The sequence below is a fragment of the Catenulispora sp. EB89 genome (genome assembly GCF_041261445.1).
In the GTDB taxonomy this organism is placed as follows: domain Bacteria; phylum Actinomycetota; class Actinomycetes; order Streptomycetales; family Catenulisporaceae; genus Catenulispora.
In genome coordinates this window covers 1-57,671 of the sequence record NZ_JBGCCU010000036.1, presented here as the reverse complement: position 1 = coordinate 57,671, position 57,671 = coordinate 1, and the positions used below count along the sequence as shown (strand labels likewise).

45 protein-coding genes (1 of these 45 running past the window's edge) are annotated in these 57,671 nt (G+C 72.1%); 14 read left to right on the top strand and 31 right to left on the bottom strand.

Features of this window, described 5'->3' with window-relative positions; all coding sequences use genetic code 11:
- From acs to ABH920_RS45080, 4 genes are all read right to left on the bottom strand, one after another.
- A protein-coding gene (gene acs / locus ABH920_RS45095; protein ID WP_370355507.1) for an acetate--CoA ligase crosses the window boundary here: on the bottom strand, positions 1 to 1,833 show its 5' portion. The gene continues 141 nt to the left of window position 1, outside the view; only the first 1,833 of its 1,974 coding nucleotides appear in the window; it begins with the start codon at positions 1,831 to 1,833; its stop codon lies off the left edge, out of view.
- Positions 1,834 to 1,911: 78 nt separating this feature from the next.
- Positions 1,912 to 2,514: an acetate uptake transporter gene (locus ABH920_RS45090; RefSeq protein ID WP_370355506.1), complete on the bottom strand. Its 603-nt coding sequence runs from the start codon at positions 2,512 to 2,514 to the stop codon at positions 1,912 to 1,914.
- Positions 2,515 to 2,737: 223 nt separating this feature from the next.
- Entirely contained in the window at positions 2,738 to 3,505 is a 768-nt protein-coding gene (locus ABH920_RS45085; protein WP_370355505.1) for a DUF899 family protein, read from the bottom strand.
- A gap of 103 nt (positions 3,506 to 3,608) precedes the next feature.
- Positions 3,609 to 4,508: a LysR family transcriptional regulator gene (locus tag ABH920_RS45080; protein WP_370355504.1), complete on the bottom strand. Its 900-nt coding sequence runs from the start codon at positions 4,506 to 4,508 to the stop codon at positions 3,609 to 3,611.
- An 83-nt stretch (positions 4,509 to 4,591) separates the two neighbouring features.
- Here ABH920_RS45080 and ABH920_RS45075 point away from each other — a divergent pair, with 83 nt between their 5' ends.
- Positions 4,592 to 5,617: a DMT family transporter gene (locus ABH920_RS45075; RefSeq protein ID WP_370355503.1), complete on the top strand. Its 1,026-nt coding sequence runs from the start codon at positions 4,592 to 4,594 to the stop codon at positions 5,615 to 5,617.
- Here ABH920_RS45075 and ABH920_RS45070 read toward each other — a convergent pair.
- Both ABH920_RS45070 and ABH920_RS45065 read right to left on the bottom strand, forming a co-directional pair.
- Positions 5,521 to 6,045 carry a hypothetical protein gene (locus ABH920_RS45070; RefSeq protein ID WP_370355502.1) on the bottom strand — a complete coding sequence of 175 codons (525 nt, stop codon included), beginning with the start codon at positions 6,043 to 6,045 and terminating at the stop codon, positions 5,521 to 5,523. The two genes, ABH920_RS45075 and ABH920_RS45070, sit on opposite strands and share 97 nt — an antisense overlap.
- On the bottom strand, positions 6,042 to 6,935 hold the full coding sequence (locus tag ABH920_RS45065) for a thioredoxin family protein (protein ID WP_370355501.1): 894 nt from the start codon (positions 6,933 to 6,935) through the stop codon (positions 6,042 to 6,044). Before ABH920_RS45065 ends, ABH920_RS45070 begins: the two co-directional genes overlap by 4 nt.
- Positions 6,936 to 7,143: 208 nt before the next feature.
- Here ABH920_RS45065 and ABH920_RS45060 point away from each other — a divergent pair, with 208 nt between their 5' ends.
- Positions 7,144 to 8,010: an Fpg/Nei family DNA glycosylase gene (locus ABH920_RS45060; protein WP_370355500.1), complete on the top strand. Its 867-nt coding sequence runs from the start codon at positions 7,144 to 7,146 to the stop codon at positions 8,008 to 8,010.
- 155 nt (positions 8,011 to 8,165) lie between these two features.
- Complete coding sequence (locus ABH920_RS45055) at positions 8,166 to 9,644, top strand: SDR family NAD(P)-dependent oxidoreductase (protein ID WP_370355499.1); 1,479 nt, start codon at positions 8,166 to 8,168, stop codon at positions 9,642 to 9,644.
- A 55-nt stretch (positions 9,645 to 9,699) separates the two neighbouring features.
- Here ABH920_RS45055 and dapF read toward each other — a convergent pair whose 3' ends face one another.
- The 16 genes from dapF to ABH920_RS44975 form a co-directional block, all read right to left on the bottom strand.
- Positions 9,700 to 10,530 (bottom strand): diaminopimelate epimerase, encoded by an 831-nt coding sequence (dapF, locus tag ABH920_RS45050; RefSeq protein ID WP_370355498.1) that lies wholly within the window; start codon positions 10,528 to 10,530, stop codon positions 9,700 to 9,702.
- On the bottom strand, positions 10,520 to 11,239 hold the full coding sequence (locus tag ABH920_RS45045) for a sulfotransferase family protein (protein WP_370355497.1): 720 nt from the start codon (positions 11,237 to 11,239) through the stop codon (positions 10,520 to 10,522). Before ABH920_RS45045 ends, dapF begins: the two co-directional genes overlap by 11 nt.
- 94 nt (positions 11,240 to 11,333) lie before the next feature.
- Entirely contained in the window at positions 11,334 to 12,320 is a 987-nt protein-coding gene (locus tag ABH920_RS45040; RefSeq protein WP_370355496.1) for an aldo/keto reductase, read from the bottom strand.
- Positions 12,321 to 12,347: 27 nt separating this feature from the next.
- Positions 12,348 to 15,446 carry an amino acid adenylation domain-containing protein gene (locus tag ABH920_RS45035; RefSeq protein ID WP_370355495.1) on the bottom strand — a complete coding sequence of 1,033 codons (3,099 nt, stop codon included), beginning with the start codon at positions 15,444 to 15,446 and terminating at the stop codon, positions 12,348 to 12,350.
- A 15-nt stretch (positions 15,447 to 15,461) separates the two neighbouring features.
- A complete protein-coding gene (locus ABH920_RS45030; RefSeq protein ID WP_370355494.1) occupies positions 15,462 to 16,619 on the bottom strand; it encodes a PLP-dependent transferase in 1,158 nt (385 codons plus the stop codon).
- 23 nt (positions 16,620 to 16,642) lie between these two features.
- Positions 16,643 to 16,951, bottom strand: coding sequence for an AzlD domain-containing protein (locus ABH920_RS45025; RefSeq protein WP_370355493.1), 309 nt, complete (start codon positions 16,949 to 16,951; stop codon positions 16,643 to 16,645).
- Complete coding sequence (locus tag ABH920_RS45020; RefSeq protein WP_370355492.1) at positions 16,948 to 17,697, bottom strand: AzlC family ABC transporter permease; 750 nt, start codon at positions 17,695 to 17,697, stop codon at positions 16,948 to 16,950. Before ABH920_RS45020 ends, ABH920_RS45025 begins: the two co-directional genes overlap by 4 nt.
- Entirely contained in the window at positions 17,694 to 18,920 is a 1,227-nt protein-coding gene (locus ABH920_RS45015) for an acyl-CoA dehydrogenase family protein (protein WP_370355491.1), read from the bottom strand. The genes ABH920_RS45020 and ABH920_RS45015 overlap by 4 nt, the downstream gene beginning before the upstream one ends.
- Positions 18,917 to 20,080 (bottom strand): acyl-CoA dehydrogenase family protein, encoded by a 1,164-nt coding sequence (locus tag ABH920_RS45010; RefSeq protein WP_370355490.1) that lies wholly within the window; start codon positions 20,078 to 20,080, stop codon positions 18,917 to 18,919. Before ABH920_RS45010 ends, ABH920_RS45015 begins: the two co-directional genes overlap by 4 nt.
- A gap of 11 nt (positions 20,081 to 20,091) precedes the next feature.
- Entirely contained in the window at positions 20,092 to 24,285 is a 4,194-nt protein-coding gene (locus ABH920_RS45005; RefSeq protein ID WP_370355489.1) for an amino acid adenylation domain-containing protein, read from the bottom strand.
- 29 nt (positions 24,286 to 24,314) lie between these two features.
- Entirely contained in the window at positions 24,315 to 27,692 is a 3,378-nt protein-coding gene (locus ABH920_RS45000) for an amino acid adenylation domain-containing protein (protein WP_370355488.1), read from the bottom strand.
- 67 nt (positions 27,693 to 27,759) lie between these two features.
- Positions 27,760 to 28,788 (bottom strand): BtrH N-terminal domain-containing protein, encoded by a 1,029-nt coding sequence (locus ABH920_RS44995; protein ID WP_370355487.1) that lies wholly within the window; start codon positions 28,786 to 28,788, stop codon positions 27,760 to 27,762.
- Entirely contained in the window at positions 28,785 to 29,354 is a 570-nt protein-coding gene (locus tag ABH920_RS44990; protein WP_370355486.1) for a hypothetical protein, read from the bottom strand. The genes ABH920_RS44995 and ABH920_RS44990 overlap by 4 nt, the downstream gene beginning before the upstream one ends.
- The gene (locus ABH920_RS44985) at positions 29,351 to 30,325 is read right to left on the bottom strand and encodes a GNAT family N-acetyltransferase (RefSeq protein WP_370355485.1); all 975 of its coding nucleotides are present in this window, start codon (positions 30,323 to 30,325) and stop codon (positions 29,351 to 29,353) included. The genes ABH920_RS44990 and ABH920_RS44985 overlap by 4 nt, the downstream gene beginning before the upstream one ends.
- Positions 30,326 to 30,354: 29 nt before the next feature.
- Positions 30,355 to 30,558, bottom strand: coding sequence for an MbtH family protein (locus ABH920_RS44980; RefSeq protein ID WP_370355484.1), 204 nt, complete (start codon positions 30,556 to 30,558; stop codon positions 30,355 to 30,357).
- Between the two features lie 100 nt (positions 30,559 to 30,658).
- Entirely contained in the window at positions 30,659 to 31,999 is a 1,341-nt protein-coding gene (locus ABH920_RS44975; protein ID WP_370355483.1) for an MFS transporter, read from the bottom strand.
- Between the two features lie 99 nt (positions 32,000 to 32,098).
- Here ABH920_RS44975 and cysC point away from each other — a divergent pair, with 99 nt between their 5' ends.
- The 5 genes from cysC to ABH920_RS44950 all read left to right on the top strand — a co-directional run bounded on the left by cysC (position 32,099) and on the right by ABH920_RS44950 (position 37,019).
- Complete coding sequence (cysC, locus tag ABH920_RS44970) at positions 32,099 to 32,662, top strand: adenylyl-sulfate kinase (protein ID WP_370355482.1); 564 nt, start codon at positions 32,099 to 32,101, stop codon at positions 32,660 to 32,662.
- Positions 32,663 to 32,697: 35 nt separating this feature from the next.
- On the top strand, positions 32,698 to 33,642 hold the full coding sequence (cysD, locus tag ABH920_RS44965; RefSeq protein WP_370355548.1) for a sulfate adenylyltransferase subunit CysD: 945 nt from the start codon (positions 32,698 to 32,700) through the stop codon (positions 33,640 to 33,642).
- Positions 33,642 to 34,940, top strand: a complete 1,299-nt coding sequence (locus ABH920_RS44960; protein WP_370355481.1) for a sulfate adenylyltransferase subunit 1 — start codon at positions 33,642 to 33,644, stop codon at positions 34,938 to 34,940. The genes cysD and ABH920_RS44960 overlap by 1 nt, the downstream gene beginning before the upstream one ends.
- 122 nt (positions 34,941 to 35,062) lie before the next feature.
- On the top strand, positions 35,063 to 36,583 hold the full coding sequence (locus tag ABH920_RS44955; RefSeq protein ID WP_370355480.1) for a peptide ligase PGM1-related protein: 1,521 nt from the start codon (positions 35,063 to 35,065) through the stop codon (positions 36,581 to 36,583).
- Positions 36,584 to 36,725: 142 nt separating this feature from the next.
- A complete protein-coding gene (locus tag ABH920_RS44950) occupies positions 36,726 to 37,019 on the top strand; it encodes a DUF1330 domain-containing protein (RefSeq protein WP_370355547.1) in 294 nt (97 codons plus the stop codon).
- Between the two features lie 23 nt (positions 37,020 to 37,042).
- Here ABH920_RS44950 and ABH920_RS44945 read toward each other — a convergent pair whose 3' ends face one another.
- Positions 37,043 to 37,894: a helix-turn-helix transcriptional regulator gene (locus ABH920_RS44945; protein ID WP_370355479.1), complete on the bottom strand. Its 852-nt coding sequence runs from the start codon at positions 37,892 to 37,894 to the stop codon at positions 37,043 to 37,045.
- A gap of 85 nt (positions 37,895 to 37,979) precedes the next feature.
- On the opposite strand from ABH920_RS44945, the gene ABH920_RS44940 reads away from it, so the two are divergent.
- The gene (locus ABH920_RS44940; RefSeq protein ID WP_370355478.1) at positions 37,980 to 38,783 is read left to right on the top strand and encodes an SDR family NAD(P)-dependent oxidoreductase; all 804 of its coding nucleotides are present in this window, start codon (positions 37,980 to 37,982) and stop codon (positions 38,781 to 38,783) included.
- Positions 38,784 to 38,912: 129 nt separating this feature from the next.
- Positions 38,913 to 44,930 (top strand): WD40 repeat domain-containing protein, encoded by a 6,018-nt coding sequence (locus ABH920_RS44935; protein WP_370355477.1) that lies wholly within the window; start codon positions 38,913 to 38,915, stop codon positions 44,928 to 44,930.
- Positions 44,931 to 44,972: 42 nt separating this feature from the next.
- Here ABH920_RS44935 and ABH920_RS44930 read toward each other — a convergent pair whose 3' ends face one another.
- Positions 44,973 to 45,929: a hypothetical protein gene (locus ABH920_RS44930; protein WP_370355476.1), complete on the bottom strand. Its 957-nt coding sequence runs from the start codon at positions 45,927 to 45,929 to the stop codon at positions 44,973 to 44,975.
- Positions 45,930 to 45,952: 23 nt separating this feature from the next.
- Entirely contained in the window at positions 45,953 to 46,423 is a 471-nt protein-coding gene (locus ABH920_RS44925) for a GNAT family N-acetyltransferase (RefSeq protein WP_370355475.1), read from the bottom strand.
- Positions 46,424 to 46,548: 125 nt separating this feature from the next.
- Here ABH920_RS44925 and ABH920_RS44920 point away from each other — a divergent pair, with 125 nt between their 5' ends.
- Genes ABH920_RS44920 through ABH920_RS44905 form a run of 4 tightly spaced genes read left to right on the top strand, consistent with a single transcriptional unit; the run spans position 46,549 to position 50,315 of the window.
- The gene (locus tag ABH920_RS44920) at positions 46,549 to 47,640 is read left to right on the top strand and encodes an alpha-hydroxy acid oxidase (protein ID WP_370355474.1); all 1,092 of its coding nucleotides are present in this window, start codon (positions 46,549 to 46,551) and stop codon (positions 47,638 to 47,640) included.
- The gene (locus tag ABH920_RS44915) at positions 47,637 to 48,308 is read left to right on the top strand and encodes a 4'-phosphopantetheinyl transferase superfamily protein (RefSeq protein ID WP_370355473.1); all 672 of its coding nucleotides are present in this window, start codon (positions 47,637 to 47,639) and stop codon (positions 48,306 to 48,308) included. The genes ABH920_RS44920 and ABH920_RS44915 overlap by 4 nt, the downstream gene beginning before the upstream one ends.
- A 55-nt stretch (positions 48,309 to 48,363) precedes the next feature.
- Positions 48,364 to 49,029: a helix-turn-helix domain-containing protein gene (locus ABH920_RS44910; RefSeq protein WP_370355472.1), complete on the top strand. Its 666-nt coding sequence runs from the start codon at positions 48,364 to 48,366 to the stop codon at positions 49,027 to 49,029.
- Complete coding sequence (locus ABH920_RS44905) at positions 49,026 to 50,315, top strand: MFS transporter (RefSeq protein ID WP_370355471.1); 1,290 nt, start codon at positions 49,026 to 49,028, stop codon at positions 50,313 to 50,315. The genes ABH920_RS44910 and ABH920_RS44905 overlap by 4 nt, the downstream gene beginning before the upstream one ends.
- Here the strand turns inward: ABH920_RS44905 and ABH920_RS44900 are convergent.
- From ABH920_RS44900 to ABH920_RS44875, 6 genes are read right to left on the bottom strand one after another with little or no spacing between them, the layout of a single operon-like run.
- Positions 50,304 to 51,224, bottom strand: coding sequence for an inositol monophosphatase family protein (locus ABH920_RS44900; RefSeq protein WP_370355470.1), 921 nt, complete (start codon positions 51,222 to 51,224; stop codon positions 50,304 to 50,306). The genes ABH920_RS44905 and ABH920_RS44900 overlap by 12 nt on opposite strands.
- A 25-nt stretch (positions 51,225 to 51,249) precedes the next feature.
- Positions 51,250 to 52,146, bottom strand: coding sequence for an ATP-binding cassette domain-containing protein (locus ABH920_RS44895; protein WP_370355469.1), 897 nt, complete (start codon positions 52,144 to 52,146; stop codon positions 51,250 to 51,252).
- Positions 52,143 to 53,273 carry an ABC transporter permease gene (locus ABH920_RS44890; RefSeq protein ID WP_370355468.1) on the bottom strand — a complete coding sequence of 377 codons (1,131 nt, stop codon included), beginning with the start codon at positions 53,271 to 53,273 and terminating at the stop codon, positions 52,143 to 52,145. Before ABH920_RS44890 ends, ABH920_RS44895 begins: the two co-directional genes overlap by 4 nt.
- Positions 53,273 to 54,376 carry a substrate-binding domain-containing protein gene (locus ABH920_RS44885; RefSeq protein WP_370355467.1) on the bottom strand — a complete coding sequence of 368 codons (1,104 nt, stop codon included), beginning with the start codon at positions 54,374 to 54,376 and terminating at the stop codon, positions 53,273 to 53,275. The genes ABH920_RS44890 and ABH920_RS44885 overlap by 1 nt, the downstream gene beginning before the upstream one ends.
- A gap of 29 nt (positions 54,377 to 54,405) precedes the next feature.
- A complete protein-coding gene (gene iolD / locus ABH920_RS44880) occupies positions 54,406 to 56,286 on the bottom strand; it encodes a 3D-(3,5/4)-trihydroxycyclohexane-1,2-dione acylhydrolase (decyclizing) (protein ID WP_370355466.1) in 1,881 nt (626 codons plus the stop codon).
- Positions 56,283 to 57,182: a deoxyribose-phosphate aldolase gene (locus ABH920_RS44875; protein WP_370355465.1), complete on the bottom strand. Its 900-nt coding sequence runs from the start codon at positions 57,180 to 57,182 to the stop codon at positions 56,283 to 56,285. Before ABH920_RS44875 ends, iolD begins: the two co-directional genes overlap by 4 nt.
- Between the last annotated feature and the right edge of the window lie 489 nt (positions 57,183 to 57,671).

The following is a 57,671-nucleotide window of genomic DNA, read 5'->3' as shown; positions in this document are numbered from 1 at the left end:
CGGCAGCTCCGGCACCACGATGATCTGCCGCGGCTTGGCGATCGGGCCGATGGCCTTGCTGACGTGCTCGCGCAACGTCTCGGCCAGCTCCGCGTACTCCTCGTTGCCGCCGCGCAGGATGACGAAGGCGACGATGCGCTGCCCCGTCGTCTCGTCCTTGGCGCCGACCACGGCCGCCTCGGCCACGGCCGGGTAGGAGACGAGCGCCGACTCGACCTCGGTGGTGGAGATGTTGTGGCCGGAGACAAGCATGATGTCGTCGACGCGGCCCAGCAGCCACAGGTCGCCGTCCTCGTCCTTCTTGGCACCGTCGCCGGCGAAGTAGTACCCCTGCTCGGCGAACCGCGCCCAGTACGTCTCGATGAAGCGCTGCGGGTCGCCCCAGATGCCGCGCAGCATCGACGGCCACGGCTTGTCCAGCACCAGGTACCCGCCGCCGCCGTTCGGCACCGGCGTCCCGGTCTTGTCGACGACGTTCGCCGAGATGCCCGGCAGCGGCCGCATGGCCGAGCCCGGCTTGGCCTCGGTGACGCCCGGCAGCGGGGAGATCATGATCGCCCCGGTCTCGGTCTGCCACCAGGTGTCCACCACCGGCGTCCGGCCCCCGCCGATGTTCTCGCGGTACCAGATCCACGCCTCGGGGTTGATCGGCTCGCCGACCGAACCCAACAGCCGCAGGGAGCTGAGGTCGAACTTCGCCGGGATCGCCGAACCCCACTTCATGAAGGTCCTGATGGCCGTCGGCGCGGTGTAGAGAAGCGTGACCTTGTACTTCTGGACGATCTCCCAGAAGCGGCCCTGGTGCGGGGTGTCGGGGGTGCCCTCGTACATCACCTCTGTAGCGCCGTTGGAGAGCGGCCCATAGACGATGTAGGAGTGTCCGGTGACCCAGCCGACGTCGGCGGTGCACCAGTACACGTCCGTCTCCGGCTTCAGGTCGAACACCGCGTGGTGGGTGTACGAAGCCTGCGTCAGGTAGCCGCCGGTGGTGTGCAGGATGCCCTTGGGCTTACCCGTGGTGCCCGACGTGTAGAGGATGAACAGCGGGTGCTCGGAGTCGAAGCCCTGCGCCGTGTGCTCAGCACTCTGCCGGTCCACCGCCTCGTGCCACCACACGTCGCGCGCCGGGTCCCACGCCACCTCGTGCCCGGTCCGCCGGACGACCAGCACCTTCTCGATGGTCGGGGACGCGAGCGCGGCCTCGTCGGCGTTCGCCTTCAGGTTCACGATCGAGCCGCGCCGGTGGTAGCCGTCGGCCGTGATCAGCAGCTTCGCGCCGGCGTCCTCGATCCGGCCGCGCAGGGCCTCCGGGGAGAACGCCGCGAAGCACACCGAGTGCACCGCGCCGATGCGCGCGCAGGCGAGCATCGCGACCGCGGTCTCCGGGACCATCGGCATGTAGATCGCGACCCGGTCGCCGTCGGCGACGCCGAGCTCGGTCAGCGCGTTGGCGGCCTTGCAGACCTCGTCCTTGAGCTCGGCGTAGGTCAGCGAGCGGGAGTCGCCGGGCTCGCCCTCGAAGTGGATCGCGACGCGGTCGCCGTTGCCGGCCTCGACGTGCCGGTCCACGCAGTTGTGGGCGACGTTCAGCCGCCCGCCGACGAACCACTTGGCGAACGGCCGGTCGGACCAGTCGAGGATCTGCGTCCAGGGCCGCTCCCAGTGCAGCCGCCCGGCCTGGGCGGCCCAGAAGGCCTCGCGGTCGGCGTCGGCCTCGGCGTAGGCCTCGGCGGTGACGTTCGCGTGGTCGGCCACGTCCTGCGCGGGGGCGAAGCGGCGGTTCTCCCTGAGCAGGTTGGACAGTGTCTCTTGGTTGACAGCGTTGTCAGTCATGTCTCCCAGCCCCAGTCGTCACGACGGAAGGGAACGAGGACCGCACAGCGGCCCTCGTTCCACGCTATTCCCCCGGGCTCATCGAGGCCAGGTCGGGAACAACTGCTTCTTGTGCGTCTCGTTCGCCACCGACGCCAGCGAGGCGTACCAGGCCGCCAGCGCGGTGATGATGCCGACGAAGCCGCCGATCTTGGTGAACCCGGCCGGGCCGGTGGTGGAGTTCTGCCAGGCCCCGATGGCCAGGAGCAGGAACGTCAGCGTCAGCAGCCCGAACACGGCCAGGATCGCGCCGCTGGTGCGCAGCGCCGCCACCGTCATGTAGCCGGTGAACAGGAACCAGGCGAACAGGTACAGCCCGATCGTCTTGTGCGCGTCCTCGCCGGAGCTCCAGTGCACGATGGCCCAGTAGCTGAGCCAGAACGCGCCGAAGGAGGAGAACGCGGTGGCGCCGAAGGTGTTGCCGCGCCGGTACTCCCACATGCCGGCCAGCAGCTGCGCCAGACCCCCGTAGAACAGGGCCAGGCCCAGGACGACGTCCCCGCCGCCCTTCTCGGAGATGATGTTGGTGTTGAGAACGCTCAGGATGAACGTGGTCATGGCGAATCCGGCCAGGCCCAGCGGGGCTGGATCCGCGATACCCGTGGACGGCGCGGGGGCGGGGGTGTTGGGGGTCTCACTCACGGCAGGTGCGTCCCTTCCCTTGGCTACGGACGCCGCCGGCCCACACCGGCCGCGTCCTTGTCACCGTAGGTAGCGATGCCCCCGGTGGACATGGCGCGGGACCGGTGAACTGGACCATCGGTGCCTGGGGTGCGCTGAACGGTTGCCGCCGCGCGGTGAGTGGGACCCCTGGGGCCGCTGAGTGGCGTCGCAGTTCGAAACAGTGGCGAAACCATCCGGCCGATCAGTGGTGATGACCCTGGCGCCCCAGCGTCTGCTCGGCGGTCGCGCCGGGCCTGCCCCACTGCGGCGCCGGCCGGCCGGTCGGACCCCACGTGGCGTTCCCGTCCACGTCAGTGCGCCAGTACCAGCACGCCCCGTTCCCCTCCGGCCAGCCCTCGGGGTAGTCCTGCCACGCCTCCCGGCGGCCGTACGGCGTCATGTCGAGCAGCGCGAAGGACCCGCTGATCACCTCGGTGCCGCGCCCGGTGGTGGAGTAGGTCATGAAGACCCGGTCGCCTTCGCGCATGTAGCTGGTGACGTAGCCCATGTCACCGCCGGCCGGCCCTTCGACGCCCTGCACCGAGTACCAGGGGTGGCTGTAGCCCATGAACTCGACGAACGGCTCCACTTCGTCCCAGGCGCCGACGGTCACGACGGCCAGCGACACGCCGCGCGCGTTGAGGTAGGCGGTCGCGGCCTGCAGGTGCCAGGCCGCGTAGGTGCAGCCCTCGCACTGCCCCTGGTGCGGCGCGCCGTCCCACCACATGTGCTTGTAGGTGACGAGCTCGTCACGGCCCTGGAACAGGTCCAGGAACGGGACCGGGCCGTCGGGACCGACGACCTTGACCGACCCGTCGAACTCGACCATCGGCAGCCGCCGGCGCTCCGCGGCGAGGGCGTCGGTGGCGCGGGTGTGGGCCTTCTCCCGGACCAGCAACTCGTCGCGGGCGGCCTGCCAGGTGGCCAGGTCGACGACGGGCGGGCGGCCGGCCGGTTCGGTGTTCGCCATGGTGTCCTCCACGCTTTCTCGTGTCGGGGCAGCCTTCAGCGCCGCTCCGTTCAGGAGAACAGACGAGTGGTGTGGCCGAAACTCATCGGTGCCCGCGGTATCGCTATTCCTGCACCTCAGCCGCCGCCGTCCGCAGCTGCGCCACCACCGTGCGCACCGCACGCCGCGCCGAGGCCTCGGGCCGGTACAGCACGTCGATGTGCCGCCGGGCCCGCACCCCGGACAGCGGCCGCAGCACCACCCCGGTGTGCGGCCGCGTCGTCCAGCGCGGCAGCAGCGCGATCACGCCGCCGCCGGCCGCGACCAGCTCGGCGACGACGCTGAACTCGTTCACCCGATGCACCAGCTCCGGCCGCCGACCGGCGGCCGTCCCGATCGCCTCGACCAGCGGCAGCACCGGGAAGCCGTCGTGCACCGACACCCACGGCTCGCCGGCCACGTCGCGCGGCGTCAGCCGTGCCTTGGCCGCCAGCCGGTGCCCGACCGGCAGCGCGATGTCCAGCGGTTCGTGCAGCAGCGGCGTCACCGTGACGGTGCGCGGCCACGGCGGCGCGTGGTCGAACCGGTGCGCCAGCACGAGGTCGTAGTCGCGGGTCAGCTTGGGGAACTGCTCCTGCGCGACGTCCTGGTCGGCCAGCGCCAGACGCGGCGATCCCGGCCCGGCCAGCGCCCGCAACAGCCGCGGGAAGAACACCAGCGCCGCGCTGTGGAACGCCGCGACCGAGACCGTCCCGCTCGGCTCGGCCACGAACTCGTCCACCACCTGCCGGGCCCGAGCCAGCGCCGCCTCGACCTCGATCGCCGCGTCGGCGAGCGCCTGCCCGGCAGCGGTGAGCGTGAGCCGCCGCCCGGAGCGCTCGGTCAGCGGCACCGGGACGCTGCGCTGCAGCAGCCGGAGCTGCTGCGAGACCGCCGACGGCGTGACGAGCAGCGCCTCGGCCACGGCCGCGACGCTGCCCAGCTCGCCGAGTTCACGCAGGATGCGCAGCTGCCGTTCGTCCATGGGGTGACAGTGTAGAGAAACTTCACGGTATGTTGAGAATGACGTTCTCGACTACATCGTGTGTCGAAGCCGAGGATTGCCGCGTGACCTCCGCAGCCCCCAGTCGCCCTGACCACCGCACTGACCATCACACCGACCACCGCACCGACGTGGTCCTCCTGCTCGTCGCGTTCGTCTGGGGCTCCAGCTACCTCGCCGCCAAGTCCGCAGCCGCGGCGACCTCGGTCCTGGCGGTCCTGCTGGCCCGCTACGCGCTGTCGGCCGTCTCCGGCTCGGCCCTGTTGGCCGCCCGCCGCCAGCTGCGCCCGAACCGCGCCGAGCTGCGAACCGGCGCGGTCCTCGGCGTCACCCAGGCCGCCGTGCTGATCATCGAGACCTTCGGCGTGGCCCACACCTCCGCTGCCAACGCGGGCCTCATCATCAGCCTGACCATCATCCTCACGCCGCTGCTCGACCGGCGCGGCGCCGGGCTGCCGGGCCGCTACTTCGCCGCGTCAGGGCTCTGCGTCGTCGCCGTCGGGCTGCTGATGAGCGGCAGCGGCGGCCTGCACACGCCGAGCGTCGGCGACCTGCTGATGCTCGCCGCCGCGGTGGTGCGCGCGGGGCACGTGGCGCTCGTCGGCCGGCTCACCGCCGCCGGCGACATCAGGCCGCTGAGCCTGACGGTCGTCCAGACCTACGTCGGGACCGCGCTGTTCGTCGTCCCGGCCGCCGCCGACCTGCCGAAGCTGGCGCACGCCGGCGCGGGCGCGTGGGCCGAGATGGCGTACCTGGCGGTGTTCTGCAGCGTGTTCGCGTTCGTGGCGCAGACCTGGGCCGTGCGCCGCACCTCAGCCAGCCGCGCGAGCCTGCTGCTGGGCACCGAGCCGGTGTGGGCCGTGGCCGCCGGCGTCGCACTCGGCGGCGAGCACCTGGCAGCGCCGGCCGTTGCCGGAGCGGCGCTGATGCTGGCCGGGACGTACTGGGGTCAGTCGATCGAGCGAGGACACCGGACCGGCCGGACCGGCCGAGCTCACCGGGCCCGCATCGCCGACAGCGCGGAGGCGGTCAACTGCACCGGATGCGAGCTCACCGGCATCAAGCACTCCTGCGCGCTGCACGCGGCATAGCTGACCAGCACCCGCGCCGTGCCGCGGGAGTCCACGTCCACCGGCAGTTCGGTGGTCACCGGGCCGTCGGGGTAGACCGGGAACGTCACATCAGTGCCCTGCATCGACAGCATTCGCACCGGCGACTCGGCGGTCAGCGGACCGCGGCTGCGCAGGGCGCCGTCGACCTCCACGCGCGTGGGACGGCCCAGGCCCTGGATGCCGTCGGCGGGCAGGCCGACACTGTAGAGGTGGAAGCCGGGGCGCTGCGGGGTGAAGGTGGTCAGCAGCTTCGTGCCGTCCGGCGACAGGTGCATCGCGACGTTGACGCCCTGGTCGGTGAAGCCGACGTCGGAGGCGTGCCGGTGCACGGTCGCGGCGAAGGCCAGCGCGGCCAGCACCGGCACGCCGGACAGCGCGGTGACGGTCAGGATGCTGGAGGCCTTCATCGCGCCCACTGGTTCAGCCAGGCCGCCAGGCCCGCCTCGTCGTACTTCGGCTGGCCGACGTGCGCCGAGTCGGCGCGGACGGTGCCGTCGGGGTTCAGGACCACCAGCAGCGGCATGCCGAAGGTGCCCATGGCGTCGTACTGCGTGGCCAGCGCCATGTGCTGCGGGTCGGAGTTGCCCAGGTCGATGTGCACGACGTGGTAGGACTGCGCGAGGACGGCCTGGGCCTTCGGCGTGTGCATCGCCTTGTCCAGCGCCCGGCACGCGGTGCACCAGTCGGCGCCGAAGTCGAGCAGGACGGCCTTGCCGTCCATGCGCGCGGCGGCGACGGCGTCCACGATCTGCGCCGTCGCCGAGGCGGTCGGGTCGTAGGCGAGGTTCGGGTCCTGGGCGTGCGGGTCCTGCGCCGCCGGCGGAGCCGGCGCGGGCCGGGGCGAGGCGGGCACCGCGGCCGAGGCCGCGGGCGCGGCGGCCGGACGCGGCGCGGCGGTGTGCGGGTGCGCCGACTGCGGGGCGACGTCGGTGGTGCTGGAGGGGATGAGGACCGGGGCACCGACGGGGCCGAGGCCGGCGGCGGTGATGCCGGGGGTGGTGCCAGGAGTGCCGAGAGCGCCGGGGACGGCGGCAGGTGCACCGGGGCCGCCGGCAGGAGCGGCGGCACGGGCACCCGGGGCCGCCTGCGGGTTCTGCCCCTGGGCCGCCGCCGGAGCCACCGCGACCGGCGCGGCGTGCACCCGGGCCGCGTGCCCGTCGGCCTGCGACCCCGCCGCGGCCTGCGCGCTGAGGGGCTGCGAGGCGCCGGCCGGCTCCCGTCCCCGATCGGTGCCCGAACAGGCGGCCAGCCCGAAGGTGGCCGAGGCCACGGCGACCATTGACACGCACTTGCGCACGACTGCTCCCGGTTTACTAGCGGATGGCCGGAATCTAGCCAACGCGGCGCGCCAAACCGCAGAACCAGCAGCGCGGCGCGCCCTTTTTCACCCGCCGGACGCACCCCGTCACGTGCCGTGTCGCACACCTCGCCCCGCACCGCATCGCGCACCGCATCGCGCACCGCCCCAGCGAGCGCGGCGCCGCGCCAGCGGGCAGACTGCTGTCATGCCCGAACTGCCGGAGGTCCAGGCGCTGGCCGCGTTCCTGGACGAGCACCTCGCCGGACACACCGTCGCGGCGGCCACACCGGTCGCCATCCACGCGCTCAAGACATACGACCCGCCGCTGTCGGCCCTGGAGGGCCAGGTCGTCAGCGGAGTGGGACGCCACGGGAAGTTCCTCGACATCAGCGCCGGCGACCTGCACCTGGTCCTGCACCTGGCGCGCGCCGGCTGGGTCCGCTGGCAGGAGGAGCTGCCGACGACGCCCCCGAAGCCCGGCAAGGGGCCACTGGCGCTGCGCGTACGCATGGAGGAGCCGGCCGGCAGCGGCATCGACGTGACCGAGTACGGCACGAAGAAGGGGCTGGCGGTCTACGTCGTCCGCGACCCCAACGACGTCCCGGGCATCGCGCGCCTGGGCATCGACCCCCTCTCGGAGGAATTCACCGTCGACGTACTCCGCGGCCTCCTGGACGGCGAGCGCCGCCAGATCAAGGGCGTCCTGCGCGACCAGAGCGTCCTGGCCGGCATCGGCAACGCCTACTCCGACGAGATCCTGCACGCGGCGCGCATGTCCCCCTACAAACTGGCAGCCAAGCTGACGCCCGAAGAGGTGGCCAACCTCTACGAGGTCACCCTCAGCACCCTCAACGACGCCGTCGAACGCTCCCGCGGCCTCCCGATGAAGGACCTGAAGGCGGAGAAGAAGTCGGGCCTGCGCGTCCACGGCCGCACCGGCGAGAAATGCCCGGTCTGCGGCGACACGATCCGCGAGGTCTCCTTCGCCGACTCGAGCCTGCAGTACTGCCCGACGTGCCAGACCGGTGGCAAGCCGCTGGCCGACCGGCGGCTTTCGCGGCTGCTGAAGTAGCGGTCTGGTGCGGCTGCGAGCGCGCCGCGCACGATCGGACCATGCGCACCGGCCGTAGATCATGACCGGTAGAATCGCTCGGGTTTCCCTCCAGCAGTCCCGGCCGTCCGCCCGACCGGCTCCCCGGCCCGTTTCCAGAAAAGAGCCGGCAGGCGATGAACGCAGGACCCGACACGACCGACGCCGCCGAGGCCCACGCCGGGATAGACCCCGAGCGGATGCGCCTGGTGTTGGCGGCACTGTCCGAACTCAGCGAGCTGCCGCTGGACCATCCGCAGGCCATCGAGCTGCGCAGGGCGACCTCCGAGGTGTACCGGGAGGTCAAGCGGCGGCGCCGTCAGGAGAACCGGACGGCGAAGACGACCAACGACCGTGCCGTCACCGAGCGCACCGCGACTGGCGCGGCCACCCGGATCGACGACGAGACGCAGGGCGTGCAGCTCGCCAGCGGGACCGCCTCCGCCATCGCCGGGATCCTGGAGCGGCCGCGGTCCTGTTACGTCTGCAAGACGCGCTACGTCGAGGTCGACGCGTTCTACCACCAGCTGTGCCGGCGCTGTGCGGCCGAGAACCGGGCGCGCCGCGACGCGCGGACCGACCTGACCGGCCGGCGCGCGCTGCTGACCGGCGGCCGGGCCAAGATCGGGATGTACATCGCGCTGCGGCTGCTGCGCGACGGCGCGCACACCACGATCACCACGCGCTTCCCCAACGACGCGGTCCGCCGCTTCACCGCGATGCCGGACAGCGGCGAGTGGCTCCACCGGCTGCACGTCGTCGGCCTCGACCTGCGGGACCCGTCGCAGGTCATCGCGCTCGCCGAGACGGTGAGCGACGCCGGGCCGCTGGACATCCTGATCAACAACGCCGCGCAGACCGTCCGCCGGTCCCCGCACGCCTACCAGGAGCTGATCGACGCCGAACACGCGCCGCCGCCCGCCGGCGAGCTGCCCGGCGTCACCACCCTCGGCCGCTTCGACATGAGCCGGCAACCGATGCTCCCGGTGCCCCGACAGGCCGGCCCGCGCCGCAAGCAGCTCACGCCGCAGGCGCTGACCGCCCTCGCCCTGACCTACGGCTCCGCCACCCCCGCGCTGATCGAGGCGGGCACCGCGATCGACGCCGGCGGCCTGGTCCCGGACCTCGACGACGCCAACAGCTGGAGCCACAAGGTGGAGCAGGTGGACCCGATCGAGCTGCTGGAGGTCCAGCTCTGCAACGTGACAGCGCCGTTCATCCTGGTCAGCCGCCTGCGCGCGACGATGGCCGGATCGGCCGCCCGGCGCAAGTACGTGGTCAACGTCTCCGCGATGGAGGGCCAGTTCGCCCGCGGCTACAAGGGCCCCGGCCACCCCCACACCAACATGGCCAAGGCCGCCCTCAACATGCTGACCCGCACCAGCGCCCGGGAGATGCTGGAGCAGGACGGCATTCTGATGACGGCGGTGGACACCGGCTGGATCACCGACGAGCGGCCGCACCCGGACAAGGCGCGGCTGCACGACGCCGGCTTCCACGCCCCGCTCGACCTGGTCGACGGCGCCGCACGCGTCTACGACCCGGTGGTGCGCGGGGAGGCGGGCGAGGATCTGTTCGGGGTGTTTCTCAAGGACTACCGACCGCACCCTTGGTGAGGCTCGGAACGGCGAGCTCCGCTCACGGCCTTGTCCGGCACCTCACACGGGCACCTCACACCGGCACCGTCCCGGCGAACACCCGCGCCACCGACCCCGTCGACGTCAGGGCGACGAAGGGCGGTCCGGTGCCGACGATCCGCACGGACAGTGGATCCGCGGAGCGGTTGTGCACTGCGACGCGGTCCGGGATCGGCAGGCCCAGTGTTCGGGCGACCACGGCGCAGGCCACCGCGCCGCTGGCGCAGGAGAGGGTCTCCGCCTCGTTGCCGCGTTCGTAGGTGCGCACCCTGAGGCCGTCGGGCCGGAGTTCGGCGAAGCTCACGCTCGTGCCTCCGGGGGCGAAGTGCGGGTGGTGGCGGATGGCGGGGCCGATGGTGGCCATGTCGATCCGGTCCACGTCGTCGACGAACGCGACCGCGTATTCGGTGCCGGTGTCCACGGTGTGGAAGTCGAAGCCGCCGAAGCCGTCGAGGTGGATCGGGCCGACGGTCACGGCCGGCTGCGGCGAACTGAGCTCCACGGTCTCGCCGCCGGGGCCGAGGCGGGCTTGCAGGGTGTGCATCCGGTCTCGGCCGAGGGTGACAGACAGCTGCGAGCCGCCGTCCTCGCGCAGGACGTGGAACGCGGCGCAGCGCGCGCCGTTGCCGCACATCTTGGCGACGGAGCCGTCGGGGTTGAAGACGGTGAGCCGTACCTCGTCCGCACCGGTGCGGCGGACCACCAGGACGCCGTCCGCGCCGATGCCGGTGGCCGGGTGGCAGGCCGCGACGGCGAAGGCGGCGGTGTCCGGCGGTGGCGGGTCGCGGTCGGCGTCTAGCAGGACGAAGTGGTTGCCGGCCGCGACGAGTTTGACGAACTCCACCTCGCGCCGCTCAGTCGGCATAGGCCATGATCCGGTCGTAGAACGGGAGGTGGTAGTCGTAGAAGGATCGCAGGACGGAGTTGTTCTCGATCGTGTCGGGGTAGCTCTTGGGCTTGGCCTGGAAGCCGTTGCTGTCGATCACGTCGAGGTGCCAGCCGCGGTAGAGCTGCCATTCCGGCCGGTCCTGGGCCTCCCAGGTGAGCGCCTCGGGCAGGTAGGGAAGTCCGGTGTATTCGCAGAACCTTGCGACCGTCGTCTTCGGGTCTTCCAGCAGGCGTTCCGAACCGAGCACCAGCGGTTGGGTGCCGGTGGCGGCCCAGAGCCGTTCGAAGAGTTCGAACTGCCGCTCGTAGCCGATCTCGGGGCTGGTCACCGTGGGTTTCATCGCGTAGTGGGAGGCGATGGTCTGCGCCGGGTGGCGGACGATGAATGTGTGGACGAAGGAAGCGAACCGCTCCGGATGCTCGTAGAGATACGGGTACCGATGGTCGAGGACTTCCTTGACGAACACCGGCCGCTCCCGGCCCTCCTCGGTGAGCAGATCGATGAGCTCCTGGTCGGAGCGCACGGTCTGCCGGCGGTCGCCGGCGAGCGCCACGGTGACCTGCCCCTGCTCGGTGAGGCCGAGCCAGGGTTCGTGGACGACGGTGACGTCGCCCCTTTCGATCATCATCCGCAGGAACGCCGTCGACATGGAACGCGAATGCGCCCACATGGCGATCACAGTCATCGTTGATACCCCGGATTCTCCAGACGTCTTGCTCCGAACGGCCACTTCCCGGCGACCCGCCGCCGCATCACCCGAGTCACCCGAGTCACCCGGATCACCCCGACCACCAGGCCGGCACCCGGTCCCAGCGGTGCGGGCGAAGGGTGCGCACGAGTTCGGGATCGAGCCGCTGGCCGTCGCTCATCGCCAGGTTGCGCCGCACATGCTCCAGCTTGCGCATGCCCGGGATCACGGTGGTGACCGCGGGATGGTCCAGAGCGAAGCGCAAGGCGAGCTCCGGAAGGGTCATCCCCTCGGGAACGTCCGGCTTGAGCCGGTCGACGCGCTCGACGGTCGGCTTGAGGTTCTCCGGGCCGAAGTAGGTGGCACGCCAGTCCTCTTCGGGCCAGGTGCTGTCGACGGTCAGCGTCCCGGTGAGAGAGCCCTCGTCGAAGGGCACGCGGGCGATGACCCCCACGCCGGCGGCCTGCGCACGGTCGAACAGCTCGTCCTCCGGCGCCTGGTCGAAGATGTTGTAGATGACCTGGACCACGTCGATCAGGCCGGAGTCGATCGCGGCCAGACAGTTGGCGGGCTCCCAGCGGTTGACGCTGATCCCGAACGAGGCGACCAGGCCCTCGTCCTTGAGCTCGCGCACGGTGTCCTGCCACTGGGGGTCGGCGGCCCAGCGGTCCTCCCAGACGTGGAACTGCATCAGGTCGATGCGGTCCACGCCGAGGTTGGTCAGGCTGCGCCAGGTGTAGTCCCTGACGTGCTCGCGCGGGAACACGTCCTCGAGGGTGTCGTCGGGACCGGGAGGCCAGGCGCGGTTCTTGGGCGGGATCTTCGTCGCCACCCGCAGGGTGCGGTCGCGGTGCCGGCGCAGCGCGGCGCCGAGCATCAGTTCACTGATCCCGCGGCCGTAGGCCCAGGCCGTGTCGAAGAACGTGCAGCCCAGGTCGACCGCCTCGTCCAGGCAGCGGGGCGCGAGCTCGTAGTCGGCGCCGGAGGCGAACCCGCCGGCGCCGCCGGCGATGCCCCACATGCCGTAGCCGATCTCGCTGACCGGCCAGCCGAGGCGGCCGATGGTGCGATATTGCATCTGTGTGTCCTTACTTCGGGCGCCGGATCAGGAAGCGGGGACGGCCATCGGGCCGGGGACGCTGCGGGACAGGTAACCGTGGTACGCCGAGATCGCGTCCCGCACCGGGCTTTCGGGCAGCGCCCAGCGGGCCTCCGCCGCGCGGCAGCGGTCGGCGCCGTAGAGCGTCGCGTTGTCGGTCAGCAACGTGTCGAACTCGTACCGGAGCCCGGCTTCGTCCACGGCGGCCGGGTCCGACGGCAACAGGGCCGCCAGAGCCGCCAAGGACCGCTCGCCGGTCCGTTCGGCTTCGCCGCGCAGACACTGCAGGAACTCGCGGCACGAGACCCGTTCCGGCGGGCTGTCGGCGGTGTCGAGCAGCGCGGCGAAGCTCACGCTGCTCGGGTGCAGCACGTGCAGGGTGTCGCCCCACACCGTCCGGTCGCGGACCGCGGCGACGATGCGTGCGGCCACGTAGTCGACCGTGCTGAAGTCGGTCCTGATGTCCGCGTCGGGCCGGACGCCGAGCCGGATCATGGCCGAGGCCAGCAGGTGGGTGAGGGCGAGCGGGTTGGGGATCCCGTTGTCGGCGCTCGGCATGACCTCCCCGAGCCGGAGCACGGTCACCGAGGCACCGCGCTCGCGGGCCGCGGCCAGATAGCGTTCGGCGACCCACTTGGAGCGGTTGTATCCGCCGGGCGGCGCGCCGATCGCTGCGACGTCGACGTCCTCCGGCAGAGCGTCCACGCGGCCCGTCGTCGCGTCCTGCAACGCGGCCAGAGTGGACACCTGCACCAGGGGTACAGAACGACCGCCCGCGGCCAGGCGCAGCATCTCGGCGGTGCCCAGGACGTTCGTCCGGCGGTGCGCGCGGTAGTCGAACAGGAAGTTGACCATCGCACCGCAGTTGAGGACCAGGTCGGCGGAATGCGACAGCCGTTCCCGGACGTCGTCGGCAAGTCCGAGCCCGGGCAGGCTCAGGTCACCGGCCACGCCGGACAGCCGTCCGGCGAACTCCGGCACCCACAGCCCACGCCCGGAGAGCGCGGAGACCACCCGGTCGGTGGCCCGCGCGTCGTCCCCCGCACGCGCCAGGCAGATCACCCGCGCTCCGGTCCGCAGCAGTTCGTGGACCACGCGGCTGCCGACGAACCCCGTGCCGCCGGCGACCAGGACGGTCTGTACGTCGGTCGCCGCCTCGAAGCCCCCGGTGCCGTTTGGAGCGATCGGGGCAACCGCAGTGACCGGGGCGAAGACTCCCGCCGACACGGCCGCGTCGGCGGCCATCAGCTCCGGTTCGTCCGCGACGGCCCGGTCGTCGGCCTGGTAGGCCTCGATCAGCCGGGTCAGCCGCTCGGCGGTCGGCTGGTCGAACAGGTCCTGGGCGCACAACTCCCTGAGGTCGAACTCGGCCCGGATCGCGTTGACCGCCGTCAGGGCCTTGAGCGAGTCGCCGCCGGCGTCCATGAAGTGCTCGTCGCCGGCCAGGTCGGGACGGCCCAGGGCGGCCCGCATCGCCCACAGCACGCGGCCGCCCAGCCCGGCCGGCGCGGCGCCGCCCAGCAGTTCGGCCGCGTCCGCCGCGCGCCGCCGGTCCAGGATGCGCCCGAGCTCGTTCCGGTCGGCTTTGCCGTTCTCGCTCAACGGCATCGACGGCAGCAGGAACACCCGGCGGGGCAGGCTGGTGCGGGGCAGGTGCTCGCGCAGGTGGTCGCGCAGCGCCTGCTCGGACAGGCCCTCGTCGCAGGCCGCGAACAAGGCCAGGGACTTGCCCGCGGGCTGTTCCTCGACCAGGACGACGGCCTGGCGCACCCCGGGGCGGCGTTCGGCGACCGCCTCGATCTCGCCCAGCTCGATCCGCATACCGCCGATCTTGACCTGGAAGTCCTTGCGGCCCAGGAAGTACAGCCGGCCCTGCTCGTCGAGCCGTCCGAGGTCGCCGGTCAGGTACAGCCGGTCCCCCGGGATGTGCGGTGCGAACGGGTTCGGGACGAAGACGCGCGCCGTCGCCTGCGGCGCGCCGAGGTAGCCGGCCCCGACGCAGGCGCCGCCGACGGCTATCTCCCCGGTGGCGCCCGCCGGCACGAGGCGAACGGCGTCGTCGACGATCGCCGCGTGACAGTTGTCGATGGGCCTGCCGATCGGGATCGCGTCGCCGTCCTCGGCCGACATCGGATGGAAGGCCATGCCGATCGACGTCTCGGTGGGTCCGTAGCCGTTGGTCACGCGCAGCCCGGGCAGCAGCGAGGTGAGGTGCCGGACCGCCTTGGGGTTGACCGGCTCGCTGCCGACGACGAGCCAGCGCAGCGAGGCCAGCTTCGGCAGCACCGCCGCCGGATCGGCGTCCACCAGGGCCACCAGCGCGTTGAAGATGCTGGAGACGAAGTCCGAGGCGGTGACCCGGTGTTCGGCGATCGTGGCCACGGTGCGTTCCAGATCCAGGAACTCGCCCTGGACCGGCAGCACCGTGCGGCCGCCTTCGGTCAGCGGCCAGAACAGCTGCCAGATCGAGGAGTCGAAGGTGTGCTTGCTGTTCTGCAGCACCACCTCCTCGCCGGTCGCCGCGAAGTAGCGGGACATGAACCGGAACCGGTTGGCCACCCCGCCGTGCAGGTTCATCGCGCACTTGGGGATGCCTGTGGTCCCGGAGGTGAAGAACCCATAGATCAGGTCGTCCGGACCCAGGGGCACGCCGGGACGCTGCGCGGTCCGGACGATCCGGCCGCATTCGACGCTCAGCGCCACGTTCCGGTATTCCAGGGGCAGGTCGGCCGGCCGGTGGCAGAGCACGGCCGCGGGCTGGAGCACGTCCAGGGTGGTGCGCAGCCGTTCGACCGGCCAGGCCGCGTCCAACGGAACGAAGGCGGCGCCGAGCTTCATCAGCGCGAGGTAGGCGACCGGCAGCTCCAGGCTGTTGCCGAGCAGGACCGGCACCGCGGCACCGCGGCCGATCCCGCGCCCGGCGAGCACCACGGCCAGCCCGTTGGCCAGCTCGTCGAAGGACCGGTAGCTCAGCGTCCGGCCGTCGTAGGACACCGCGGGCCGCTCCGGGGTCCGGTCGGCCTGGTCCTCGATCATCGCCGGCACCGGCCGGAAGGCGCCGGGGTCCGCGCGGCCGGCGCTGATCGACGGGAAACCGTTCGTCATCGACGACTCCGCCTCTCAGGCCGTGGCCAGCGCGCGGTCGAGGTCGTCGATCACGAGGTCGACGTCGTCGGCGTAGCCCAGCGCGAGCCGGACGGTGCTGCGGTCGACGCCGATGTCCCGCAGTCCCGCGTCGTCGTACTCGAAGTAGGTGAAGAAGGTGCTCTGCTCGACGAGGGTCTGCGGCGCGCCGAAGTTGGACGCCATGTACGGCACCGCCAGCCGGCCCACCACCGCGGCCGTCTCGGCCTCGCTGAGCCCGAGCTCGAACGTGATCACGGCGCCGTGGCCGCGAAGGTAGTCCTGCCCCAGCTTGTAGTGCGGATGGCTGGGCAGCCCGGTGTAGTAGATCTTCGTGACCTTCTCATGGGCTTCCAGGTACTGGGCGGTCTTCAGCCCGTACGCATTGGCCGTCGCCATCCGCATCGGCAGCGTGTACAGGCTGCGCCGCAGCAGGAAGGCGGTGTTGCCGTCAGACACCGGCCCGGTGGTGTCGCGGTACCAGCGCACCTGCTCGATCAGGTCGGCGCGGCCGGACAGCATCCCGGCGACGATGTCCCCGTGGCCGCCGAGGTACTTCGTCGCGCTGAACAAGGCCAGGTCCACGCCCCACTGCAGGGCGTGGAAGTTCGGCGGAGGCGAGAAGGAGCTGTCCAGGGTGAGGATCACGTCCGGCCCGACCGCCTCCCGCACACCGGCGACGTCGATCAGGTACATGTGCGGTGAGGACGGCATCTCCAGGTGGACCAGGCGCAGCCGGCTGCCCAGGGCGCGCAGGCGGTCGATGAACACATCGGGATCGCGAATGGAGATCTCGTGCACGACGACGCCGAACTTGGGCAGGATCTCGTGGAAGACATTGCGGGTCTGGCGGTAGGACTCGGCCGGCAGCACCACCTCGTCGCCGGCCTTCAGAAGAGAGACGAAGGTCGTGAAGTGCGCCGCCATCCCCGAGGCGAACAGGAGCGAGGACTCGGCGCCGCACAGTTGGCTGACCGCGGCCTCGACCTCGAGCCACGTGGGGTTGCTGTAGCGACCGTAGCGGCCGGCCGGACGAGAGCGCTCGTGCAGTCCGGTGCGAACGTGGTCCTCGTCCTCAAAGTAGTACGACGCGCTCTGATATACGGGCCCTGCGACACTGTTCCGGTACGACTCTTGCGGTCGTCGCCTGGTCATCGACTGTTCCTCTCTGGCATCTTCTAGGTAAGGGCTCTCGTCAACCCGGTGGCCACCGCGGCGGCCACGACCGCCGCCAGTGCGGGCAGACGCAGCGCCAGAGCCGCCGCGCCGACCGCCAGGCCCACCGCACGGGCGTCCACGGTCAGCGAGCGGCCGGCGCCGAAGATCTGGGTGGCGATCAGTGCGGCGAGCAGGACCGGTGCCAGTACCGCGATGATCCGCCGCACCGGTTCGGGCAGCTCCCGCCCGCCGAGCAGGACCGGCCCCGCCGCCTTGGCGACCACCGCCATCGCCGCGACGAGCGCCACGGTCAGCCAGGCCGCGGTCATCGCGGCCTGCGCAGGGCCAGCAGGCACACCCCGGCCGCGGCGACCAGCGGCAGCCCCGGCGAGACCAGCGGCACCAGCGTGAGTGCGACGATCGCCCCGGCCGCCGCGAACACCGCGGTGCGCCGGTTGTCCACCTGGCCGCGCAACAGCGCCAGGAAGAGCACCGGGGACACCACGTCCAGGCCGAAGCGCGAGGGATCGCCGAGGAATCCGGCACCGAACACGCCCAGGGCCGTCCCGCCGAGCCACCCGAGGTACAGCGGGACGCCGGCGCCCAGCAGCCGGCCCCGGGAGAACCGGCCGCCGCCCAGGTGGCTGACCGCCCAGGTCTCGTCGACCACGAGCTGCGCGCTGAGCAGGCGCCGCACCGGCCCGCCGGTGATCGCCGGGGCCAAGCTCATCCCGATCGGCAGATAGCGGATGTTCAGCAGGGCCGCGGCGACCACGGCGGCGGCGACCCCGCCGCCGGTGGCCAGCACCGAGACCGCCGCGAACTGGGCGGATCCGGCGAAGACCGTCGCGGACATCACCAACGGGGCCAGCCGGCCCAGGTGGGCGGCGTGCGCCACCACCCCGAACGAGACGCCGAATCCGAAGACCGCCACGGCCAGCGGGATCGCCGTGCGGAATCCGTAGGCCACCTGCTCGCGGAAGTCCTCGCCGGCCGCAGGGTTCTGCGGCGCCCCGGGGTCCTCGAGGGTCGCCGACGTCTGGTTCCGGCCTTTGCCCTGTCCGTCCGTTCTCACAACCGGCCCCCCGCGTCCGGCCGGCCCGAATGCCGCGCGCGCACGGCTTCGGCGAGCCACGGCACGGCTTCGGCGCGCACGTCGGCCGCCGCTCCCAGCCATCCGCGCTCCACGTGGGCCCTGCGGTAGTAGATCTGGACGTCGCAGTCCTCGGTCATGCCGTACGCGCCGTGCACCTGGACCGCGGCGGCGGTGATCTCCCCGGCGAGGTCGGCGGCCATGCCCAGAGCCTGCGCGGCGCTCAATCGGGGATCACGGCCCTCGTCGGCCTCCCAGGCCGCGGCCCGCACCAGCAGGCGGGCCCCCTCCAGGCGGGTGGCCAGCCCGGCGAGCTGGAACGCCAGGGCCTGGAAGCGGCCGATCGGGCGGCCGAACTGCCGCCGCGCGGACGCCCTGTCGACCGCGAGGTCGAGTGCGCCCTGGCTCAGGCCCACCAGGTAGGCGGCGTGCCGGATCCGCGCGCGGGCCACGATCTGCGGCCAGGCCGCGCAGCCGCCGTCCGGATCGCCGAACCACGCCGCCACCGGCGAGCCGGCGAACCGGACCGCGTAGAGCTCGCCCCGGCCGATGTCGTCGTGGCGGCGCCAGGTCACGGTCGGATGGTCGCGCGGCACCAGCGCGGCGTGGACCGCCGGTCCGACCTGGCCGACCCGACCGACCAACAGCACGGACCACGTCTCCGGGGCGAAGCCCACGAACCGCCGCTCGGCTTCGACCGTCGGGCCACCGGGCTGGTCCGGGCAATCGAACTTCGCGGGGCGGGAGTGGCTGTCGCGCCCGCCGCGCCGGACGGCCACCGTGACGGCCGCCCCTTCGGCGATCTCCCGCAGGAGCTTGCCCGCCGGATCCGCTTCGGCCAGCATCACCTCGGTGGCGGTCATCGTGTCGAGCAACGGCCCCTGATACAGCACCCGGCCGAGCAGTTCGGCGACGACGACCGCGCCCTGCTGGCCGGCCTGCTCGCCGTCGTACCGCTCGGGGAGCAGCAGCCGGGTGGCGCCCAGCTCGACCAGGGCGCGCCAGACCGCCTCCCGGGTGTATGCCGCGTCCTCGTCCGTGTCGGCCTGCGGCGGTACGGGCTGTTCGGCCATCCTCCGGACGGCCGGGGCCAGGTCCGCCGACAACAGAGCGGCGAACCGCTCGCCGATCTCGACCTGCCGCCGGCTCAGGCTGATGTCCACGTCCGTCCTTCCGGTAGAAGCCCTGAGGGCGACAGCGGTCACGGCGCCAGTCCCAGCGCCCCGGAAGCGATGAGCGAGAGCATGACCTCCGAGGTTCCGGAGGCCAGCGTGAAGCCCGGCGCGTCCCGGAGGGCGGACTCGACCACCCAGCCGGGCGGCGAGTCCGGGTCGCGGGCCGAGAGCACGGCGTCCAGTCCGCAGACCTCAGCGGTGATGGCCGCGATCGCCTTGGCGGTCTCGGTGCTGTGCCATTTGGCCATGGGGTACACCGGGTCGTCGTAGTCGCCGGCGGCGAGCTTGCCGAGCGCCTGCCAGGACAGCAGCTCTCCGGCCCGCACCTGCGCGTCCAGGGCGACGAGCTGTTCGGCGTAGGGCGAGGGGCCTTCTTCGGGTGCGAGCACCGCGTCCTGGTGGGAGAGCACCGCGTCGAGGAGCCGGCGGCCCTTGGCCGCGAACTCGATGCCGGTCCGTTCCAGGCCGAGCACCCGGCCGACCACCGGCCAGCCGCCGTCCACCTCGCCGAGCACGTCGGCCTCGGTCATCAGCGGCCCGGACAGGGTGACCTCGCCGAACCGCTCGTCGGCCATCGTCCACATCGGCCGGACGGTGACGCCGGGGGTGTCCAGCGGTACCGCGAACACCGTGATGCCGTGGTAGGGGACCTCGGAGGCGGTGGTGCGGGCGGCACAGAGGCCGAAGTCGGCCAGATGGGATTTCAGGCTGTAGACCTTGCGCCCGTACAACCGCCACCCGCCGGCCTCGGGTTCGGCGCGCGTGGTCAGCGCTGCCAGGTCGGAGCCGACTTCCGGCTCGCTGAACAGGACGCATCCCAGGCCCTCGCCGCGGGCCAGCCGGGGCAGCAGGCGGTCCTGCATCTCAGCGGAGCCGAACAGGTGCACCGCGAGCCCGACGATGTCGATCGCCAACGTGTGCACGACGTCGGGGACGCCGTGCGCGATCATCTCCTCGGTGAGGATCGCCTTCTCCACGATCGTCCGGCCCAGGCCGCCGTGTTCGGCCGGCCAGTTCGGCGCGAGCCAGCCCCGCTCCCCCAGCAGCCGGTAGACGTCGAGCAGCCCGGGCTCCTGCCCCGGCGGCAGCCGGCGGGCCGACGCCGCCTCGGCCTGGACATCGTCCCGGCGCAGCAGAGCGCAGACATCGCGCCGGTACTGCTCCTGTTCTGCGGTGAGCCGCAGATCCACGGCCGGCCTCCTCATCCTGCGGCTGCCCGCTCGAGGCAGCCGCGTAGCGTCTTGGCCAGGCCGCCGAGGAACGGAGGCCGGAGCATGGTGTGATGGGTGCCCGGGACGACGTGGTGTTCCAGGCCGCCCGGGGCGTACGGGCGCCAGTCGTCGGCTTTCCCGGGCGCCGGGTCCGCGGCCTCGATCAGGGTGACGGGGCAGTCCAGCGGGGCGAGCCGGTAGCGCCGGACGGCGCGGGACGCTCCGGCGAAGACCGCGAAGCGCCGACGGACCTCCGCACGCACCGATCCCGGGATCAGGCCTGAGGCTTCGAGCACTGCGATGACGGTCTCGGTCTGTTCCTCAGCACCCTGAGCCCGCAGCACGGCCAGGTCCAGGTCCGGTGCGGCGGCACCGGCGGCCAGCGCCAGGTCCGCGGCGAACCGCGCCAGCAGTCCGGCGCGGTCGGGCAGATCGTCGAAGGCCGCGGGGACGACGGTGTCGAACAGGGCGAGCAGGGCGACCTCCTGTCCGGCAGCGCGCAGCCGGGCCGCCAGCTCCCAGGCGATCGTTCCGCCGACCGACCAGCCGCCGAGGTGGTAGGGACCCGCGGGGCGCACCGTGCGCAGCGCGTCGAGGTACGCGGCGGCGAAGTCCTCGATCCGGTCCAACGGTGCCGAGCCGTCGCCGCCGGGCGCCTCGAAGCCGTAGACCGGCGTGTCGAGCCACTGGGCCAGCGGCACATAGGGCGCGGCCGTTCCGCCCACGGCGTGGACGAGGAACAACGGGGGAACGTCCCCGTCGCCGTCGGTCCCGGCCCCGGTCCGCAGACGAACGAGGGGCCCGACGCCGGTCGGAACCGGCGGCCCGGAGCGCCGCTCGTCGATCAGGTCGGCGGCCGTCTCCAGGGTGGGCGCCAGATACAGGGACCTGACATCCAGTGAGACGCCGAAGCGCTCGCGGACCTCGGCGGCGAACTTCGCCAGCGCCAAGGAGCTCCCGCCCCGGGTGAAGAAGTTGTCGTCGCGGCGGAAGTCCCCATCGGCGTCGGGCAGCAGGCTCCGCCAGATCTCGGCCACGCCCGCCTGCGTCTGAGTGGCCACGGGCCGCGGCGCGCCCTCCGCGTCCGCTCCGGCCGACTGCGGCAGGGCTTTGCGATCTACCTTCCCGCTCGCGGTGAGCGGGAGTGCGGCCAGGGCGGTGAACGTGGCCGGGATCATCGGCAGCGGCAGCCGCTCGGCCAGATAGGCGCGCAGCGCTGCGTCCTCTGGTGCCGCCTGGTCCGACGCCGCAGGTCCGCCGGGGACGACGAAGGCGGCCAGATACGGGTCGCCGCCCGGGCCCGTGCGCACGGCGACCGCCGCCTGGCGCAACGCGGGATGACCGGCCAGGACGTTCTCGATCTCGCCGGGCTCGATCCGCAGGCCTCTGATCTTCACCTGGTCGTCGGCCCGGCCCAGATACTCCAGCGTCCCGTCGTCGCGCCACCTCGCGATGTCCCCGGTCCGGTACATCCGGGCGCCCGGCTCGCCGAACGGGCAGGGCACGAACCGCTCCGCCGTCAGGTCGGGACGGCCGGCGTAGCCGCGGGCCAGTCCCACCCCGGCCAGGTGCAGCTCCCCCGGCACACCGACCGGCGCCGGCTCGCCCCGGCCGTCCAGTACATACGCGCGGATGTGCGCGATCGGACGCCCGATCGGCACCACGGCGCCGTCAGAGCTCGAACACCGGTGGTGCGTCACGTCGATCGAGGCCTCGGTGGGGCCGTACAGATTGTGCAGCGAGGCGGCGGGCCAGGTCCGCAGCGCCAGGTCGCGCACCGGGGCCGGCAGCGCCTCGCCGGAGCACACGACCAGCCGGAGGTCCGCCGGCGCCCCGGCGTCGCGCGCCGTCTCGGCCAGGAACGCCGCGAGCACCGACGGCACGAAGTGGGTCACGCTCACCCGCTCGCGGGCCAGGAAGTCGGCGAGCTGCCGGGCGTCCCGGTGCACGCCCGGCGCGGCGACGGCCAGCCGCGCGCCGGCCGTCAAAGGCCAGAGGAACTCCCACACGGACACGTCGAAGGTGAAGGGCGTCTTCTGCGCCACGACATCGGCCGGTCCGATGCGGTATTCGTCCTGCATCCAGCGCAACCGGTTGGCCAGACCCCGGTGCGGGACGGCCACCCCCTTGGGGGTTCCGGTCGAGCCCGAGGTGAAGATCACGTACGCCACGTCGTCGGGGGCGACACGGTTCGGAGCGGGCCCGAGGCCGGCGTCGACGTCGGCGCGCTCGCTCCACACCTGTGGCCCCAGTGTGACTCGGACGATGTCCGCCGCCTCGGCGAGGAGTTCTCCCGTCTCCGGCTGGACGACGGCGACCCGCGCGCCGGACTGCGAGAGCTGCCAGGCCAGGCGCCGAGGCGGGGATTCCGGATCAAGCGGAAGGTAGGCGCCGCCGGCGGTGAGCACCGCGAGAATCGCGACCACCAGGTCCAGCGACCGAAAGGCGCACACCCCGACGACGCCGTCCGGCCCGACACCGAGGGCGGCCAGCCGGCGCGCCAGCCGGTCGGCGCGCGAGACGAGCTCGCCGTAGGTCAGGGTCTGGTCCTGGAAGGTGACCGCGACCCGGTCCGGTGCGAGGGCCGCCTGCCGCCGGATGAGTTCGGGGACACCGACGAAGGGCTCCGGCCCCGCGCCGTCTCCGGCACCGCGGCCGAATCGGCCCAGGACCTCGTGTTCGGCGGCGGTGAGCACGTCGATGCCGCTGATGCGGCGGTCCGGGTCGCCGACCGCCCGGTCCAGCGTCTGGCGCAGATGGCCGAGCAGACGCTGCACGCGTGCGGGGTCGAACAGCCGCGTGGAGTACTCGGCGGCGATCCCGATCGCGCCGCCGGGCGTCGGCGTCGCCTGCAGGCTGAGGTCGAACCGGGAGCCGGTCGTGGGCAGCGGAAAGTCGGCCAGGGCCAGGTCGCCGAACGCGGTCAGGTCCGCACCGACCACCCGCTGCGGCAGCAGGCTCAGGCTGACCTGGAACAGCGGGTTGCGCCCGGCCGCCCGCACCGGTGCGAGCGCGTCGACCACCAGGCCGAAGGGCACGTCCTGGTGCGCGAGCGCGTCCAGGACCAGCGCGTCGCACCGGCCGGCCAGCTCGCGGAAGGTCGGGTCGCCGGCCACGTCGCCGCGCAGCACCAGCGTGTTGGCGAAGAAGCCGAGCAGCGGCTCGACCTCCGACCGCGTGCGCCCGGAGAACACCGACCCGACGGCCAGATCCTCCTGACCGGTGTACCGGTGCAAGACCACGAAGAAGGCCGCCGCGAGCACCGCCAGCAGCGACACCCCGCAGTCCTCAGCGAACGCGGTGACGCGCGCCCCCACGTCGGCCGGCACCACCTCGCCGGCCTCCGCGCCGGGACTGGCGCCGAGACCGGAGCCGGAGCCGGCAATGACACCGGCGCCGGCGCCGGCGCCGGCCGACGGCTCCGACCGGTCGACAGGCAGGTCCAGGGGCGGCAGCCCGGCGAGCCGGCCGCGCCAGTACTCCAGGCCCGAACGCAGGGCCTCGGCCCCGGCCGGGCCGCGCTGCCAGGCCGCGAAGTCGGCAGGCTGCACCGGCAGCGCCGGCAGGTCCGGCGGCCGCCGGTCACGCGCCGCGCGGTACAGCTCCCCCAGCTCCCGGGTGAGGATCCCCAACGACCAGCCGTCGGTCACCAGATGGTGCATCGTCAGCACCAGGACGTGCTCGTCCTCGGCGAGCCGGACCAGGCTCACGCGCAGGGCCGGGGCGGCGGTCAGGTCGAAGGGACGCGCCGCCGCTTCGTCGACGACCCGCCGCGCGTGCGCCGCGCGTTCCGGCCCCGGCAGGTCCGCCAGATCCGTGTACTCCCAGGGCACCGGATCCGGCACCGGATCGGCGACCTGGTGCGGCACGGTGTCGAGCAGCACGAACCTGGTGCGCAGACTCTCATGGCGGGCCAGGAGGTGGCGCAGCGCGACGCGGAGAGCAGGTGGATCGAGGCGTCCGGTGAGCCGGTAGGCGATCGGCACGTGGTAGGTCACGGACTCCGGATCGAGTTCGTGCAGGAACCACAAGCCCTCCTGCTGCCAGGTCAGCGGGAGCGGAGCCGTGCGGGGGACGGCCGTGACCCGATCCGGGCGCTGCGCGGCACGGCGACGGCGCATCAGCTGCGCCATCAGCGCCGCGCGCTTGTCCTCGATCGACGGTTCGGTCACCGGTCCTGTCACCCCCCTCGTTCCTCGCGCGGGCGAAGAGCTCACTCGTCCCCGGCCGCGAGCAACCGGTCCAGCTCCTGTTCGGACAGGTCGGCCACCTGGGCCTGGAGCGCGGCCAGTTCGTCGGCGCCGAGGTCGGCGCTGATGCGGGCGTCGAGGAACTCCGCCACCTGGTGCAGCAGCGGCCTGTTGAACAGCTCGCGCACATCCAGGTCCACGAAGAAGGCGTCGCGGATCCGGGCGATCAGCTGCGTGGCCTGCAGCGAGCTGCCCCCGAGCGCGAAGAAGCTCTCGCCCTGCCCGATCCGCGCCAGGTCCACTCCCAGCAGGCTGCTCCAGATCCCGGCGAGTTCCCGCTCGGTCGCGGTGGCCGGGGGCACGATCGTCTCCGGCCGCGCGGCGGGTTCCGGCAGCAGCTTGTGGTCGAGCTTCCCGCTGCTGGTGAGCGGAAGCCGGTCCAGCGGGGTGAAGGTGGTCGGGACCATGTGCAGCGGCAGGCGGTCGGCCAGGTACGCCCGCAGCTCTGCCACGAACCCGGCCGAAGCGCCGTCGGCCACCACGTAGGCGTCCAGCCTCGGCCCGCCGTCGGCGGCGGCCACCACGACCGCGGCGTGCCGGACGCCGGGGAAGGCGGCCATCGCGTGCTCGATCTCGCCCAGCTCGACCCGCAGGCCCCGGATCTTCACCTGGCGGTCGACCCGGCCGAGGAACTCCAACTCGCCGTCCGCCCGCCAGCGGACCACATCGCCGGTGCGGTACATCCGCTCTCCCGGGGCGCCCCACGGGCAGGGCACGAACTTCTCCGCGGTCATGGCCGGCTGGCCCAGATAGCCGCGGGCGAGCTGCTTCCCGGCGATGCACAGCTCCCCGGGAACCCCCTGCGGCACCAGGTCGCCGAGCGCGTCCACCACGTAGGCCCGGCAGTTCGCCATGGCCCGGCCGATCGGCGGCGAGGCGGCCAGCGGTTCGGCGGGGCACTCGTAGTCGACGCACGCGACCGTCGCCTCGGTCGGCCCGTAGCCGTTGTGGAACGCCCGGGTGGCGGTGCGCCACCGGTTGACCAGCTCGGCCGGGAACGCCTCCAGACCGACGAACAGCGCCCGCAGATCCGGCAGGTCGGCGTCGTCGAGCATGCCGAGCACCGCCGGCGGGATGTCGGCGACGGTCACGGACTCGGCACGCATGAGCTGGGCCAGCGGCCCCGGGTCGTGCAGCACCGCCGTGGGTGCGCTGACACAGGTCGCGCCGCTGCACAACGCGGCGTAGACGTCGAAGACGCTCACGTCGAAGGTCGGATTGGCGAACTGCAGGACCCGGTCGGCGGGGGTGATCGAGAACAGCAGGCCGGCGGCGGCGCCGACGAAGTTGACGGCGGCGCGGTGCGGGACCTGGACTCCCTTGGGATTCCCGGTGGAGCCCGAGGTGTAGATGACGTAGGCCACGTCGTCGGGCCGGGCCGCGCACGGCGGCGCCGTCGGATCCAGGCCGGCCAGGCGCGCGGCGTCGGCCGGGTCGTCGAGCACGATCGAGGGCACGTCCGGCGGGAGCAGCCCGGCCAGCGCGCGGGTGGTGACCACCGCGCGGACGTCGGCGTTCGAACACTGGTACCCGATCCGCCCGGCCGGATGCGCCGGGTCCAGCGGCAGCCAGGCGCCGCCGGCCTTGAGCACGCCGAGCTGCACGGTGGGCACCTCCGGGCCGCGGTGCAGCAGGAAGCCGACGACGGCGCCCGGGGCGACGCCGTACTCGTCCTGCAACAGCCGGGCCAGGCGGTTGGCGCGGGCGTCGAGGTCCCCGTAGGTCAGGTCCACGCCCTCGAAACGCACCGCCGGACGGCTGCCGTCCTCGGCCGCCCGCGCGGCCACCAGGTCGTGCAGGAGCAGATGGCCGGTGCCGAAGTCGACCGGGGCCGGGTTCCAAGTGTCAATGAGCCGTTCGCGTTCGGCCGGCGGCAGGATCTCGATCGCCGCGACCGGCCGGGAGGGGTCGGCGACGATGGCTTCCAGGGCGGTGCGGAAGTGCGTGACGAACCGCTCGATCCGTCCGCGCTCGAAGAGATCAGTGGAGTACTCGGCCTGGTAGGACCCGCTGCCGTCGGGACGCACGGCCAGCTGCATCGACAGGTCGAAGCGGGAGACGCCGACCGCCGGCGCGACGTTCTCCACCTCCAGGCCGTCCAGGTGGAACGTGTCGTAGACCTGGTCGGGCAACAGGTTGAAGCTGATCTGGAAGAGCGGGTTGCGCTCCCCCATCCGGTCCGGGTGCAGCGCCTCGACCACGGTCCCGAACGGCACGTCCTGGTTGGCCAGGGCGTCCACGACGGTGTGGTGGCAGCGGGCGATCAGCTCGCGGGCGCTGAGGTCGCCGGCCGCGTCGACCCGCAGCACGAGGGTGTTGGCGAAGAAGCCCACGACCGGCTCCAGCTCGGTGCGGCCGCGTCCGGAGAACACCGAGCCGAAGGCCAGATCGCGCTGCCCGGTGTGCCGCGCGAGCACGGTGACCAGCGCGGCGGACAGCACCGCCATCAGCGAGGTGTTCTCGGCCGCGGCGGTCTTCTTCGCCGCGTCGATCAGCTCGGCCGGCCAGTCCTGGGTCAGCGCCTCGCCGAGCCCGGTCCGCTGGGTCGGCCGGGGCCGGTCCGCCGGGAAGTCGACGGCCGGCAGGTCCGCCAGCGCCTGCCGCCAGTACTCCAGCTGCCGGTCCGCCAGCGCCGCGGCCGCGCCGCCGCGCTGCCACACCGCGTGGTCGACCGGCGTGATCTCCAGCGCGGTGAGCTGCGGTGACCGGCCGTCGCGAGCGGCGTCGTAGAGCTCTGCCAGCTCGCGGGTGAGGATGCCGGTCGACCAGCCGTCGCAGGTGATGTGGTGGACGGTGAGGGTCAGGACGTGGTCGTCCTCGCCGGCGCGGACCAGCAGCGCCCGGAACAGCGGGCCGGCGGCCAGATCGAACGGCCGCCGGACCTCTTCGGTGACCAGTTCCACGGCCCGCGGCCAGCGTCGGTCCGGAGCCTGGTCGCGGACGTCCACGCTCCGCAGCGGCGCTTCGGCGGGCTCCGGATCGATGATCTGGTACGGCACGCCCCGGTCGGCGCCGAACCGGGTGCGTAGCGCCTCGTGCCGGTTCACCAGCGAGTGCAGCGCCGTGCGCAGAGCCGCCTGGTCCAGACTCCCGCGCAACCGGAGCGGGAACGCCATGTTGTACACCGGGACGTCGGGCAGCACCTGGTGCAGGAACCACAGGTAGCGTTGCTGCTCGCTGACCGGCAGCAGCCCCTCCCGGGCGGCCGGGACGATCCGCTGCCCGGCGGCCGCGGCCATCCGCCGCCGGCGCACCATCTGGTCGAGCAGCACCGCTCGCGCATCCGACAGGGCCTCACCGGCCCGGCCCTCCCCGGCGGCTGGCTTGCTCTGGTCGACCATGCTGCTCACTCCTCCCACGGATCTGTGCTCTGCTGCGCCGGCCGGCGTGCCTCACCGCCGCGGGACGTCACCAGTTCGCGAGCGCGTACTCGAGGTCTGCGACCGCGCGGGCGTGATCGCCCTGCAGGACCGCGAACCGGCGGCTCAGCCGCTCGGCCGACACCTGGGCGTCGCGAGTCAGGACGCCGGCGATCCGCACCGCCGACCAGTGGTGCGCGACCCGCTCCACCGCGCGCGCCGCTTCGCGCAGCCCCTGGTATCCGAAGCGGTCGGCGGCGGTGGTGAGCCAGTCGGCGTGCAGCGCGGTGTGGGCCAGGACCGCGCCGGCCACCAGGAACAGCTCTTCCCAGATCGCCTCTCCGGCGCTCAGCCGGGTCACGCACTCCTCCAGGTAGGTCCGCTGGCCCGCCAGACCCGACAGTCCGGGGCCGGTGGAACCGGCGAATCCGTCGAGGTTGCGCCGGATCGTGGCCCGGACCGTGGCCGGGTCGAAGGCCGGGAAGGCCGCGACGTCCATCTCGACCCGCAGCCAGCGGTTCGCGATCGGCCGGTCGGTGAAGAACATGTCCCGGTCGTGCAGGATCGGGTTCGCCGAGTCCCGGGCGGCGGTCAGCTCCTTGATGCCGATGTCGCCGTCGAAGCGGGGCGGCACGGCGTCCAGCACCCGGGCCGTCCCCCGCTTGTCGTCGAACCCGTACACGGTGACCAGGTGGTTGGTGTGGACGTCCCGGTAGGCGGGGCGGAACGGCAGTTCGAAGTTGTCCGCGGCGACGATCACCGGCCGGCCGGCCAGGACCTCGGCCCGCACCTGCTCCCAGCCCTCGTCCGGGTCCGAAGGCTCGCACCAGGTGGACTTCACCGGGTGGTAGGGGGCGATGGCCTCCCACAGCGAGACGCCGGGAGCGCAGGGGTAGTAGTACTCCTCGCGCCGCACGTCGCCCGGGAAGTGCCGGAAGCTCCAGGCCGCCCCCAAGGTCTCGATGACCGGCGCGCCGTGGAAGCCGAGCACGGTGCCCGCGCTGGTCCACAGGCAGCCGACGAGGTCGTGGCGCCACGCGGACACGCCGGCGATGGTGTGGGTGGTCGAGTCGTTCATGCCGCGGCCTCGATCAGTCGGTGGGATGCCAGGCTGAGGGCGAAGATGTGGATCGCCGGATTGTCCGGCAGCCGGACCGCCGACAGGGGCGTCTCGCGCGGCACCGGAACCCGGGTGCGCCATATGGACGGGCCCATGAAGGGCTGGACGTGCCGCGGGTAGTGCAGCACGGTGCACCGCAGGCCGGCCTCCTCCCCGAAGTGCGGCGGGGTCTCGGCCCAGAAGTCCGACACGCGCAGCCATTCGGGATCGACCGAGCCGTCCGCGTAGTGCAGGTACACGGTGTCCTCGCTGCGGCGCTCGCTCGCCGCGAGCAGATACAGCCAGTCGTAGCGGCCGACCGGCAACTGGATGAACTGGCCGACGCAGCGCAGGTTGTCACCGCCGTCCGGACTCAGAGCCGGGAACAGGAACGGTGCCGAGCCCACCTCGACCACTCCGCCCGGGGCGGGCAGTTCCTCGGCGGGATACGTGTTGTCCCAGATGTTGAACCCTCCCTGGGACAGCTCTCCCCGGCCGGTGATGCCTCGGTTGTCGAAGTGTGTGCTGATGTCGACCGGGATCAACGAACGCTCCTTTGTCTCGGCGGCATGACAGGGAAAGAGGTGATCGGTGGTTCGGCGCCGGGAGCGGGACGGAAGGCGGCCCACAGGTCCCGGTGGTGCGTGCGCGGCATGAGGTGGGCCCGGTTGTCGGCCCGCCCGCCTGAGAAACGGAGTGCGGACGTCCCGCGTTCGGTCCTCGCACCGGGAATCGCCCGCACGGTGTCGGCGAACTCCTGCGCGGACCCGCGCCACAGATCCGCCCCGGCCAGCGGCAGGTCCTGGCCCAGAACGCGCCGCGCGTGAGCAAGGGCTGAGGCGAGCGTGTCGGATTCGGGGCAGGGCAGCGCGGCCAGGGAAGCGCCGTCCAGGAACCACAGCAGGACAGCGGTGGCCGGCTCTTGGGGAACCGGCGCGGCAGCCGTCACCGGATTCGTCATCGGGAACGGAGGACACGCTCGGCGCGCGAGCACCGGGGCGCGTTCCATCGCCACCTCGGTCAGCAGCTTGTCGTCCTCGGCCAGAAGGTGCGCCACCACGCGGTACCCCAGTGCCGCGTAGAACGGCGGTACGCAGCGCTCGATGACGGCGTCGAGCCGGAGCACGGCCACCGCGTGCCGGATCGCGGCCTGCTCCACCTCCGCCAGCAGCCGTCGGCCCACACCGGTCCCCCGATGTGCCGCGGCGGTCCCCACCCGGGACACGAACCAGGCGGGGAACCCGGACGCATCAGCCCGCGGCTCGGTCCGCAGGACCGCGATCAGATCACCGTCCGCCGGATCCGTGGCGGTCCACACCATGCCGCCACGGGCGACGAAGCGCAGTACTGATTCAGCGCTCTCCGTCGCCCCGTCGGGAGCCGGCAGGATCGGCCACGGATCGGAACCGGCATAGGCGGCGCGGGTGAGTACGGCGACCCGTTCGGCCCATTCCTCGGTGGCGTCGGCCGCCGTACCGATGGCGATCATCAACCCTGGTGCGGACGCGGACGTCACGGGCCAGGCCCCCCTCACCGCCACGTCGCCTAGCCCTGCGCCTCGCGCAGACTCGCCGGTCTCATGTCGGTCCAGACCAGGCCGATGTGGTCCAGGCACTCCTGCTTGGTGCCCGTCGTCCCGACGGCGCGCCAGCCGGCCGGGACCTCGCGGTCCGCGGGCCAGACCGAGTACTGCTCTTCGACGTTGACCACCACGGCGTAGATCGGTTCATTGGCAGCAATGGCAGGCATTCGCGGCCTTCCCGGAAGAACGGTGCGCTTGATCCCTCACGGATACTAGGGCATGCCGGCGCCTCGGCAAAGGTGTATCAGTATCCGGATTTACAAAGTATCAGGATACGGATTCGCGGTCCGCGCCGACGGTGCCGTCGAGCGCCGGGGCTCCGGAAACCGCCTGGTCGAGGCGGGCGTCTCCCGGAGATCGCAGCGCCCTGATCCGCGACCCGAGCATCGGCAACGCCGACAGGGCCATGGCGGCGGTCCCGGCGGCCACCCCGGTCCGGGCTCCGAACACCTGCCCGATCGCCCCGCCGAGCCCGCCGCCCAGCGGGATGACGCCGAAGATCAGCATCCGGTAACCGCCGATCGACCGGGCGAGCGCGCCGCGCGGGATCACCGCCTGGCGCAGCGTGGTGGACAGCACGTTGGCCGCGCCGAGCCCCACGCCGGCGACCACCTCCACCGCCGCGACCGCGGCACCGAGCGCGTTCCCGCTGAACGGCAGCGCCGCCAGGGCCAGCGGCAGCCCCGCGAACAGCAGCAGGGCGCCGGCATAGGCCCGGCCGAATCCGACGCGGCCCATGAGGCGCAGCACCCCCATGGTGCCGACGAACGCACCCGCTCCGGTCGCCGACAGGGCCAGGCCGTAGACCCCGACCGAGGTGTGCCGCACCTTCGTCAGCCAGATCACCAGGTTGACCGTCAGCATCTGGGAGCCGACGTTGTAGAGCGCGGCGTGCGCTGTCAGGCCTCGCAGATACGGGTTCGCCAACAGTTGCCGGACCCCTTCGAGCAGCCCTTTGCGGCTCTGCCCGGGCGGCGGCCGGGACTCCGACCGGCCGGCCGCGATCCCGACCACGCTGCCGACGTAGCTCGCCGCGTTCACCACCATGGCCAGGGCCGGGCCCGCCAGCTGCACGGTCAGGCCCGCCAGGCCCGGACCGCTCACCTGGGCCGCGGTCGTCGACCCCTGCATCGCCTGGTTGGCGCCGCCCAGATCCTGCTCGCCGACCAGATCCGGGAGGTAGGCGAAGCTCGCGACGTCGAAGACCACGCTGGCGCCGCCGACCCCGAACGCGACCGCCGCCAGCAGCGCCAGCGAGAGGTGGTGCAGCAGGTAGGCCACGGGGACGGCGCCGACCAGGACGGCGCGCGCCACATCGGCGCCGATCATCACCGGCCGGCGCCGGCACTTCTCGATCCAGTGCCCGGCGAACAGCGGGAAGGCCACGTTGGGCAGGTAGGTGGCGGCCGCGATCGCGCCCACCGCGCCCGGCCCCGCGTCGAGGGTGATCGCCGCGGTCAGCGGCAGCGCGACGGCGGTCACCTGGGCGCCGACCACCGAGACGGTCTGCCCGCCCCAGAACCAGCGGAAGTCGCGGTTGCGGGCCAGCAGCGACCGGCGCGGCCCGGGTGTGCCGCCGGCCGGCGCGGGGTCCTTCGGCTCGGGCATGCCGCCATCATGGACGACGGGGCGCCGCCGGCACCAGTATCACAGGACTCTGAGAAAACAAGATGTGCCCGATTCGTTGCCGCGCGCTACTTTACTGGGGTGCCCACACCGAGTGACAAGGATGTGAGGGGGTCCGGCGCCACAGTGTGGCTGACCGGACTGCCCAGTTCCGGAAAGAGCACCATCGCCCGAGCGGTCGCCGAGCGGCTGGTCGAGCGGGGCCACCGGACCCAGATTCTGGACGGCGACGAGATGCGTCAGCGCCTGTGCGCGGACCTGGGCTTCTCCAAGGAGGACCGGCAGACCAACGTGCTGAGGATCGGGTTCGTGGCCGAGTTGCTGGCGAGCCAGGCGGTGTTGGTCCTGGTCCCGGTGATAGCGCCCTACGCCATGTCCCGGGCCACGGTCCGCGGACACCACGAAGCCTGCGCCGTCCCCTACCTGGAGGTCCACGTCGCCGCGCCGCTCGAGGTCTGCGCGGTGCGCGACGTGAAGGGCCTGTACGCCAAACAGGCCGCCGGCCTGCTGTCCGGTCTCACCGGCGTCGACGACCCCTACGAAGTCCCGGAATCGCCGGACCTGCGGCTGCACACCCACGAGCTGACGATCGACGGTTCGGTCGACGCCGTCTGGGCGCTGCTCGTCGAACGCGGCCTGGCGTGAGTCCGTCCCCGAGCCCAGCGGAGGAACGTTTGACCATCGAGGCAGGCGACACCGCGCGCACCGCCGCCCGGAGATCGGTTCCCACCGGCCGACTGCCCTACCTCGACATCCTGGAGGCGGAATCGGTCCACATCGTTCGGGAGGTGGCCGGCGAGTTCGACCGGCCGGTGCTCCTGTTCTCCGGCGGCAAGGACTCCGCCGTGCTGCTCCACCTGGCGATGAAGGCGTTCCGGCCCGCGCCGGTGCCCTTTCCGCTGCTGCACGTGGACACCGGCCACAACTTCGCGGAGGTCGTCGACTTCCGCGACCGGACGGCCGCCAAGCACGAGCTGCGACTGTTCGTGGCCTCCGTCCAGGATTTCATCGACGACGGCCGGCTGGCCGAGCGGGCCGACGGCGGCCGCAACCAGCTGCAGACGGTGCCGCTGCTGGCCGAGATCGAGCACCGCCGCTTCGACGCGGTCCTGGGCGGCGCCCGCCGGGATGAGGAGCGAGCCCGCGCCAAGGAGCGGATCTTCTCCCTGCGCGACGAGTTCGGCGCCTGGGACCCGCGCCGCCAGCGGCCGGAGCTGTGGTCGCTCTACAACGGCCGCCACAGCCCGGGCGAACACGTCCGGGTCTTCCCGCTGAGCAACTGGACCGAACTCGACGTGTGGCGGTACATCGAGCGCGAGAGCATCGACCTGCCGGAGATCTACTTCGCCCACGAGCGCGAGGTGTTCCTGCGCGACGGGATGTGGCTGACCGCCGGCGCGTGGGGCGGCCCGACGAACGGCGAGACACCGACCCGCCGCCAGGTTCGCTATCGCACCGTCGGCGACATGTCCTGCACCGGAGCCGTCGACTCAGCCGCCTTCGACATCCCGGCTGTCATCGCCGAGATCTCCGGCTCCCGCCTGTCCGAGCGCGGCGCGACCCGCGCCGACGACCGGCTGTCCGAGGCCGCCATGGAGGACCGCAAGCGCGAGGGCTACTTCTGATGGGGACGACGGGGAACCCGACAGCGCCGGCCGAGGCGGCTTCGTTGCTGCGCCTGGTGACCGCCGGCTCCGTGGACGACGGCAAGTCGACGCTGGTCGGTCGTCTGCTGCACGACTCCCGATCGTTGCCGGCCGACCAGTTGGCGGCCGTCGTCGAGGCCTCCCAGGTCCGCGGCCTGGACACCCCCGACCTGGCCCTGTTCACCGACGGTCTGCGCGCCGAACGCGAGCAGGGGATCACCATCGACGTCGCCTACCGCCACTTCGCGACCGCCCGTCGGCGCTTCATCCTGGCGGACACGCCGGGGCACGTTCAGTACACCCGCAACATGGTCACCGGCGCCTCGACGGCAGAGCTCGCGCTGATTCTCGTCGACGCCCGTGCCGGTCTGGGCGAACAGACCCGCCGGCACACCGCCGTGGCCGCTCTGCTCGGGGTCCCGCACGTGGTCCTGGTGGTCAACAAGATGGATCTGGTCGGCCATGCCGAGCCGGTCTTCGCGGCGATCACCGAGGAGTTCGCCCGGTACGCCGCCGCTCTCGACGTCCGCCGCGTGGACGCCGTCCCGGTCAGCGCCCTGCACGGGGACAACGTGGTGACGCCCTCCGCCGGCATGCCGTGGTACCGAGGCCCGACGCTGCTGGAGAGGCTAGAGACCGCACCGATCGGAGCCGATCCGGCGGCGCGGCCGGCCCGGCTGCCGGTGCAGTACGTCATCCGCGCCAGAACCTCCGGCCACCGGGAGTACCGCGGCTACGCTGGCCAGCTGACCTCCGGCCGGCTTCGTCCGGGCGACTCGGTCACGGTCCTGCCCGCCGGCATCACGACCACCGTCGCAGCGCTCGACGTCCTGGGCGAGCCGTCCGACGAGGTCCGGGCGCCGCAGTCGGTCGCCGTCCGGCTGGCGGACGACATCGACGTCTCCCGGGGCGACATGATCGCTGCGGACCCTCTCCCGCAGATGACGCGGGACGTCGCGGCGACCGTCGTGCACCTTGCCGAGCGCCCTCTCCGTACCGGTGACAGGGTGCTGCTCAAGCACGCCACCCGGACCCTGCGGGCGGTCGTCACCGACATCCCGTACTCGATCGCCGTGGACACCCTCGCACGCGTCGAGCCCACCGACGGGGGCGCGCGCCTGCGCATGAACGACATCGGACGGGTACTGCTGCGCACGGCCGAGCCGGTGACCATGGACGACTATCGCGACCACCGGGACACCGGCTCGTTCCTGCTGATCGATCCGGCCGGCGGCGACACGCTGACCGCGGGGCTGCACACGGCGGGGCCTGAATAGTCTCCCGACCGGCGTCGCCGAGTTCCCAGAGAACCGGGTCACTGATCGCTAGGCTTCGAATGCCCGTCGAATCCTCATTCGCGAGGGGCTGTCCGCCGCACGCGCTATCCCGAAGACGAAGAATGGAAATGATCGACAATTCGACCGTTGACGGCGCCGCCGACATCATGAAGGCCCGCCTCAAGGCCGTGCTCAGCGATCCAGAACGAGCACATACCGCGACCACCGTGATCGTCCCGAGCCTCACCGTGCACCCTGATGAGCTGCGCAAGTTCCCGGGCGCCATCCACTTCGAACAGCGCCTGCTCTTCGAGCTGTCGCGCCTGACGGTGCCGGAGGCCAGAGTCGTCTATGTCACCAGCCGGCAAATCGATCCGGATATTCTCGCATATACCTTGGACGCGATCCCTGGCCTGTCGGGAATGGACCTCACCGATCGTCTGCACATGCTTGACTGCGGCGACGACACAGCGCGGCCGCTGACGGAAAAGGTTCTTCAGAACCCGGAGTTGATCGAACGGATCCGTCAGGCTTTACCCGATCCCGCCGCGGCGTACCTCGTCACGTACAACAGCACAGCGGCTGAACGCGATCTGGCGCACCAGCTCGGCATCCCGCTGTACTCCTGCGATCCCGACCTCCAGAAGATCGGCAACAAGAGCCGCGGACGCCAGCTGTTCCGATCCACCGGAGTGGCCACGCCGTCAGGGTTCGAGGACCTGCACAGCGAAGAAGCCCTCATCGGCGCGCTCGCCGCCCTCAAGCAGGCGGACCCGGGACTGCGCCGCGCGGTCATCAAGCTCAACGAGAGCTTCGCCGGCGCCGGCAACGCCGTCTTCACGTTCTCCAGCGGCGAAGCGCCGGATTCCCCCGACCTCATCTCCCGGAAGCTGCGCCAAGAGGTCCAACCGCCGGGCGACGACTGGACCGGCTTCGTGCAGAAGCTGACCGTGATGGGCGGAATCGTTGAGGAGTACCTCAGCACCGAAGGACTCCAGTCCCCGTCGGCACAGCTGCTCATCCATCCCGCCGGCACAGTCCACGTGATCTCCACCCATGATCAGATCCTCGGTGGCGCGGACGACCAGACCTTCGTCGGCTGCTCCTTCCCCGCGCACGAGAGCTACCGCCGGCGCGTGCGGGAAGCCGCACTGATCATCGGCCGCGAGCTGGCCGACCACGGCGTCATCGGCCATCTGAGCATCGACTTCCTGGCCGACGCCCTCGACCCGGACGCAGCCGTGACCGCGCTGGAGATCAACCTCCGCAGAGGCGGCGCGACCGCCCCGTTCCACTTCATAAACACAGTTGTCGGCGGCGATCACGACGACGTCTCGGGCGACTACCAAGGCCGCGACGGCCTGCCCCGCGCCTACGTGGCCAGCGACCGTATCCACGTCCCGGATCTCGTGGGCACCACGGTGAAGGAACTGGTGAGCGCCACCATCACCGCCGGCCTGCACTACGATCCGGAGACGCAGACCGGGACCCTCCTGTTCGCCCTCGGCGCCCTCGCCGAATTCGGCAAGTACGGCCTCGTCGCCATCGGACGGTCGCCGCAGGAGGCCCGCGACTTCTACGACCGTACGCTGGCAACCGTGCAGGAGTGCGCGCTGGGCAACGTGGTGGTGCGTTCCTCGTAGGGCTCCTCGTAGGGCCCGGACGGACGAGCTGTCGGTGGCCGGGTTTCAAGTCGACCCCGCCGTGCGCCACCGCATAGGCTCCAGTGAGCACCCACGGATGCCGGAAACACAGGCTCCGATGACACCGAGCACGGGAGGTTCAGTGGCCAAGGGCTACTGGGTCAGCGTCTACCGCGTCATTTCCGACCCTGAGAAGGTGGCTGCCTACGACGAGCTGGCCCGTCCGGCCGTCCAGGCCGGCGGCGGACGGGTCATCTCCCGGGGCGAGCACGTCGCCGTCTACGACGCCGGGATCGCCGAGCGCACCATCCTGATCGAGTTCGACAGCTTCGAGCAGGCCGTCGCGACCCGCGAGAGCGAGGCCTACCAGAAGGCGCTGGTCGCTCTCGACGACGGTGTCGAGCGCGACTTCCGCATCATCGAAGGCCTCGACTGACCCGGGGCTCTCCGTCTGCCGCGCTACCGCAGGTAGTCGCTGACCTCGGTGCCGAGGACGTTCAGCAGTGCCAGTGCCTCGGCGCCGGGGGATCCCCGGGGCGCGCTGAACAGCACGAGGTGCTGGTCGCGGTCCGCGAGCAGGAGCGTGTCGCAGTCGACGGCGACCGGTCCGACGACGGGGTGGTGGAAGGTCTTGGCGAGCGTCGGCGGGGCCTGCACGTCGTGCCGTTCCCAGAGCCGGGCGAAGTCGGGGCTGGCGGCGCGGAGTTCGTCGACCAGCCCGGTCACCGCGGGATCGGCTGGATAGCGGGCGACCGTGGCACGCAGTTCCATGACCACACGGAGGCGGAACTCGGCGGCGTCGGAGATCCCGTACAGCCTCGCGTCGGCAAGCTCCGGACCGAGGAACGCCCGGCGTGCGAGATTGCGGTCCTGCGGGGCGAGGGTGGCGAAGTCCTCCATGAGCGCGGCGGCCAGCTCGTTCCAGGCCAGCACCTCGAACGCGGCGGAGATGACGAATCCGGCGGTCTGCGGGAGCCGTTCGAGCAGCGCGAGGATGCTCGGGCGCACGTCGCGGCGGTGCAGGCCGGTCCGGGCCGGTGCGGTGCCGGCGAGGACGTGCAGGTGGTCGGACTCGGCGTCGGTGAGGCGTAGCGCGTCGGCGATCCCGGCGAGGACCTCCGCCGAGGGCCTGGGCGCCCGGCCCTGCTCAAGCCGCACGTAGTACTCCGTGGAGATGTGCGCCAGCACCGCGATCTCCTCACGGCGAAGCCCTGGAGTCCTGCGCCGCGGGCCCGAGGGAAGACCCACGTCCTGCGGCCGCAACCGCTCCCGCCGGCTGCGGAGAAACGCCCCGAGCTCCTGCTTGTCCATTCCCCCAGTGTGCGCGCTTTCCAGCGGCGGATCGTAGTACCGGCTGTGCCTGGATCCGGTCCCGGGCATGATCGACCGTGGAGGCATGACAGCAACCACCAGCGCCACCACCAGCACGAACGCCAGCCCGATCGGCCTGCTCACCGACAAAGTCGTGTTCATCACCGGCGCCAGTCGCGGCATCGGCGCGGCCGCGGCCCGGCTGTTCGCCGCCGAGGGCGCGGCCGTCGTGCTCGCTGCCCGCAGCACCAGTGCCCTGGACCGCATCGTCTCCGAGATCCGCGGCGATGGCGGCACCGCCGACGCGGTCACCCTGGATCTCGCCGACCGCGCCGGCCTCCGCGCCGCCGTCGACCGCGTCGAGGAACTGCACGGACGCCTTGACGGCGCGTTCAACAACGGCGCGATCGTCCAACACCGGCCCGGCCCGCTGGATACCACCACCGATGAGGACATCGACGACCAGTTCACCGTGAACTTCAGGGCGCACTGGACCGCCATGACCGCCGAGGCCGCGCTCATGCGCCGCAGCGGCGGCGGGGCGATCGTCAACACCTCCAGCATCGGCAGCCGCCGCGCGAACACCGCGCTGCCGGCCTACGCCGCGATGAAGCGCGCCCTCAACAGCCTCACCGAGAGCGCGGCGGTGACCTGGGCCCCGGAAGGCATCCGGGTCAACGGCATCACCCCCGGCGGGACCGCCACGGAAATGATGCAGCAGTGGGAGGCGGCGACTCCCGGCATCATCGCGCGCAGCACCGCGGCGACGCCGCTGGGCCGCATGGCCGAGCCCCGCGAGATCGCCGAGGCGGCCGCGTGGCTGCTCAGCGACCGGGCCTCGTTCGTGACCGGCGCGATCGTCCCGGTCGACGGCGGCGCAGGCGCCTGACAAACAGGCGCCTGACAAGAGGCAGCCGCCAGGAACGCGTAGTCCTACGGATTCCGACCCCCGTACCGCTTCCTAGCCTGAAAGTGACCCGCGACGGGAGCGGGTCGCGCACAGAGAGGTACGGGGACGATGACCTACACCATGGAACGAGTGATCAGCCGGGAAGGGACCGGCTTCGCCTGCCGGTACGCATACCTGAGCGTGGGCCGCGACGGCGACGTCTACCTGGTCTCGACGGTGATCGCCGAGCGCGGCCCGACGATGTACCTCCTGCGGACGAACCTGGACGGTACCAAGCGCAAAGGGCTTCAGCACCTGCTGTTCACCGACGTCATCCTCGGCAGCAAGGACGGCAGCGAGGGCTTCACCTACGCCACCGGGAACGCCGGCGGCTACGTCGCTCTCGGCAACTACGGCTCGCCCACCGAGGTGTGGATGTACGGGCCCGATCTCGCGCTGGACCCGATCGCGCGAGTGACCGGCGAGTTCGCCGGCGGCGGAGGGGCCTACCGGGTGGAGGCGGGCGCGGTCAGCGGGCGGTTCTACGCGCTCGCGCAGTACGGGGTCACGGACGGCTCCACGGTGACGCCGCACGCGCAGATCGAGGTCATCGGCGCGCCGCCGGCCGAGCAGCTCACCGGGCTGACCGCGGTCCCGCTGCCGTTCGGGCACGACGGGACCACGCTCGTGCTGGACTTCCGCGTCCGCGAGACGGGCACCGCCGACGCCCCGGCCCCGGTCTTCTACGTGCTCTACCACGTCGTGCTGGGCCCCAACCTCTTCGCCAACCACCTCGCGAAGGTCGACTCGGACGGCACCGTGCTCTGGGACCGGGCCGACGACGCGAGCACCGGCGGGGTGCTGAACTCGCTCGTGCGCCAGACCATCGGCGAGAGTACGGCCGTCCCCGGGAACGGCGGGGTGGCCGGCGGCTTCGACGTCGCCGACACCGGCCACATCTACCTGCTCAAGCCGACCGGCGGCGCCGTCTACCGCATCCCCGACGACGGCGCCGCTCCCGCGGCCGCGCTGCCACTGCCGTCCGGGGCTCCGTCCGCCGCCGACGCGCCCTACAAGGAACTGCGGATCCTCGGCGGACAGGCGCTGCTGCAACGCTTCCAGGACCGTGAGCTCTACGGCGTGTTCACGCTGCCCGACCCGGCCTCCTCCGGGTCGATCGCTTTCGTGCAGTCGGTGCTCTGCCACCATGACGTGGTCAGCGCCGACTTCGGCGCGGAACAGGACAACGGCTCGGCGTGGACCGCGGGCGACACCGTGACCGCCACGCTGACCGTCGACAGGTTCGGACCGGGTGTCGACCTCACATTGCCCGCGCCGAGTTGGAAGGCCTGGGTGCGCTCCATCGGCGCACAGGACCATCGCGAGCTGACGGTCAGCCAAACCGATGCCACGACGTTCCAGATCGCCGTGCCCGCCGATCTCAGCGGTCTGATGCAGCTGACGCTCGCGCCGCACACCGGGCCCTGGCGCACCGGCCTGGTGGACGAGTTCCGGCTGCGCCGCGTGATCGAAGTCCGTCCGCCGGGGGTGGCCGGCTCGGTCAGCATCAGTACCGAGACGTACTACCACGGCGCTTTCGGCGGCACTCCGCCCGGCCCTGATCCGCGCCCCTTCAACCGGCTCCGGTACGCCGTCGGGGAGCCGATCATCGTCACCGTCTCCGTCCGTCCGGCGCCGAGCACGGCCCGCGATCTGGTGCTGCGCCTGGACGATGTGTCCGGGACGAGCCCGGTGACCGTGGCGCAGAGCACCGTGACCATCCCCACGACGGGCTCGGTCACGATCACCGTGCCCGCCTCGGTCAGCGCCCTGCTGCGGGCCGGCAGCTATCTGCTGACCACCACCGCGGCCGACCTCACGGTCGCCGCCCAGCCGATCGAGCTCGGCTCCGGGCGGCCGCCGAGCGGGTTCCGGCGGGTGTGGTTCGGCGACCTGCAGGGCACCTATCCCGTCAACGCCGGCGTGTTCGTCGGCCCGGCCGGCGCGGACTACCTCGATGCCGCCGACACCGCGGCCGCGCACCTGGAACGGGCCCGGCGGCTCGGCTGGACGCTGGTCGTCGACCGGATCAGCGACCAGCAGGCCGGACTGGCGCTGCTGGACCCCACCGACTCCAGCTACGACCGGGACCCGTCGGGAACGGCCGTCGCCACGACGGCGAACCGGCTCGTCACCGATCCCCACGCCGTGGACCCGGCGAAGATCTGGGCGCTGCCGGTGATGCTGGACATCATCTGCGGATACGGCGCGCAGGGCGTCGGCATACGGAGCCTGCTGCTGGGCAACGACACCTCGCTGCCGTTGCCGGAACTCACCGCGGCGATGCTCGGCCCCGGAGATCCGTTGAGCACCCGGTTCCAGAACCTGGCATGGACCAACCGGATCCTGTCCGGCTACCCGGCCTTCGAGGGCTGGCACTGGGCCGCGAACTGGTGGAACCGGGAGATGGGGCCCGCCGGGCTGGAGGCGCCCGGCCACTACCCCTCCTCGCTCGACTCCGCGATCCCCGACTACAACACGGCGCTGCTCCAGACCAGGGCCGACGGCCAGTGGCGGCAGATCCTGGCGATGTGGTTCGCGCACGCCGTGCAGCACGTGCCGGATGCCGCCCGCACCCTGCGCAACGAACTGCTCGCCGCCGCCGACACCGGCTACGGCCGGGCCGACGTGGTCGCCGCGCATTCGGGACCGCCGACCCAGGCGTTCTTCTACCCTCCGGAGTCCTTCGCCGAGGCGGACGAAGTGGACCTCCAGTCCCAGCAGGAGCAGTACCCGCTGATGCTCGGGTCCGCGTTCTGGACGGACTTCTGCCGCCGCCCGGGCAAGGCGCTGGTCCTGCACGAGGAGAGCTACAACGACAGCGGCACCGGCGACCAAGTACTGGGCCAGGCCTTCGAGGCGCTACTGCGCGGAGCGGGCAGCAGCGGCCACGCGGCCGCCGGGAACGCCAGCCTCTACAGCCAGATGATCCCCTGGACGCGCCAGTACGACCAGCTCCCGGACCCGCGCTACCTCGGCACCGGGCTGCCCGGCATGTTCCGCGTGCTCAGCGACGTGCTGCACGAGTACGGGGAGTGGGTCGGCACGTTCGGATCCGCCGATCCGGTGGCGATCCTGCTGAGCCGGCGCCAGTTCGCCATCCAGCGCTGGCACAGCAGCCTGCCGGGGCACACCGGCCGGGTCTTCGAGGCCTACCTCTCGCTGCTCTACGCCCACATCCCGGCGAGCCTGGTGTTCGTCGAGGACCTGGACACGCCCGGGGTCCGCCCGCTCACCGACTACGCGGCCGTGCTGCTGGTCAACGAGCGGGTGGAGCTCGACCCGAAGGTCCGCGCCGCGCTCGCGGCGGCCCAGCAGGCCGGGGTGAAGGTGTTCCACGACGGCACCTCGCCCGGCGACACCGGCCTGCCGGAGGAGGGCGACGGCTGCCTCGACACGGTGGTCGCGGGGCTGGGCAGCACCTCGCTCGGGCTGAGCTTCGGCAAGAGCTATACCTTGTGGCCCAAGACCGTGGACTACGTCTTCGGGCAGCTGACCGACGACTCGGCGATCTTCAACATGGACGACGTCCTGGTGGACCAGCCGATCAGCTGGACCGCCATCGCGATGGCCAATGTCAGTGCTCTGCGTGAGGGGTTGGCGGACGTCATCGGCACCGCGCACGCGACCGCCTCCGACCCGCAGGTGCTGATCAGCGAGCGCGTGGCGGGCCCGGCCCGGCTGGTGCTGGCGGTCAACAACTCGATCTTCAGCACGGACGCCGGCACGTTCGGGGTGGACAACGCGATCTTCCGGCGGGCCGACGTCTGGCACTCGGTGCGCGCCCCGCTGCCGGCGCGGGTGACGCTGCCCGCCCTGGCCCCCGGCGCCGCCGTCTACGACGTGTTCGGCGGCACGCGGCTGTTCCCCGACACGAACGGCGCCGTGCCGATCGACCTGCGGCACTGGCCGGCGGCGATCCTCGCGGTGCTGCCGAGCCCGATCACCGGCGTGTCGGTGTCGGCCGGGCCGGTGCTCAGCGCCGACGGGTCGGGCCCGGCGCAGATCGACTGGTCGGTGTCGGTGGTCGGCGGGTCGGGCGCTGGGTCGGGCGCTGGGGGGACGGTACCGCTGCCGGTGCGGGTGCGGGTCCTCGACGCGAGTCAGGACGTGCTGTGGGAGCGGACCGTCCAGGCGCCGACGAACGGGGTGTTCACGGTGCCGGTCAACGCGCAGGGGAAGATCACGGTGGAGGCCGTCGAGCTGATCACCGGGCAGGTCGGGACCGCGGACGGCGGGATCACGGTCGGCTCCGGCGGTGCGCCGATGGATCTGCTGAGCGGGCCGGGCGGCGGCGGGGCTTCCGCGGCCACGGCTACGGCGGTCGCCGGCACCGCGGCCCTGGAACCGGACTTCACCCCCGGCGCCGACTGGCGACCCGCGGCCCAGCGGCTCGGCGCACACATCTCCGGCATCGCCCTCACCGCCGACGGCGCGTCAGCCGTCCTCAGCGCGGCCAACTGGGACGGCAACCTGTTCGCCGTCGACCTGGCCACCGGCGCCCAGCGCTGGCAGACCCGCGTCGGCCACCAGTTCAGCTTCCTGCCGCGCGCCCTCCCGCAGGGCATCGCCGTCGTCGGCGCCGATCTGACCGCGCCGGCCGAGTTCGGCCTGCACCTGGTGGATCCCGGCAGCGGGGCGGTGCAGCGCCGCTTCGACCTCTACGGCACCACGCCGCGCTGGTTCGACCGCACCGGCACCGTTCTGACCGACGGCCGCCCGCCGGCGTTCGCCACCGCGCCGGACGGCTCCTGGATCGCGAGCGCCGGAAACCTCGGGCTGGCCGTCTGGAGCGCCGACGGCACGCCGCGCTGGTCCCAGGCCTGGTGGCCGCAGGATCTGCACACCGCACACCCGGGCCGTGCCGGAACCGCCGTGCTGGCCGCGCTCGACGCGAAGACGCTGCTGGTCGTCGACGGTCTGGTGGCCAGCGCCTACAACGTCGCCCCGGGCAGCACGGCCCCGGCCGCGCCGCTGGCCCAGCTCGACCTGTCCACGGCGCTCACCACCGGCAACGGCAAGGCCACCGGCGTCGCGGTCAGCCCGGACGGCACCGGCGTCGCGGTCGCGATGAGCAACGACGACGGCCGTGTGCTCATCCTCGACACCGTCAGCCGCGGACTCCAGGCCGTGCTCACCACCCGCGCCGACGAACTCGCCTGGCTCCCCGACGGCAGCGGCCTGATCACGGTCCACGACACGCGCGTGTGCCGCTACCGGCACGACCCGGCGACCGGCTGGGCTCTGGACCGCTGCTATCCGGCGCCGGACGTGGTGCACCACCTCGACGTCGCCGCCGACGGCCGGGTCGCCTTCGGCGACGAGCAGGGCAACCTGACCGTGCTCGACCCGACCCTGACCCCGGTGTTCACCGCGGACCTCGGCGGCCTCCCGGTCCCGCGCTGGCTGCCCGGCGGCGACCTGCTGGTCGGCACCTGGCTCGGCCGCCTGGAGCGCCTGACCGGCCCCGGCTATCAGGCCGCGTGGTCGACCACGGTCCGCTCGAGCGCCCCCGACATGCGCCAGCAGTTCCTGGCCGCCCCGACGGCACCGGTCACCGCGGTGACCGACCCCGGCAACGCCATCGCCCCGCTGTCCGGCCCGAACCAGTACCCCGCGACCACGGCGGTCGCCCTGGTCCCCGCCATCGACGGCATGGGCCCGATCCCCGCCCCGGCCGCGCCGAACCCGGTCCCGGCCGGCTACCAGCCGACCCCGCTGCCCCAGCCCTACCTGCGCGACATGATGATCGAGGACACCGCCGCCAGCGCCTCGAACACCCCGCCCTACGGCCTGCTCTTCACCTTCCCGGCCCCGGTGCCGTTCAACGCGATCTCGCTCTGGGACGACCCGGCGCACCCGGAATCCTGGCTGCGCGACACCCGCCTGGACATCCGCACCTCGCCGGCCGAACCCTGGCAGCCCATCACGAGGCTGGTCAGCGACCAGCCGTCCCGCAGCCACCTCGTGACCGACCCGGCCCGCCCCGGCCAGCCGGTCACCGCCACCCAGCTTCGCCTGGTGCTGCCGCCCGGCATCGCCGGGAACATCCGGCTGGCCGCCATCGCGCTGCACCTGACGTCGTAGAGCACTGCGACGCACCTGCCTCGACCGAGGCAGGTGCCGGGCTCAGCGCGGCAGCGACTTGCCGCACTTGCTCCGCGCCGTCAGATACGCGCACCGCATGTGGATCGCCTTGTCGAGCTCGGCCAGCGTCCGGTCGAAGAACTCGCGCCGGTAGACCGCGTCGGTCAGCGCCGTGATCGCGAAGTACAGCGCGCTCAGCCCGGCCAGCAGGAACGCCACGTGCAGCAGTTCACTGCTGACGCCCGGGATCCGGATGCCCCACAGGTGGGCATCCGGTGGGACGTGGCCGAACCAGTCCTTGAGCACCTCCGGGCGGATCGCGATGGCGCCGAAGACCACGTAGAAGAAGAACACCGTCCAGCTCAGCAGGCTGATCTGGATGGTCTGGGTGAGGAGCAGGTACATGAACATGTTGCGGCGCTGTCCCAGGCCCAGCGCCGGGTCCGTGGCCAGTTCCGGCTCGGTGTCGGCCAGCGGGGCCAGGGGCGTGGCCACGCAGCTGGCGCGTATCCGCTCCGGGGTGCAGGCGCTGGGCAGGGTGACGAACTCCTCGGGGAGCCGCGCGATCAGGAAGGCCTGGATCAGCATGATGAAGAACGCCGAGGACACCCACAGCCAGCCGGAGGTCAGCGCCGCCGAGATGAGCCAGAAGTCGCGGGTGAAGAAGATGACCATGCCGAACAGCGCCAGCAGCGGCAGGGCGCGCACGGCCAGGTGGCCGACCTCGCGGATCTCGGCGAAGACCCGGCGCACCGTCCAGAAGCCAAGCATCATCGCCAGCCGCGCCAGCTGGATCGCCGCCGCGAACGGCCGCAGGAAGGCGGGCAGGCCGGCGACGTAGTAGTGCTCCTCGACGAAGTGCGGCACGCCGTTGCGGACGAACCAGCGCTCCGCCGCGGCGACCGCGGCATCGGCGGTGTCGGCGGTGTCGGCCGCACTGAGGCCGGGGTCGGGCTCAGAAGCCGCACCCGCACCCGCGCTCGCGTCCGTATTCGTCATCAGGGTTCGATCATAATCGCCTCTCAGTTCAGCCGGAACATCACTTCCCCGATCTCCTCCCCCCGCGCCTCGGCGAACCCCCGCTCCTCCCCCACGCGCTTGAACCCGTTCTTCTCCAGCACCCGCATCGACGCCGCGTTGTCATACGCCGCCGAGGCGAACACCGGCCGCACCGCCACCTGCTCCAGCACCGCCGCCAGCGCCGCCGCGGCCAGGCCCCGCCCCCAGAACTCGCGGCGGATCCAGTACGTGACGTCGATGTCCTCCCCCAGCGGGAAGGCCGCCGCGCTGCCCACGACCTCACCGTCGAGCTCCACCACGACGCGCACGATCCGGTCGTCGGCCAGCAGCCGCCGGTGCTTGGCCAGATACGCCTCGCGATCGTTCGCGGTGCTCGTGAACGCCGCCATCCGCTGGGCCTCGGCGTCACACTGGATCTCGAACAGCACCGAAAGGTCGCTCTCGCGCATCTCGCGGAACACGGGTTCGCTCATGGAAAAAGACTATTGCGACCTACTGACAACAAATCGCTGCCGCCGGCCCTGACCCAGGTCGCGCCGCCCGCACCGGAGCGGCCGGCGGCGCGTTTGGAGCGGCACCGCTCGGAAACGTGAACTCCATGGGGACCCAAAACGCCGCTCCACTGCGCCTGACCGACTTCCGCGACCTCGCGGCCGGCCACGTCACCCGCTCCGTGTGGGACTTCGTCGACGGCGGTTCCGGCGACGAGCGCACCCTGGCCGCCAACACCTCCGCCTACGACCGCCACCGTCTGCGCCCCCGCGTCCTCACCGACGTCGACAAGATCGACACCCGCACCGCCCTGTTCGGGACCGCCCTGGCGACCCCGGTCGGGCTGGCCCCGATCGCCTACCACCGCCTGCTGCACCCCGAGGGCGAGGTCGCCACGGTCCGCGGCGCGGGCCGGGTCGGGGCGCTGACGGTCGTCGGCATCTTCGCCAGCCGCACCCTGGAGGACATCGCCGAAGCCGCGAGCGGCCCGTTGTGGCTACAGCTGTACTGGCTTCGGCAGCGCGCCGTGCTGGAGCAGCTGATCGAGCGCGCCGAGGCCGCCGGCTACGAGGCGTTCGTGGTGACCCTGGACGCCAAGCGCATCGGGCAGCGGCTGCGCGACATGCGCAACGGCTTCACGCTGCCCGAGGGCGTCGCGGCCGTGAACGTCGACCCGGCGGTGATGGCCGAGGCGCACCGGGCCCACGAGGCCGACTCGGCGATCTCCGCGCACGCCGAGATCTCCTTCGACCGCGCCCTGACCTGGGACGACCTGGCCTGGATGCGCAGCCGGACGGCCAAGCCGATCCTGCTCAAGGGCGTGCTGACCGCCGAGGACGCGCGGCTGGCCGCCGAGCACGGCGTCGACGGCATCGTGGTGTCCAACCACGGCGGCCGCCAGCTCGACAACGCCGTGGCGAGCATCGACGCGCTCGAGGAATGCGTCGCGGCGGTCTCCGGCTCGATGCCGGTCCTCGTCGACGGCGGCATCCGCCGCGGCACCGACGTGTTCACGGCCCTGGCCCTGGGCGCCGACGCGGTGCTGATCGGCCGGCCATTCCTGTGGGGGCTGGCCGCCGACGGGGAAGACGGCGTCGAGGCGGTCCTGCGGCTGGCCACCTCCGAACTCGAACACACCATGACCCTGATGGGCACGGCGACCCTCGCCGACATCGACCGCTCGGCGGTGCGGCCATGACCGATCGGATCCGCGTCTGGATCATCGACACCGACACCGCCCCGGACACCGCCGAGCACTACGAGCGGCTGCTCGACGAGGGCGAGTTCGCGCACGCCGCCGACTTCCTGCGCGAGCGCGACCGGCACCGCTACCTGGTGGCGCACGGCGCGCGCCGCGTGATCCTGGGCCGCGAACTGCACGTCGAGCCGCAGAGCATCACCTTCACCGCCGACGCCAACGGCAAGCCCGCCCTGGCCGCCGGCGGCCCACATATCAGCCTGGCGCACGACGGCGCGCTGGCGCTGCTGGCGGTGGCGCCGGACCGCGAGGTCGGCGTGGACATCCGCCAGCTGACCGAGGGTCTGGACCCGGTGGACATGTCCGAGCGGTACTTCCTGCCGTTCGAGGCGCGCTACGTCGCCGGCGGCCACGACCCGGTGGAGCAGACCGACCGCTACGCGCGGCTGTGGACCCGCAAGGAGGCGGTGGCGAAGGTGGCCGGCGGCCTGGGCTGGGCGAACACCAAGGCGGCGGTGTTACAGCGGGACCTGGTGGCGTGCGTGGAACCGGCCAGCTCGCACCGCCACCGGGTGGCACCGGTGGCGGTCCCGAGCGGGTACCGCGCGGCGGTCGCGATGTTCGGGGAGGCCCCGTTCCAGGTGGAGGTGCGGACCTACGAAGAGTGACCCGAGGTGCGGCGGAGCCTTGTAAAGCTTTCTTTAGAAAGCTATCTTTAGATGCATGCCCGGCTCAGAGCACGATGACGTCCTGCACCTGAACGACCCCCAGGCCATCCGCGCCTACGCGCACCGCACCCGGATGGAACTGGTGGGCCTGCTGCGCACCGAGGGCCCGCTGACCGCGACCCGCGCCGCCGAACTGACCGGCGAGTCGGTGGCCAGCTGCAGCTACCACCTGCGCATGCTCGCGAAGTACGGCGTGGTCGAGGAGGTGCCCGGGCCCGGACGGCAGAAGCCGTGGCGGGCCACGGCGCAGTACACGAACATCCCGAGCACCTCGACGGACCCGGCGGTCCAGGCCGCGTGGAGCGAGGCACGGAGCTTCTTCACGCAGTTCTACTTCGAGGAGGTGGCCAGGGCCCAGCGAACGGCCCACGAGCTGCCCTCGGAGTGGCGGGAGGCCGAGGAATTCGGCGACCGCCTGCTGTACCTGACCGCCGCCGAACTCGGTGAGCTCTCCGAGGCGATCAGTGCCCTGACCGACCGGTTCGCCGACCGCAACACCCAGCCCGAGCTGCGGCCCGAGGGTGCGGAGCTGGTGCAGATGCTGCGGATCGCGTTCCGGAAGGATCGGGGGCCGACGCCGGGAACGGAGTCTGAGACCGAGGCGGACCCCGGCAGCGCCAAGCAAGATCCCGGATCCGAATCAGTGGACGACCGCTCGTGACCACCGCCGCCGAAGCGCCCCCCGAGGGCGCGATATCCCGCCTGCTCCCGTCCGCCCTCCACGGCCGCGTCCCCGCGGTCCTGCGCCGCCGCGACTTCCGCCGCTTCTGGATCGGGCACAGCGTCTCGCTCATCGGCGACGAGGTCCATCGCATCGCGATGCCGCTGGCCGCCGTGCTCCTGTTCGGCGCCGGTGCCACCGCGATGGCCTGGCTCACCGCCGCGCCGATGATCCCCGCGCTGCTGCTGTCGATCCCGGCCGGCATCTGGGTCGACCGGCGGCCGAGCCGGCGGCGGATCATGCTGTTCGCCGACCTCGGGCGCTTCCTGGCCGTGCTCTCGGTGCCGGTCGCCTACGCCTTCGGCGTCCTGACTCTGGCGCAGCTGATCGTCGCCGAACTCGCCGTCGGCGTCCTCGCCGTGCTCTTCAGCATCTCCGACAACACCCTGTTCGCGGCCATGGTCCCGAACGCCGAACTCATGCAGGCCTCCTCGCTCAGCAACGGCAGCCGCGCCTTCGCCTACGTCTCCGGGCCCAGCCTCGGCGGCCTGGCCGTGCAGCTCCTGACCGCGCCGTTCGCGCTGGTCGCCGATGCGGCGAGCTACCTGGCCTCGGCCGTGGCGCTGAGCCGGATCTCGCCGACCGAACCGGTGCCGGACCGCGAAGCCAAAGGCGGCTTCCTGGCCGGCCTGCGCTGGATCGTCGCGACACCCGGCATCAGGGCCCTGCAAGGCGCCGTCGGCACCGTCAACTTCTTCGACTTCATCTTCCAGGCCCTGTTCATCCTCTACGTGAGCACGTACCTGCACATCAACGCCGGCCTGCTCGGCCTGGCCCTCGGCGCCGGCGCGGTCGGCGGCCTGGTCGGCGCGGCCCTGACCAGCCGCGTCGTGGCGCGCATCGGCATCGGCATGGGCATGACGCTCGGCTTCCTCGGCTTCGCCGCCCCGCACATCCTGGTCGTGCTCGCCTCGGGCCCGAAGGTGCTGATCGTGCTGACACTGTTCGTGTACGAGTTCCTGTCCGGCCTCGGCGTCATGGTCCTCGACGTCTCCGCCAACGCCTACATCACCGCAGTCATGCCCGACGACCTGCGCTCCCGCATCTCCGGCGTGCTCCAGACCATCAACTACGGCATCCGCCCCCTCGGCGCGCTGACCGGCGGCTGGCTGGCCACGACCGTGGGCATCCGCACCGCTCTGGCGATCTCCACGATCGGAGCCTGTTGCAGCGTCCTGTTCCTCCTCGGCTCGCCGCTGCGCAAGCTGCGCGAACTACCCAGCTGAAGCCGCCGAGGGAGACGAGGTAGCCGTCGACGAAGCAGGCGAACCAGGCGAGTCAGGCGAAGCCACCGCCGGCGCACTGAACACCGGCTGCGGCGGCCGCACCGGCAGCCCACCGCCCGCCCGAGCCTCACAGAACGCCTCGATCAACGCCGGATGCACCGGCCCGTTCGACGCCACCAGATCCGCGTCCCCGGGATGCCACTCCAGCCCGGTGTACGTCGTCGCCTTCCCCCCGGCCTCCCGCACCAGCAGCACCCCGGCGGCCCAGTCCCACGGCCCGCACCGCTGCTCCCAGTAGCAGTCCAGCCGCCCGGCCGCGACCCACGCCAGGTCGATCGCCGCGCTCCCGGTCCGCCGCACGTCCCGGGACTGCCGGAACACCGAGGAGAACTCCGCGAGGTTGTCGTCGGTGTCGAAGGACCGGGTCGGCGGGAAGCCGGTGGCCAGCACCGCCCGGTCCAGCCGCCGCACCGGCGAGACGCGCAGCCGGCGCCGCCCCTCGTAGGCGCCGCGTCCGGCCTCGGCCCAGTAGATGCGGCGGCGCGCCACGTCGGCCACCACGCCCAGAGCGAGCCGCTGCCCGTCCCAGAACGCGATCGAGCACGCGCAGTGCGGGATCCCGCGCACGAAGTTCGTCGTGCCGTCCACGGGATCGACGAACCACGTCGGCCGCGACGGATCCATCTCGGCCAGCCCGCCGCCCTCCTCGCCGACGATGGCGTGCTCGGGATGGGTGGCCTTCAGCCAGGACCGGACCAGCCGCTCGACCCGCAGGTCGGTGGCGGTGACCAGGTCCGCGGAGGAGGCCTTGAAGCGCAGCCGCCGCGGCGCGGCCGAGCGGCGGATCAGGGTGGCGGCCTCCCGGGCGACGCGGATCGCGCCGAGGGTGGCCGGACGGGGCAGTGGCATGGCAGGGTCCCTCAGAGTCCGTCGATCAACCGTTTTCGTCGAGCGCTTCAGCCGGCGCCGGACCGGCCCGCACATCAGACGGCGGCGACCCCGTCTGAGGTTCCGTCGGCGCGGCGATCCCCGGTATCCGCTCGAGCTCATGCCCCAGCGTCTCCAGCTCCGCCCCGCCCGACATCAACCGCACCAGCTCGTCCCGCCCGATCTCGTCCTTGGCGAAGTCCCCGAGCAGCCGGCCCCGGTTCAGCACCACGAACCGGTCCCCCACCGGATGCGCGTGATGCGGGTTGTGGGTGATGAACACGACGCCGAGCCCGCGTTCGCGCGCCTGCACTACCCGACGCAGCACGACCCCGGCCTGTTTCACCCCGAGCGCCGACGTCGGCTCGTCCAGGATCAGGACTCTGGCTCCGAAGTGCACGGCGCGCGCGATCGCCACCGACTGCCGCTCCCCGCCGGACAACGTCCCGACCGGCTGATCCGGGTCCCGCAGGTCGATGCCCATCGCCGCCAGCGCCTCGCAGGTGCGCGCCCGGGCGGCCTCGGCGTCGAAGCGCCGCCACGGACCCCAGCCCTTCGTCGGCTCCGAGCCGAGGAAGAAGTTCCGCCAGATCGCCATCAGCGGCACCATCGCCAGGTCCTGGAACACCGTCGCGATCCCGGCGGCCCGGGCGTCGCGCGGACTGTGGAACTTCACGGCGGCGCCATCGACGCGCACCTCCCCCTCGTCGGGCGTGAACACCCCGGACAGGATCTTGATCAGCGTCGACTTGCCGGCGCCGTTGTCGCCGAGCACGCAGGTCACGCGACCGGCGTGCACCGACAGCGACACGCCGCTGAGCGCGCGCACGTTCCCGAAGTACTTCCCGACGCCGTCGGCCTCCAGCAGCGGCACAGCCCCGACCGGGGAATCAGAGTTCGTCATCTGCGCGCCCTCATCGCTCGCCGGTGAGTCAGGGTATTGACGGCGACGGCCAGGAACAGGATCGCCCCGAGGAACGTGAAGTCCCAGGAGCTGTCCCACCCGGAATAGATCACGCCCTGCAACGCCATCCCGATGATGCAGGCTCCCAACGCCGCACCGAGCGCCGAGCCGTGCCCGCCGGTGAGCAGGCAGCCGCCGACCACCGCGGCGATGATGTAGTAGAACTCGTATCCCACGCCCTGCTCGGACACCGCGGTGTTGGTCTGCAGGAACGAGATGACGCCGACCAGCGCCGCAGCCGTCGAGGTCCCCATGAACAACAGGACCTTCGTCCGCCGCACCGGCACACCGACCTTGCGTGCGGCGTCCGCATCACCTCCGACGGCGAACACCCAGTTCCCGAACCGGGTCCGGCCCAGCAGCCACACCGCGACCACCGTGACGCCGACGAACCACAGGATCGCGTCCTGATATCCGGCCCGAAGACCACTGCTGTGCGCGAAGGAGCCGCCGAAGACGTCCTTGGCGCTCTTCAGCCCCGGATGGTCGGTCCCGGTCAGCCCGATGTTGGTGCTGCCGTGGTTCACCTTCAGCACGCCGCCGACCGACAGGCCGCGGAACACGAAGTACGTCGCCAGCGTGACGATGAAACTCGGCAGCCCCGACCGCGTCACGACGAGCCCGTTGACCGCCCCGATCGCGGCCCCGAAGGCGAACGTCACCGCCACCGCGGCCCAGGCGTTCCAGTGCTCGTTCCCGACCAGCAGCGCCATGATGATGGCGCAGAACCCGGTCATCCCGCCGGTCGACAGGTCGAACTCGCCGCCGATCATCAGCAGCCCGACCGGCACCGCCATGATCCCGAAGAACGCCGCCTGCTGGGCCCACGCCTGGAACCCGGTCTGCGTCAGCCACAGGTGCTGCGGGGTGCTGTCGGTGACGGCGAACACCACGAACACCGCGACCGCGCCGAGCAGCGCCCCGAGCGCGGGGCGCCGCAGGGCCCTGGTGAGCAGGCCGGCCTCGGCGCCCCGACCGTCGGATTCGCCGGCGTCGGCCCCCGGCGGGCCGGCGGGCGGCGGCCCGGCCTCCCCGGGCCCGGCCACCGCGACGTCGGCGCTGGTCATCAGTCGTCCCCGGCCGCGATCGCGGCGGCCACCGACTTGATGTTCGTACTGTCGACGAGCTTGGGCCCGCTGGCCACGGTGGTACCGCCGCCGACCGCGTTGCCCTCGTGCTTGGCGTACAGGTACAGGAACTCCACCGGCAGGTAGCCCTGCAGGTACTGCTGCTGGTCGACCGCGAAGTCCAGGGTCGGCGGCGAGGCCTGCAGGTCGTTCTGCACGTCGCTGGACAGGTCGAAGGTGGCGATCTTGACGTTGGCCGGCTTGGCGACCACGAGCGCCTGGCCGATCGCGTTGTTCAGCGTCATCACGGCGTTGACGCCGGGGTGCGACTGCAAGTAGGCGGTGACCTGGCCGACGGCCTGCTGCGGGTTGGAGGCGGCGTTCGGCGTGGACAGGATCAGCTCGGTGCAGGCCGGGCCGGAGGCCGGGGCCGACGAGGTCGAGCACTGCTGCCCGACGCCCAGGCCCTGCGCGATGCCGTTACAGCGGTCCAGCAGGTTCTGCCCGGACTGGTGGATCACACACAGCACGTTGGTCGCGCCCTCTTTGGCGAACCGCTGCCCGGCCTGCTTGCCGGCCAGCTGCTCGGGCTGCCCGACGCAGGTCAGGGCCTTGGCCGCGGCGATGTCGGCGTCGTCGCAGCCGGCGTTGACCAGCACCACCGGGATCCCGGCGTCGGAGGCGGCGGCCAGCGTGGAGTTCATCACGCTCGGCGCGTGGTCGGAGACGATGATGCCGTTGACCTTGGCGTTGATCGCGTTCTGGATCTGCGCGTTCTCGGCGTTGTCGTCCGGCTGGGCCTGGCCCTGCTGCTGCGAGCCGTAGGTCTCGGACAGCTTGCAGCCGGTGTCCTTGGCCGCGTCCTTGGCGCCCTTGTAGACCACGCTCCAGAAGTTGCCGTTGTCGCCGTGGGTGATGACGGCGAAGGTGTAGGGGCAGGAGCCGGAGGCGGCCCCGGTCTTGGACGATCCGGAGGAGCTCGACGAACAGCCGGCGAGCAGGAGCAGGGTGGCCAGCGCCGCGGTGAGCGCCCGGCCGAATCCAGTTGTCTTGAATCCGGGTGTCTTGAATCCAGTTGCCTGAAGACGTGTTCTCGGTGCCATACGCGCTGCCTCCACATCAGTTCGTGGTGTTACAGGTACGGGCGTTGAACCTTCTTCGCCTCCTCATACCCCGTTCTGGCCGCGCGAGTGGATTCGAGCTCTGACACCTGCGCGACGGGCACGTCCCACCAGGCGCCGCTGTCGGGCGCGCCGGCCAGCGGATCGGTCCGGACGTGCACGACCGTGATGCGGTCGGCCTTCTTGGCGTGCGCCAGCGCCGCGGTGAACTCCTCCAGGTCGGTGGCACGCTCGACGTCGGCGCCGAGGCTGGCGGCGTTCGCGGCCAGGTCCACCGGCAGCGGGCCGCCGTCCAGGCGCCCGGAGGCGGCGCGGCGGTAGCGGTAGGCGGTGCCGAAGCGCTGGGCCCCGACGGATTCGGACAGGGCGCCGATGGAGGCGTAGCCGCTGTTGTCGACCAGGACCACGATCAGCTTCACACCCTCGGCGACGGCGGTGGCGATCTCCTGCGCGAGCATGAGATACGAGCCGTCGCCGACCAGCACGTAGACCTCGCGCTCGGGCGCGGCGAGCTTCACCCCGAGGCCGCCGGCGATCTCGTAGCCCATGCAGGAGTAGCCGTACTCGACGTGGTAGGACTTCGGGTCGCCGGCGGTGCGCCAGAGCTTGTGCAGGTCACCGGGCATGGAGCCGGCCGCGCAGACCACGACGTCGCCGACGTCGACCGCGTCGTTGACGGCCGCGATGACCTCGATCTGGGAGGGCAGGGGGACGTTGCCGAAGCGGTACGCGGCCTGGACCCGCGCCGTCCATTCGGCGCGCGCGTCGGCGATCTCGCCTTGGTAGGCGGCGTCCGTATGCCAGCCGGCGAGCTCGGCTGTCAGATCTTCGAGTGCTGACTTGGCATCGGCGACCACTGCGACGCCGTTGTGCTTGGCGGCGTCGAAGGCGGCGATGTTGATCGTGACGAACCGGACGTCCGGGTCGGCGAAGGCGGTGCGCGAGGCGGTGGTGAAGTCGGAGAAGCGGGTTCCGACGCCGATGACGAGGTCGGCCCGGGCGGCGATGGCGTTCGCGGCCCGGGTCCCGGTCGCGCCGACGGCGCCGAGGGCGAGCGGGTCGTCCTCGGGCATGGTGCCGCGACCGGCCTGGGTCTCGGCGACCGGGATGCCGGCGGCGCGGGCCAGGGCACGCAGGGTGTCAGTGGCCTGCGAGTAGGTGACGCCGCCGCCGGCGACGATCAGGGGGCGCCGGGCGTTCTTGATCGCGACCGCCGCACGGCCGATGCTCGCCAGGTCGGCGCGGGGGCGCGGGACGTGCCAGACGCGGTGCCGGAACAGCTCCTCGGGCCAGTCCCACGCCTCGGCCTGCACGTCCTGCGGCAACGCGAGGGTCACGGTGCCGGTGTCGGCGGGGTCGGTCAGGACCCGCATCGCGGCCAGGAGCGCGGCCGGCAGCTGCTCGGGGCGGTTGACGCGGTCGAAGTAGCGGGAGACCGGGCGCAGCGTGTCGTTGACGGAGACGTCGAGGCTGCGCGGGTCCTCGAGCTCCTGCAGAACCGGGTTGGCGGTGCGGGTCGCGAAGACGTCGCCGGGCAGCAGCAGGACCGGGAGGCGGTTGACGGTGGCCAGGGCCGCGCCGGTGACGAGGTTGGTGGCGCCGGGGCCGACGGAGGTGGTGCAGGCGTAGGTGGAGAGGCGGTCGCGCATGCGGGCGAAGGCGGCGGCCGTATGGACCATGGCCTGCTCGTTGCGGGCCTGCCGGTAGGGCAGCAGGGCCGGGTCCTGGAGTTCCAGGCCGAGAAGGGCTTCGCCGAGGCCTGCGACGTTGCCGTGGCCGAAGATGCCGAACACGCCTTCGATGAGGCGGTGCTCGGTGCCGTCGCGTTCGGTGTGCTGGACGGCGAGGAACCTGACCAGGGCCTGGGCCACGGTCAGGCGGCGGGTGCTCATTCGCCTACTCCACCCGGTTTCACCAGCGCGGTCGCGGTGTCCACGGCGGCGGCGACGTCACCGTCCGGCGGGTAGAGCAGGGCTCTGCCGACGACCAGACCGTGGACGCCTTCCAACGCCAGGGCCTTCTCCCACGCGGCGTACGTCTCCTGAGGCGCGCCGTCGGGATCGCCGCCGAGGAGCAGGACGGGAAGCGTGGTGGCGGCCAGGACGCGTTCCATCTCGTCGACGACCGGCAGCTTGAGCCACGTGTAGGCGCTGGTCGAGCCGAGACCCCCGGCGATCGCGCAGGCGCGCACGACGGCGGCGGCGGTGAGGTCGTTGCGCAACCGGCCGTCCCCGGCGCGCGCCGCCATGAACGGCTCGATCATCGCCACCAACCGGCGCGCGGCGAGCCCGGACACGGCGCGCCCGCACGCCTCCAACGTCGAGACGGTGTCCGGATCCCCGAGGTCGATACGCAGCAGCATCTTGCCGCCGTCCAGGTTCGCCGCGGCGATCCCGGCGGCGTCGTACGCGGTGAACCGGTCATCGAGCTCCGAAACGGACCCGGCCAGCCCACCCCGATTCATCGACCCGACCACGACCCGGTCGTCCAGAGCACCGAGCAACAGCAGGTCCTCAACGATGTCGGGCGTGGCGAGCACCCCATCGACCCCCGGCCGCGCCAACGCCACGACCAACCGCTCCAACAACTCCCGCCGATCCCCCATCGCCAACGGATCATTCCGCACACTGAGCGCCCCCCGCGCCGGATGATCGGCAGCGATGAGCATCAACCGACCCCCGGCATCCACCAACGGCCGCCGCCGCCGGGCAGCGGCCGCGACCGCGATGGCCTCCGGCTCCGCCACCCGCACCTGCCGCAACCGCCGCAGCTCCCCGACCTCAATCATGAACGACCTCCGCGATCGGTAGGCGGCGCGGGACGCAGACAACGGACGTACATGCCGGCCCGGCGCCACACCGCCGAGCCGGCCGACTGGGGTTCGGTGCGATGGCGAGGGCGGAGGGTGCCGCTCGCGCAGCGGATCTGCGGCAATCAGCCCGCGGCCGGGCAAAGCACACGCCGCACACCGCCGGCCCGCCGCTCGCCGGCCGTGCCAGTGCCAAGACCTGATTCTCACCACGCGCAACGGATCTGCGGCGGTCAGGCCGCGGCCAGGCAAAGCACACGCCGCACACAACCAGCCCGCCGCTCGCCGGCCGTGCCAGTGCCAAGACCTGATTCTCACCGCGCGCAGCGCATCTGCGGCAATCAGCGCGCGGCCAGGCAAAGCGGTCGCCGCACACCACCGGCCCGCCGCAATCAGCCTGCTGCTCACCGCGCGGAGCCAGCTGCCGAGTGCGTCGGTCAGCCCGCGAGTCAGCCCTCGGCCAGGCAA

Excerpts from the sequence above, each read along its gene's own strand:
- ABH920_RS44935 (WP_370355477.1), top strand. The coding sequence starts at position 38,913 with ATGACCTACACCATGGAACGAGTGATCAGCCGGGAAGGGACCGGCTTC.
- ABH920_RS44980 (WP_370355484.1), bottom strand. The coding sequence starts at position 30,558 with ATGCCTGCCATTGCTGCCAATGAACCGATCTACGCCGTGGTGGTCAAC.
- ABH920_RS45085 (WP_370355505.1), bottom strand. The coding sequence starts at position 3,505 with ATGGCGAACACCGAACCGGCCGGCCGCCCGCCCGTCGTCGACCTGGCC.
- iolD (WP_370355466.1), bottom strand. The coding sequence starts at position 56,286 with ATGAGCACCCGCCGCCTGACCGTGGCCCAGGCCCTGGTCAGGTTCCTC.
- ABH920_RS45035 (WP_370355495.1), bottom strand. The coding sequence starts at position 15,446 with ATGACGAACGGTTTCCCGTCGATCAGCGCCGGCCGCGCGGACCCCGGC.
- ABH920_RS45070 (WP_370355502.1), bottom strand. The coding sequence starts at position 6,045 with ATGAAGGCCTCCAGCATCCTGACCGTCACCGCGCTGTCCGGCGTGCCG.
- ABH920_RS44900 (WP_370355470.1), bottom strand. The coding sequence starts at position 51,224 with ATGCCACTGCCCCGTCCGGCCACCCTCGGCGCGATCCGCGTCGCCCGG.
- ABH920_RS45055 (WP_370355499.1), top strand. The coding sequence starts at position 8,166 with ATGAACGCAGGACCCGACACGACCGACGCCGCCGAGGCCCACGCCGGG.
- ABH920_RS44955 (WP_370355480.1), top strand. The coding sequence starts at position 35,063 with ATGGAAATGATCGACAATTCGACCGTTGACGGCGCCGCCGACATCATG.
- ABH920_RS44890 (WP_370355468.1), bottom strand. The coding sequence starts at position 53,273 with ATGACCAGCGCCGACGTCGCGGTGGCCGGGCCCGGGGAGGCCGGGCCG.
- ABH920_RS44940 (WP_370355478.1), top strand. The coding sequence starts at position 37,980 with ATGACAGCAACCACCAGCGCCACCACCAGCACGAACGCCAGCCCGATC.
- ABH920_RS44975 (WP_370355483.1), bottom strand. The coding sequence starts at position 31,999 with ATGCCCGAGCCGAAGGACCCCGCGCCGGCCGGCGGCACACCCGGGCCG.
- ABH920_RS45045 (WP_370355497.1), bottom strand. The coding sequence starts at position 11,239 with ATGACTGTGATCGCCATGTGGGCGCATTCGCGTTCCATGTCGACGGCG.
- ABH920_RS44910 (WP_370355472.1), top strand. The coding sequence starts at position 48,364 with ATGCCCGGCTCAGAGCACGATGACGTCCTGCACCTGAACGACCCCCAG.
- ABH920_RS44995 (WP_370355487.1), bottom strand. The coding sequence starts at position 28,788 with ATGAACGACTCGACCACCCACACCATCGCCGGCGTGTCCGCGTGGCGC.
- dapF (WP_370355498.1), bottom strand. The coding sequence starts at position 10,530 with ATGCCGACTGAGCGGCGCGAGGTGGAGTTCGTCAAACTCGTCGCGGCC.
- ABH920_RS44885 (WP_370355467.1), bottom strand. The coding sequence starts at position 54,376 with ATGGCACCGAGAACACGTCTTCAGGCAACTGGATTCAAGACACCCGGA.
- ABH920_RS44895 (WP_370355469.1), bottom strand. The coding sequence starts at position 52,146 with ATGACGAACTCTGATTCCCCGGTCGGGGCTGTGCCGCTGCTGGAGGCC.
- ABH920_RS44925 (WP_370355475.1), bottom strand. The coding sequence starts at position 46,423 with ATGAGCGAACCCGTGTTCCGCGAGATGCGCGAGAGCGACCTTTCGGTG.
- ABH920_RS45060 (WP_370355500.1), top strand. The coding sequence starts at position 7,144 with ATGCCCGAACTGCCGGAGGTCCAGGCGCTGGCCGCGTTCCTGGACGAG.
- ABH920_RS45025 (WP_370355493.1), bottom strand. The coding sequence starts at position 16,951 with ATGACCGCGGCCTGGCTGACCGTGGCGCTCGTCGCGGCGATGGCGGTG.
- ABH920_RS45080 (WP_370355504.1), bottom strand. The coding sequence starts at position 4,508 with ATGGACGAACGGCAGCTGCGCATCCTGCGTGAACTCGGCGAGCTGGGC.
- ABH920_RS45030 (WP_370355494.1), bottom strand. The coding sequence starts at position 16,619 with ATGACCAGGCGACGACCGCAAGAGTCGTACCGGAACAGTGTCGCAGGG.
- ABH920_RS44915 (WP_370355473.1), top strand. The coding sequence starts at position 47,637 with ATGACCGATCGGATCCGCGTCTGGATCATCGACACCGACACCGCCCCG.
- ABH920_RS44920 (WP_370355474.1), top strand. The coding sequence starts at position 46,549 with ATGGGGACCCAAAACGCCGCTCCACTGCGCCTGACCGACTTCCGCGAC.
- ABH920_RS45000 (WP_370355488.1), bottom strand. The coding sequence starts at position 27,692 with ATGGTCGACCAGAGCAAGCCAGCCGCCGGGGAGGGCCGGGCCGGTGAG.
- ABH920_RS44930 (WP_370355476.1), bottom strand. The coding sequence starts at position 45,929 with ATGACGAATACGGACGCGAGCGCGGGTGCGGGTGCGGCTTCTGAGCCC.
- ABH920_RS45040 (WP_370355496.1), bottom strand. The coding sequence starts at position 12,320 with ATGCAATATCGCACCATCGGCCGCCTCGGCTGGCCGGTCAGCGAGATC.
- ABH920_RS44875 (WP_370355465.1), bottom strand. The coding sequence starts at position 57,182 with ATGATTGAGGTCGGGGAGCTGCGGCGGTTGCGGCAGGTGCGGGTGGCG.
- ABH920_RS44945 (WP_370355479.1), bottom strand. The coding sequence starts at position 37,894 with ATGGACAAGCAGGAGCTCGGGGCGTTTCTCCGCAGCCGGCGGGAGCGG.
- ABH920_RS44960 (WP_370355481.1), top strand. The coding sequence starts at position 33,642 with ATGGGGACGACGGGGAACCCGACAGCGCCGGCCGAGGCGGCTTCGTTG.